A 54,546-nucleotide genomic window follows, 5' to 3' on the forward strand; every position below is an offset into this window, starting at 1 on the left:
GCATTTCGACATGGTCCACCGGACCGAAACGCGCCCGATGAGCCAGGCCGAATGCGTGGCCGCTCTGGAAGGGTATGACATCGTCCTGCCGACGCTGGGCGATCTTTTCCGGGCCGAGACCTTCGCGGCGGCGAAGGACGTGCGTTGCAAGCTGCTTGCCAACTTCGGCGTGGGGTACAACCACATCGACGTGGGGGCGGCGGCGGCGGCAGGCATGGCGGTGACGAACACGCCCGGCGCGGTGACCGACGCCACGGCGGACATCGCCATGACCCTGATCCTGATGTCGGCACGCCGCGCGGCGGAGGGGGAGAGGCTGGTGCGGTCGGGGCAGTGGGAGGGCTGGCACCCGACGCAGATGCTGGGCCTTCACGTCACCGGCAAGACGGTCGCGATCATCGGTATGGGCCGCATCGGCAAGGCCATCGCGCGGCGCTGCCATCACGGCTTCGGGATGGAGGTCGTGTTCTTCAACCGCTCCGCCATTGCCGATGCGGGCGTTCCCGCACGCCAGGTGCCGACCCTGCACGCGGCGATGGCGGCGGCCGACATCGTCGTGATCGCGGTTCCGGGCGGGGCCGGGACGCGCCACCTGATCGGGGCAGAGGCACTTGCGGCGATGCGCCCCCACGCGCATCTGGTCAACATCGCGCGGGGCGACGTGGTGGACGAGGCCGCGCTGATCGAAGCGCTTCGGTCGCGTCGCATCGGCGGCGCGGGGCTGGATGTCTACGAACGCGAACCGGAGGTGCCCGAGGCGCTGATCGCGCTCGACAATGTCACGCTGCTGCCCCATCTCGGCACCGCCGCGCTGGAGGTCAGGACCGCGATGGGGATGATGGCGCTCGACAACGCCATCGCCTTTGCCGAGGGCCGGGCGCTGCCGAACCCGGTCTGAGGCGTCAGGTCGCGGAGAGGTCCCCGATCTCTTCCCGCCAGTGGCGGCGGCAGAGCGAGACGTAGGTTTCGTTGCCGCCGATCTGCACCTGCGCGCCGTCGCGGAGCGCGCGGCCGTCCGGCCCGCGCCGCACGACCATCGTCGCCTTCTTGCCGCAGTGGCAGATGGTGCGCACCTCGCGCATCTCGTCGGCCAGCGCCAGCAGCGCGGCCGATCCTGGAAACAACTCTCCCCGGAAGTCGACACGCAGCCCGTAGCACATGACCGGCACGCCGAGGTCGTCGACCGCGCGGGCAAGCTGCCAGACCTGCGCGGGGGTCAGGAACTGCGCCTCGTCCACGAAGACGCAGGCCAGCGCATCCTGCGCCAGCCGGGCCCGGATGGTCTGGCCGAGATCGGTCGTCGCGTCGAAAGTGTCGGCGTCCTCGCCGATGCCGATGCGGCTGCCGATCCGGCCCGCCCCGGCACGGTCGTCAAGCCGGGCGGTCAGAAGATAGGTCGCCATCCCGCGCTCGCGGTAGTTGTAGGACGCCTGGAGCAGCAAGGTCGACTTGCCGGCGTTCATCGTGGAGTAGTGGAAATAGAGCTTGGCCATGTGCCCTGATAGCCTTGCCCGGATCGGGCCTGCAAGCGGCGGCGCGGGAAAAAAACTGGCCCCGGCGCCGAGGGGTCGTGCGCCGGGAGCCGGGCACTCGTTACAGCCGCTGATCTGCCCGTCCGGTCGAACCGGAGGCGGGCCGATCCCACCCGAACCGATGCCGGGGCACCGGTAACTCGCACCCGTTCCTACAATGGAACTCTTTCCAAATGACAAATGCGCCTGAGCGCATTAAGGGGAAAGGACTGGCAGAATTCCCCGTTCCGGCGGGAAAGGGAGAGACGGGAAAGGCTCGCATGGACACGTCGGCGATGGGGAACTATCTGAAAAAGCACACCGAAGCCCTGGTCAAGGACGTCGGCATCGAGGTCGCGGCCGAACTTTGCGGCAAATCGAAAGCGACGCTTGGTCGCTACTATTCGGCCGATCCCGACCACGCCGATCGCTTCATGCCGGTCGATGTCGTGGCCTCGATCGAGGCGGCGGCGTCCTTCCCGCATGTCACCGTGGCCCTTGCCGATCTGCGAGGCGTCACGCTCAGCTACGACGAGGATCGGCGCAATACCCGCAACGGCGGGGTGAATTCCGATGTCGTGGCGCTGTCCCAGCGCTTCGCGATGCTGATGGCGGAATACAACCAGTCGATCCAGGACGGGCGCATCTCGATCAACGAGGCAAAGCGCCTTCTGGTTGAAACCGTGGCGATGCAGCGCGTGCTTCTCGACATCAAGCTGCACCTCGAGGACGAGATCCGCTGAGACCCCGCCCCGCGCGGGGCAGCCCCCGCGCCGTCGGGCAGTGCCATGTTTCGCGCGCCCGACCGGGCCCCTAGCCCTGCAGCGTCCTGACGCCATAGCCTTCGCCCCGCGCCTGCATCGCCTGGACGGCGGAGATGCTGGCGGCCGCGGTGGTGAAGTAGGGGATCTTGTCATAAAGCGCGACGGCGCGGATATCGCGGCTGTCGGAGATGGCCTGGGCGCCCTCGGTGGTGTTCATCACCAGGGAGATGTCACAGTTCTTCATCCGGTCGACGATGTTGGGGCGGCCTTCGTAGACCTTGTTCACCACCTCTGCCGCGACCCCGTGTTCGGCCAGGAAGGCCGCGGTGCCGCGGGTCGCCACGATCTCGAACCCAAGCTCGATCAGGCCGCGCGCCGCCTTCGCCATCTCGGCGGTCTTGTCCATGTCCTTGATCGACAGGAACACCCGGCCGTCTTCGGGCAGGTGCGTGCCCGCGCCCATCTGCGCCTTGAGGAAGGCCAGCGGGAAGGTGCGGTCCCAGCCCATCACCTCGCCGGTGGAGCGCATCTCGGGGCCCAGCAGCGTGTCGACGCCGGGGAAGCGGGCGAAAGGCAGCACCGCCTCCTTGACCGAGAACCACGGCGTGCGCGGGTCGGCCAGCGTCATCGGGTCGGCATAGGGCAGCGGCGTGTCCGGGCCGACGCCCTGCGGATAGGGCGCGCGCTCGGGGAAGGTCGAGAGCGGCTCGCCCGCCATCAGCCGCGCGGCGATGGAGGCGATCGCCGAGTCAGTCGCCTTGGCCACGAAGGGCACGGTGCGCGAGGCGCGCGGGTTCACCTCGAGCACGTAGATGACCCCGTCCTTGATCGCGAACTGTACGTTCATCAGCCCGACGACCCCGAGTGCGAGCGCCATGGCGACGGTCTGGCGCTTCAGTTCAGCCACCGTCTCATCGCTCAGCGAATGGGGGGGCAGGCAGCAGGCGCTGTCGCCGGAATGCACGCCCGCCTCCTCGATATGTTCCATGATGCCGGCGACATGCACGTTGGTGCCGTCTGACAGCGCGTCCACGTCGACCTCGATCGCGCCCGAAAGGTAGCTGTCGAGCAGCACGGGGTTCTTGCCGGACACATCGACTGCGGTGGTGATGTAGCGTTTCAGCTGGTCCATGTCGCGGACGATCTCCATCGCCCGGCCGCCGAGGACGTAGGACGGGCGAATGACCAGCGGGAAGCCCACGCGCTCGGCGATGAGGATGGCCTGTTCGTCAGATGAGGCGATGCCGTTGACCGGTTGCTTCAACCCGAGGTCGTGGAGAAGTTTCTGGAACCGCTCCCGGTCCTCGGCCAGGTCAATGGCGTCGGGCGTGGTGCCGAGGATCGGGATGCCCTCGTCATGCAGCGCATTGGCGAGCTTCAGCGGCGTCTGGCCGCCGAACTGGACGATGACGCCGTGCAGGGTGCCGTTCTCCTGCTCCACCCGCAGAATCTCGAGCACATGTTCCAGTGTCAGCGGCTCGAAATAAAGACGGTCCGAAGTGTCGTAGTCGGTCGAGACCGTCTCGGGGTTGCAGTTGATCATGATGGTTTCGTAGCCTGCCGCGGTCAGCGCGAAGCACGCATGGCAGCAGCAATAGTCGAACTCGATCCCCTGGCCGATGCGGTTCGGGCCGCCGCCGAGGATGACGACCTTCCTTGCCTCCGTCGGCCGCGCCTCGCATTCCACGTCGCCCATCGCGGGCACTTCGTAGGTCGAATACATGTAGGGCGTCTGCGCCTCGAACTCCGCGGCGCAGGTGTCGATGCGCTTGAAGACCGCCTGCACGCCAAGGCTGCGGCGGGCGCGGCGAATATCGCGCTCCTCCCGGTTGCCGAGCTTGGCAAGGCGCGCATCGGTGAAGCCCATCATCTTTAGCTTGCGCAGCCCCGCGGCGGTCGTGGGCAGGCCGTTCTCGCGAACTTCGGCCTCGGTTTCGACGATCTCGCGGATGCGCGACAGGAACCAGGGGTCGAAGGCAGTGGCGGCTTCGATGTCCTCGTCCGAAAGCCCGTGGCGCATCGCCTGCGCGATCAGGCGCAGCCGGTCCGGCGTCTGCCGGGCGAGCGCCTTGATGATGGCGGCTTTTTCAGGCGCGCCGGGGATGGCGATCTCATCAAAGCCGGTCAGCCCGGTTTCGAGCGAGGCCAGCGCTTTTTGCAGGCTTTCGTGGATGGTGCGGCCGATCGCCATGGCCTCGCCCACCGATTTCATCGCGGTGGTCAGTTCCGGCTTCGATCCCGGAAACTTCTCGAAGGCGAAGCGCGGGATCTTGGTCACCACATAGTCGATGGTGGGCTCGAAGCTGGCAGGCGTCACCTTGGTGATGTCGTTGTCCAGCTCGTCGAGCGTGTAGCCCACGGCGAGCTTCGCCGCGATCTTGGCGATCGGGAAGCCCGTGGCCTTGGAAGCCAGCGCCGAGGATCGCGACACGCGCGGGTTCATCTCGATGACGACCATGCGGCCGTCCTTAGGGTTGATCGCCCACTGGACGTTCGATCCGCCGGTTTCCACCCCGATCTCGCGCAGGACGGCGATCGAGCCGTTGCGCATGATCTGGTATTCCTTGTCGGTCAGCGTCAGCGCCGGCGCGACGGTGATCGAATCGCCGGTGTGCACGCCCATCGGATCGACGTTCTCGATCGAGCAGACGATGATGGCGTTGTCCGCGCGGTCGCGGACCACCTCCATCTCGTATTCCTTCCAGCCGAGCAGGCTTTCGTCGATCAGCACCTGCGCGACCGGCGAGGCATCAAGGCCCGAGCGCACGATCGCCTCGTAGTCGTCGCGGTTGTAGGCCACCCCGCCGCCGGTGCCGCCAAGCGTGAAGGCGGGGCGGATGATCGCGGGCAGGCCGATGTGTTCCAGATCGTCAAGCGCCTGGCGGACGCCGGCCGTGATGTCGTACTTGCCGTTACCAAGCTTGGGCGCCGAAACGATGGTCGCCTTGGGGTTTTCAAGCCCGATCCGGTCCATCGCCTCGCGGAACAACTTGCGATCTTCCGCCATTTCGATGGCCTGGCGATTGGCGCCGATCAGTTCGACGTTGTACTTTTCCAACACGCCCATGTCTGCCAGCGCCAGCGAGGTGTTCAGGCCCGTCTGCCCGCCCATCGTCGGCAGAAGCGCGTCGGGGCGTTCCTTCTCGATGATCTTGGCGACAACCTCGGGGGTGATCGGCTCGATGTAGGTGGCGTCCGCCAGCCCCGGATCGGTCATGATCGTCGCGGGGTTGGAGTTGACCAGGATCACCCGGTAGCCTTCCTCGCGCAGGGCCTTGCAGGCCTGGGCACCGGAATAGTCGAACTCGCAGGCCTGGCCGATGATGATGGGGCCCGCGCCGATGATCATGATCGAGTTGATATCGGTTCTCTTCGGCATCGTCCCGGCCCCCTCATGCGCAAATTGTCGGGGGTTATAGTCAAGACGGGCCGGGGCGCAAGGGCCGATGGCGCATTCAGGCGGGGCGTTCTTCCGCCATGCGCCCGGCAGCGCGCCAGATCACGAAGAGGACCGCGAACCACAGGACCGAGACCGCGATGTTGATGATCGTCCAGTCCCATCCGAAGGCAAGGACCGAGCGGATGTAGAGGGTCGAGGATGTCAGCGCGCCGAAGACGATGAAGGCCAGAGCGGCGATGCGGGGCGGCGCCTGAAGCGCGAGTTGCGGCAGAAGCAGAAGGCTGATGACGTAGTAGTGCAGCCAGCCGACGGGGCTGAAAAGCGCGATCAGGATCGACAGCGCCAGCAGCCCCAGCGCCCGCCGCGCCCGTGGCGCAAGGGGGTGAAGCCGCATCGCGAACAGCGCGATCAGCAGCACAAGCGCCACCCGCGCACCCCAGGCCACAGCCGGCAGCGCCGGGAATTCCGCCGGGGTGAGGAAGGCGCCGGCCGGCGTCATCGGAAGGTTCGCGAGGCCCAGCGTGTCCAGCACCAGCATCAGCGAAACCTGCGCCGAGGCGTTCGACGGCACCACCGGCAGCGTGGTTTCTATCCGATCGGCGGCGGCCAGGAAATCGCCGTGCAGCGCCTGTCCCGCCAGCAGGTAGCTGAGCACCACGAGTGTCGCGACCGTCAGCGCGAAGGCCGCGGCGGCACGCCAGCGCCGCTCGAACAGGAACAGGAGCACGAAGACGCCGGGCAGGATCTTCAGCGCCGCCGCCACCCCCAGAAGAACGCCCGCCGCCCGGTCGCTGCCGGCCTGCAACCGCTCGAACGCCAACAGCGTCAGGAACATCACCGTGACCTGCGGCTGGTTGAAGTGCAGCGCGGTTTCGGAGAATACCGAGGTCTGGAGCAGGGCCAGCGACAATACGACCCAGAGCAGGGGCCGCACCCCTGCGGGTCGCGCAAGCCGCGCCGCCACCGCCACCGCCACCGCCATCAGCGCCACGTGCAGCACCATCACCGCCTTGGTGAAGGTCACCGGGCCCACATGCGGCGCCAGGAACGACAGCAGCTTCGCCCAGATCGGCGGGTAGATGTAGGGAAACGCATGCGGCCAGGGATTGCCCATGGCGTCGAGCGTTTCCGTCCAGGCGGGCGGGGTGCCGCCGAAGAAAAGCGGCGGTGCCGCATAGACGAGGTCGGGCCGCCCTTCGGCCAGGAAATGGCCGGCCAGATAGAGCGGGGCAAGGTCGGAGGAGGGGCTGTGCCAGTGGCCCGCAAGTGCCGCCGCGAACCACAGGGCAAGCAGCAGCACGCAGAGCGCCCGTTCACGGCGCTCTCCCGCGTCTTTGGGGCTGGTCTGCCGTTCCTTCATCTTTGCTCCCTTAACCCATCCTGTCGCGCCGGCAGATCGCCCAGAAGGCGCCGGTCAGCAGTCCCATGCTCAGCACCCCGAGGATCTGAATTGCGATACGGTGGGTGTCGATCCCGGAAGGCGGCCCGAGAACCCAGGTCTGCACGAAGGGAGAGGTGAGGGTCAGCGGGATCAAGAACAACGCCATCGCACGGAAAGGGCTGAACCGGTCGAAGATCGCCGGCAGGAAGGCCAGCGGGGCGAGGAAGTAGTAGGCCCAGGCAATCGGGCTGAGCAACGTCAGGATCATCAGCGCCAGGGGCCAGAGCATGACGACCTGCCCGCCCGTGCGTCGGAAGCCCCGCGCCAGCCATGCGATGGCGCCGGCAAGCGCGGCGGTGAAGGCCAGGTTCGACAGGAACGGCTCCGGCACGACAAACCAGCCCGGCTGCGCCCCCTCCGGCATGCCGGTCCGGACTGCCGCGACGAATTCGACGGCGCCGGGGAACATCGCCGCGGTCAGGACGGCTTCGACCGAATAGTTGAGGCGGGTCAGAAGCGAGGTCGAGGAGATCAGCCCGACCTGATGCAGGAAAGTCTCGTGCAGCGGCCAGCCTGCCACCGCCACCGACAGCGCGGCCAGCAGGGCGCCGGCGAGGGCGAAGGCCACGACGGCGCGCCGCTGGCCGGAGGCGAGCCAGAAGATCGCCAGGAAGGCGGGAAAAAGCTTGATCGCGGCGGCAAAGGCCAGGGCGGTTCCCGCCATGCGCGGCCACCCCCGCGCCCCGCAGAAGATCGCAAGCACGCTGAGGAACGCCACGACGACCTGCGGTTGCTTCTGGTAGAGCGCCATGGAGCCTACCATCGAGAACCAGAAGAACAGGATCCCCGTTCCCACGAACAGCCCTTGCGACATCCCCGGCGCGGACAGCCGGTGCGCCATGATGAGCATCGCCGCGATCATCAATGGGTTCAGGATGCTGGCGATCGCCGATACGGTTTCGAAATCGCCGATGCCATGCGCCTGCCACCCGACCCAGGCCCAGAGCGGAGGATAGACGAAGGGATAGATGACCCCCGCGGAAACCTCGTCCGCCGTCTCGCCCGCCCACGCATCCGGCGGGAGCATGGTGAAGAACGCCTCGTCCCTTCGGTAGACAATGTCCAGATCGCCGGTTCCGAAGTATTCGCCCGCGCGCCAGACGGCGTAGAGGTCGCCCGAAAACGCGTGCGAGAAGGCGAACGCGGAGAAGAGGGTGAAGATTGCCACGATCAGGGTGGCGAGTGCACCGGCCGGAGCGGAGCGGGCACCTTGACCGTCTTCATGGGATAGCCTGGCTGAACTGCGCATTCCGGGTGACAAAGGACCAAAGATGCCGGCAGGCTAGTCCGCTTCGCCCGCGTTGCCTAGCAAGGCCCGTGCCCGCCGCTGCCGGTGACGCCGATCCGCAACACGCGCGCCCCGGCCCTTGACTTCGCCCGCGCCGCAAGGTGTATCGGCGCGAACGACGATCTCGCCTCCTGGAAGGGGACGCTCATGCACGCCTATCGCAGCCACACCTGCGCCGAACTGAACACCGCGCATGCCGGTCAGGCCATCCGGCTTGCCGGCTGGGTGCACCGGGTGCGCGACCATGGCGGGGTTCTTTTCGTCGACCTGCGCGACCACCACGGGGTGACGCAGCTTCTGGCCGACAGCGACAGCCCGGCCTTTTCCGCGATCGAGCGGCTGAAGGCGGAAACCGTGATCCGCGTCGATGGCCGGGTCAAGGCGCGGGACGCAAGCCTCGTGAACCCCAAGATTCCGACCGGCGGGATCGAGGTCTATGTCACCGACATGGAGATCCTGGGCCCGGCCGAGGAATTGCCGATGCCGGTCTTCGGTGATCTCGACTATCCCGAGGAAACCCGGCTGACCTACCGCTTCCTCGACCTGCGGCGCGAAAGCCTGCACCGCAACATGATGCTCCGCTCGAACGTGGTTAGGTCGATCCGCAACCGCATGTGGGCGGCGGGCTTCAACGAATTCCAGACACCGATCATCACCGCGTCGTCGCCCGAAGGGGCGCGCGACTTCCTCGTGCCGTCGCGCCTTCATCCGGGCAAGTTCTACGCGCTGCCGCAGGCGCCGCAGCAGTTCAAGCAGCTGATCATGGTCGCGGGCTTCGACCGCTATTTCCAGATCGCCCCCTGCTTCCGCGACGAAGACCCGCGCGCCGACCGCAGCCCGACCGACTTCTACCAGCTGGACGTCGAGATGAGCTTTGTCACCCAGGAAGACGTCTTCGCCGCGGTGCAGCCCGTCATCCAGGGCGTGTTCGAGGAATTCGGCGGCGGGCGCCGTGTGGACCCGGACTGGCCGCTGATCTCCTACGCCGACAGCGCGCTCTGGTATGGCACCGACAAGCCCGACCTGCGCAACCCGATCCGGATGCAGGTCGTCAGCGACCATTTCCGCGCTTCGGGCTTCGCGATTTTCGCTAAATTGCTGGAGAACGAGGGCACCGAGATCCGCGCGATCCCCGCGCCCGGCGGCGGCAGCCGCAAGTTCTGCGACCGTATGAACGCCTTCGCGCAAGCGCAGGGCCTGCCGGGGATGGGTTACATCTTCTGGCGCAAGGCCGAAGACGGATCGGGCATGGAGGCGGCCGGACCGCTGGCCAAGAACATTGGCCCCGAGCGGACCGAGGCCATCCGGCAGCAGCTTGGCCTCGGCGAGGGGGACGCCGCCTTCTTCCTCGGCGGCAAGCCCGAGACCTTTGAGGCCATCGCCGGGCGCGCGCGCACCGAGATCGGGCGCGAACTGGGGCTGATCGACGAGAACTGCTTCAAGTTCGCCTGGATCGTCGATTTCCCGATGTACGAGAAGGACCCGGAAACCGGCCGGATCGACTTTTCCCACAACCCGTTCTCCATGCCGCAGGGCGGGATGGCCGCGCTTGAGGGCGATCCGCTCAAGGTCCTGGGGTTCCAGTACGACCTGGCCTGCAACGGTTACGAACTGGTCAGCGGTGCGATCCGCAACCACAAGCCCGAGATCATGTTCAAGGCCTTCGAGCTTGCGGGTTATGGCCGGGAAGAGGTGGAAAAGCGCTTCGGCGGCATGGTCAAGGCGTTCAAGTACGGCGCGCCCCCGCACGGCGGCTGCGCCGCGGGCATCGACCGGATCGTCATGCTTCTGGCCGACACCGCGAACATCCGCGAGGTCATCATGTTCCCGATGAACCAGCGGGCCGAGGATTTGCTGATGGGCGCGCCGAGCGAGCCGACGAACGAACAGCTGCGCGAACTGCGGCTCAGGGTTCTGCCGAAGGAATGAACGGGGGCGGCTCGCCGATCTGCCAGCGCCGGCCATAGCGGCGCACGGTGTCGGCGAGGAACGTCTCGACCACCCGGAGCCGGCGCGGCTTGCGTGACAGGCGCGGGGTCAGCAGCATGATCTCGGGGCCGGTGTAAAGCCAGTCGGCCAGCACCTGCACAAGGGCGCCACGCCGCAGATCCTCGTCGACCAGATAGGCGATCATCTGGACCAGCCCGCCGCCCGCCACGGCGGCGGCCACTGCCGCATCGCTCGACTCGAAGGCAAGTGCGCTCGGCACCGGCACGAACTGGTCCCGCCCGTCACGACGGAAGCGCCAGTCAAGCCGCCTGCCGGTCAGACCCGAAAGAATGCCGATGCAGTCGTGCCTGGCAAGGTCTGCCGGTGTCCCGGGCCGGCCCCGGCGATCCAGATAGGCGGGCGCGGCGCTGACGACCAGGGGCACGCTGCCCAGCGACCGCTTGAGAAGGTCGCGTTCCGGCAACTCGCCGATGAAGATCGCGGCATCAAGCCGCCTGCCCAGGAAATCGGGGATGCCGCTGTCGCTGACGACCTCGATCGTCAAGTCAGGGTTGCGCCGGTGAAATCCGACGAGCGCGGGGCCCGCCAGCATGCGGGCGAGGCCCGGGGGTACCTGCACCCTAAGCTGGCCGCGGACCTGACGCTCGGCCCCGCCGATGTCGTCCTCAAGCTCGGCCACGTCTGCAAGGATCAGGCGCGCCCGTGCGGCATATTGCCGGCCCTCCTCGGTCGGGCGCAGGCTGCGGGTCGTGCGCACCAGAAGCGACACCCCCAGATGCGCCTCAAGCTCCTTGACGATCTGGCTTGCCGCCCCGGCCGCCAGGCCCGCATCGAGGCTGGCGGCGGTGAAGCTGCCAAGGTCGAGGACGCGCAGGAAGGTGCGCATGGCGCGAAGATGGTCCAGCGGGGGGCTCCGATATTATCCGAAAATTCCGGAGAGATAATTTGATTATCTCTCATTCACGGATGAAGGCAAGACGGCTAATGCCCTCCCGATCCGGCTGCGAGGCCGAACAGACCCAGGAACATGAGGACCAGAAGATGAACGCCAACGCCGATATCCGCCCCCTCCGTCAGGTGGCGACCCACGACCTTTATCATGCCGTCCACAAGGGCATCAGGCTGGCCAACGCGCGGATGCTGATCGCGCTTGGCCAGGCGGATGCGCAGGACGACGCCAGCATCGCCCGGGTGCTGGAGCAGCTATCCGCACATCTTGACCTGAGCCTTGCGCATCTGACGCATGAAAACGAGAAGATCCACGCGGTTGTCGAGGCGCGCATTCCCGGTGGCGCCGATCATGCCGGCGAAGACCACGACCACCACCTTGCCGCGTTCTCCGAACTGCGGGCACTTGCGGACGCGGTTGCGATGGCAGGGACGGGGGCGGACAGGGGCGCGTCCCTGCGCCGTCTTTACCAGCGATTCGCGCTCTTCATGGCCGACGACCTGACCCACATGCACGAGGAGGAGACCCGCCTGATGCCGCTTATCGCGGCGCATTATTCCCAGGACGAGGTGCTGGCGATCGAACAGGGCATCGTGGCCTGCATCGAGCCCGAAACGATGGCGGCCTTTCTCAGGGTCATGCTGGCCGGCGCCTCGCGGTCCGAGCGGGTGGAAATGGTCACGGGCATGCAGGCGGCGATGCCGGAGGCTGCTTTCGCGGGGCTGTTCGCGGCGGTGGCCGGGCCGGACTGGCGCTTCGGCGACTGGGCCGGGCTGGAGCGCGCGCTGTGCTGAGGCTGGAAGGGCAGGATGCCTGCGCCGGTTGCGGGCGCCGTCAGTCCGGCACTTGCCCGCGCCTTCCCCCGCCGTAAAGGCCGTGACCGGCGCGGCCGCTCCCGGATCAGAGCGCAGAGGCGGCGGTTGCCAGGACCGAAAAGGCGAGCGTTGCGGCGCTGAGCGCGAAGAAGACCCAGCCGACGGCGGGTTTTTCGACGATCTCGATCACGCGGCGCTTCATCGCTGTCCTCCTCCCGCCCCCACAGGGTCGCTTGTGCCGAGGATGAACTTCCCCCAGAAATGCGGCAGGAATCTGATGGCATTGGAGCCGGAAAGGGGCGGGTGATGGAAACGGCACGCGACAGCGGGGAACGTGTCGAAGGCTGGCGTCCTCCGGTCTGGCCGGGGCCGATGACGCTTGACGGGCAATATGCCCGGCTGGAGCGGCTTGTGCCCGCGCATGCGGCGGAATTGGACGCGGCGGCGCGCGCCGACGATTCGGTCTGGGACTACATGCCCTACGGCCCCTTCGCCTCGGCCGCGGCCTATGCCGACTGGGTCGCCGCCATGGCGGCGAAGCCGGACCCCTGGTTCTACGCCATCCGCAATCTTGCGACCGGGCGCGCGGAGGGCGTGGCAAGCTGGCTTCGGATCACGCCCGAGGCCGGGTCGATCGAGGTGGGCCACATCCTCTTTGCGCCGGCGCTGCAGCGCACGCGGGCGGCGACCGAGGCGATGTTCCTGATGATGGCCTGGGTCTTCGACGCGGGCTACCGGCGCTATGAATGGAAGTGCAACGCGCAAAACCGCGCCTCGCGACGGGCGGCGGAGCGGTTCGGGTTCAGCTACGAAGGCGTGTTCCGTCAGGCGGCTGTGATCAAGGGCAGAAACCGCGACACCGCCTGGTTCGCGGCGATCGACAAGGACTGGCCGGCGCTGGAGGCGGCCTATCGGGCCTGGCTTGCGCCCGGAAACTTCGACGGGCAGGGCCGGCAGAAACAGGCGCTTGCCGCGCTCACCGCTCCGCTGCTGGTCGCGCGCGATCCGGGCTGATCGCCGGCACGGTCTCAGGCCCCCTTGCGCAGGCGCGCCGAGACGAGATGGCGCACGGCGGCCACGCGGCGCGTGGCCTCGGCCGCCGGCAGGCCGCGCAGCCCGGCCGCGGCCTCTTCCAGATCGCGGTCGAGCGTGCTGCGCCCGATCCCTGCGAGGAACTGCGCGATGTAGTCGAGCCGTGCTGCCGCCACCGCGCCGGAAAGTGCGGAGTCGGCCTGGGCCAGATCCTCGCGCAAGGCGACGGGGTCCGGGGTGATGACGGCGTCCACAGGCACCGGGGACGGGGGGTGGGCGTGGCGCGGCAGGGCAGCGATCACCGTGCGTTGGAATGCGGCGAGGCTGGCCAGCGGCTTGGACAGGAATCCCTGCGCCCCGGCTGCCCGCGCCGCCGGCTCAAGCGACGGATCGCCGCTGGTGGCCAGAAGAACCGGCAGGCGCGGCTGATGGGTGTTGAGCCGGTGGAGCAGGTCGAGACCGGACCCGTCGGGCAGGCCAAGATCCACGATCGTGACCGAGGGTCGGTAGGTGGACAGGTGCCGCCTTGCCGAGGCCAGGCAGTCGGCACGACGGATGCGCGCGCCCGAGCGCAGGCACATCAGCCGTAGGGCTTCCGAGGCATAGCGGCTGTCTTCGATGACCAGAACGGTCAACCCCTTGAGGGGCTCCTCGGCCGTCGGCCGGGTCAGGGGGCGGAAGGATTCGAAAGCGTCGGTCATGGCCTGCCTCCTCGACATGAGATCGATGTGTTCGGGCAGTCTGGGCGGCATTTGGCTAATGCGGCGTTAACGCGGCCCGGTCCTGCGGCGTGCTGCCGCTTGCGCGCCCCGGCCCCTCGCCCCATAAGACGTCGAAGCGCTATGAGGAGCCTGCCCATGATCGGACGCCTGAACCATGTCGCCATCGCCGTTCCCGACCTCGCGGCCGCGGCCGCGCAGTACCGCGACACGCTCGGCGCGATCGTGCGCGACCCGCAGGACGAGCCCGATCACGGGGTGACGGTTGTCTTCATCGAGCTTCCGAACACCAAGATCGAGCTTCTGTATCCGTTGGGCGATGCCTCGCCCATCAAGGGGTTTCTCGAAAAGAACCCGGCCGGCGGCATCCACCATATCTGCTACGAGGTCGACGACATCATCGCCGCCCGCGACCGGCTGAAGGCGGCAGGCGCACGCGTTCTTGGTTCCGGCGAGCCGAAGATCGGCGCGCATGGCAAGCCGGTGCTGTTCCTGCATCCGAAGGACTTCAACGGCTGCCTCGTGGAACTGGAGCAGGTCTGATGAACCTTACCGGCGGTATCGTCCTTTTCGCGGTTATCTGGTTCCTGGTCTTCTACATCGTCCTGCAGATCCGCCCCGGCAGCCAGGCCGAGGCGGGCGAGGTGACGCCGGGCACGCCCGCCAGCGCGCCGACGGACGCGAAGATACTGCGCAAGGCGAAGATCACGACGCTGGTCACCATCGTCCTGTGGTCGGTCATCGCGGGTATCATCCTGTCGGGATGGATCACGATCCACGATCTGGACTGGTTCGGCAGGCTCAATCCCCCGGCGCCTGCGTCAAACTGAGCCGGGCGCGATCAGGCCCGCGTCCGGTTCAGCCGGTGAAAGATGTGGGTGAAGGTCGCGGCACCGAGGACCGGGATGAACAGGTTGACGACCGGCACGGTCAGCGGTGCGGCCATCAGCATGCCCGCGGCCAGCACGGTCAGTCGGTTGTCCCGGCGCAACTGCCGCGCCGCCTGCCGGCCCAGCCTGCGCATCGCGGCCAGCTGGAAATACTCCCGCCCGATCAGATAGCCGTTCAGCGCCCAGAAGACGAAGGGGGCAAGCGGGCCGACGACGACCCAGAGCACCAGGGCCAGGGTGTTGACGGCGATCAGGACGCCGGTGAAGTTCACCGCGTCGATGGCCGCGTCCCCCAGCGGCACGCGCGGGGCGGCGGGCAGGTGGGGGTAGTGCCGCGCCTCGACCGCGTCGGCCACGGTATCGAGGAAGAGCCCCGAAAACGCCGCCGCGACCGGAACCATCAGGAAGATCGACAGGACCAGCATCGCCGCGAGCGAGCCCCAGCCAAGCAGCGTATGAAGCCCCTCCACCTCGCCCACCCAGGGCAGGGTCAGCGTGTCGGGCGTGAAGATGTCGATGACGAAGATCAGCCCGGCATAGGCCGCGACGAGAAGCGCGAGCGACAGGGCGAGGCCGAGCAGGACGACCCGCAGGAAGCGCGCATCGCTCAACTGGCCGAGTGCGGCGAAGAAGGCGGAGAAGATCACGCCGCGACCCATTGGATCAGGGCGTCGGGGTCGGGTCTCGGCCGGTCGGGGGGCGCCGATGTCTCGGTCCCGATGTGGATCACGCCCGCGACCCACTCGCCCTCCGCCAGCCCCAGCGCGCGGGTGCGGAAGTCGGGGTCGTGGACATGCCAGCCGCTCAGCCAGGCCGCGCCCCAGCCGGAGGCGAGTGCTGCGTTCAGAAGCGACAGGCAGACCGCGCCCGCCGACAGGACCTGCTCGATCTCGGGCACCTTGCCGGTGTCGCGCGGCACCTTGACCACGACGACGGCAAGATGGGCGTCGGCGAACTGCGCGGCCCCCTTCTCGATCCGCTCGGGCTCGATCCCCATCTCGGCCCCGCGGACGCGGGCGGCCTCGGCAAGCCGGAGAAGGGCCGCGCGTTCCAGCACGATGAAGCGCCAGGGTTCGAGCTTGCCGTGGTCGGGCACGCGCATCGCCGCGGTCAGCATCGGCATGAGGTCGCCGCGCGAAGGCACCGGGGTGGTCAGCGTCCTCGGCGGCCGCGAGCGGCGGGTGAGGAAGAACTCCATCGCGGCGGGATTGGGGACAGGCATCGCGGTCTCCTTGCTCGGTCGCCCTGATGTCGGCCGGTCCGGCGGCGGGGTCAAGCCCCGGAAGACAGGTTTGCGACCTGTCCACCGACTTTGGCGATGCCGCGTGCGACGGGGTGCCTTCGCGAGGGTACGAGTGCCTCAGGCGTGGAACCAGGCGACGAGGCGGCCGATGTGGTCGGAGACATGGGCCTGCCACTCCGCTCCGGGCTGGCGCGCGCGCAGGGTCTCGGCCAGCGGATCGGGCGCGCGGACGGCGCTGCCGGACAGTTCTTCCAGGACGGCATGGCCGCAGAAAGGGACGTGCAGTTCCGAATACCCCCCTTCGTGGACGAGGACGAGCCGCCCGCCGCACAGATCGTCCGCCGCCGCCATCACCTGGCGTGTCATCAGGCGGAAGGTCTCGGCGGTGGCAAGCATCCGGCCAAGCGGGTCCATCGCGGAGGCATCGTAGCCCGAGGCCACGACAATCACCTCGGGCCGGAACCGCGCGAGGGCGGGCAGCACGATCCGCTCCATCGCTTCCAGATAGCTGGCGTGGCCGGTGCCGGGCGGCAGCGGGACATTGATGTTGAAGCCGTGCCCCTTGCCCTTGCCGCGCACCTCCGCCCCGCCGGTGTCGAGCGGATAGTTGCGGTCCTGATGCAGCGAGATCGTCAGGACCGAGGGGTCGGAAAGGAAGATGGCCTCGGTCCCGTTGCCGTGGTGGACGTCCCAGTCGACGACGGCCACACGCTGCGCAAGCCCGGCCGCCTGGGCGGCGCGGACGGCGACGGCGATGTTGTTCAGCAGGCAGAAGCCGTTCGGCCAGTCGGGCAGGCAATGGTGGCCGGGCGGGCGCGACAGCGCATAGGCATTGGCCGCGCGCCCTTCAAGCACGGCAAAGAGCGCCGCGCGGGCAAGCCCCGCCGAAAGCGCCGCGATCTCGTACCCGCCCGGCCCGAAGGGCGTGCGCAGGCCCAGTTCGCCCCCGCCCGCGTCGGATGCGGCCTTGAAGGCGTCGAGATAGGAGGCCGGATGAACGCGCAGCAGATCCTCGCGCGTGGCTTCGGGCGCCGAGGTGACGCGAAGGTCGCGGACGAGGCCCGACACCTCCACCAGGTTGCGCAGCCGCCGCTTGGTCGCGGGCGTCTCGGGCAGGCTGCCGCCGGGTTCGACCAGGCCGCCGACCGGGACAGTCAGCACGTAGTTGCCGCCACCATGCCAGAAGCAGCGTTCATCGGTGAAGAAGGCCGTGGTCATCGCTTGCCCCGCTGTGTTGCGCGCAGTCTGGACGGGGTGCGCATCGCAGGCAAGGGGCAGCAGGGCCCCGGCGGGGGCGATTGGCTTTGCGGGGCATCCGTGGCAGGAAGACGCATGGACGACCTCAGCCGCCTCGCCCTTCCAGGGACGGATATCCCGGTGCGCGTGACGCCTCGTGCCTCGCGCAACGCCGTCGTGTCCGAAGGCGGCGCGATCCGCGTCTACGTGACCGTTGTCCCCGAAGACGGCAAGGCGAACGAGGCGGTGCGCAAGCTTCTTGCCGCGGCGCTCGGGGTGGCGAAATCGCGCCTGGTTCTGGTGCGCGGCCAGACCGCGCGCGACAAGGTCTTTCGTGTTGTCGAATAGGGCCGACCTGTCCTTTGGTCGCATGCGCGCACGCCACGGCAAGGCTTGACCGCGCGATCCGATCTGCCAGCATGGCGCCACCGCGAGGGGGAGCCATCACGCCGTGACACAAGTGCCAGAGTCCATTGACGCCGTCGAACGCCTGCTGGCGGGCCAGAACTATGTCTGCGGAAGGGCGCTGGCGACGGTGGTCTTCCTGTCGCTGAAGCTTGACCGGCCGCTCTTCCTGGAAGGCGAGGCGGGCGTGGGCAAGACCGAGATCGCCAAGGCGATCGCCGCCGGTCTTGGGCGCCGGTTGATCCGGCTTCAGTGCTACGAGGGGCTCGATGCGGCTTCGGCGGTCTGCGACTGGAACTTTGCCGCGCAGATGATCGCGATCCGCACCGCCGAGGCCGGGGGCGGGGCCGACCGCGACGCGCTGCGCGCCGAACTTTTCACCGAGGACTACCTGATCGAGCGTCCGCTTCTGGCGGCGATGCGCCCCCAGCCCGGCGGCGCGCCGGTCCTGCTGATCGACGAGCTTGACCGCACGGATGAGCCGTTCGAGGCCTTCCTGCTGGAGGCGCTGTCGGATTTCCAGGTCACGATCCCGGAGCTTGGAACGATCCGGGCGCCGGAGCCGCCGATCGTGATCCTGACCTCCAACCGCACGCGCGAGGTGCATGACGCGCTCAAGCGGCGCTGCCTGTACCACTGGGTCGACTATCCCGACTTCGCCCGCGAGATGGAGATTGTCCTTGCCCGCGCCCCCGAGGCGACCGAAAGGTTGAGCCGCGAGGTCGTGGCTTTCGTCCAGCGGCTCCGGACCGAGGACCTGTTCAAGAAGCCGGGCGTCGCCGAGACGATCGACTGGGCCAAGTGCCTGCTGGCGCTCGACGTCATCGCGCTTTCGCCCGAGGTCATCGCCGATACGCTCGGCGCGATCCTGAAGTATCAGGACGACATCCAGAAGATCACCGGGTCGCCCGCGAAGCAGATCCTTGACGAAGTCCGCGCCGGTCTGGCGGCGGAGTAGGGGCGGGCCATGTCGGAGGGCCGGCTGCTCGACATTCCCGACAACGGGCGGCTTGCCGACAACATCACCTATTTTGCACGCGCCCTGCGCAAGGCGGGGTTGAAGGTCGGGCCGGGTCGCGTGGTCGATGCCATCCGCGCGGTGGAGGCGGCCGGCTTCACCGAAAAGCGCGATTTCTACTGGGTGCTGCACGCGGCCTTCGTTTCGCGCCCGGAAGAACGGGCGGTCTTCGCGCAGGTGTTCCGGCTTTACTGGCGCGATCCGCGCTATCTGGAACAGATGATGAGCCTTCTGCTGCCTGCCGTGCGCGGTGTGCAGGAGGAACGCGCCGCCGCTGCCGCCGAAAGGCGCGCGGCCGAGGCGCTTCTGGACGGCGCTGACCGACCGCCGCCGGAGCAGGAGGCCGCGGGCGAGGAGGAGGTTCGCATCGACGTCGACGCGACCGGCACCCATTCGACCGAGGAGCGGCTGCGCACGCTCGATTTCGAGCAGATGTCGATGGCCGAGATCGCCGAGGCGAAGCGGATGATCGCGCGGCTGTCGCTGCCGGTGCGCCCCATCGTGTCGCGCCGCAGTGTGGCCGATCCGCGCGGACACCTTGCCGACTGGCGTGCGACGATGCGCGCGGCGCTCCGGCGCGGGGGCGAGGTTGCGGTCCTGGCGCAGCGCCGCCGCCGCACGCGCTGGCCGAATCTGGTCGTGCTCTGCGACATCTCCGGTTCGATGTCGCAGTACAGCCGGATGGTCCTGCATTTCCTTCACGCCGTCGCCAACCACAAGGGCGCGGGCTGGGCCAAGGTCCATGCCTTCACCTTCGGCACGCGGCTGACGAACATCACCCGGCACCTCGCGCAACGCGACGTCGACGCGGCGCTGGCCGCCGCCGGGGCCGAGGCGCAGGACTGGCAGGGCGGCACCCGGATCGGCGCCTGCCTGCACGCCTTCAACCGCGACTGGTCGCGGCGCGTGATGGGGCAGGGGGCGGTCGTGCTGCTGGTTTCGGACGGGCTTGACCGTGACCCCGCGGCCGACCTTTCGCGCGAGATGGAGCGGCTGCACCTGTCGGCGCGGCGGCTGGTCTGGGTTAATCCGCTCCTGCGCTGGGACGGGTTCGTGCCGAAGGCGCGCGGCATCCGCGCAATGTTGCCCCATGTCGACGCCTTCCGCGCGGGCCATTCCATCGCCACGCTCGAGGCGCTGGGGCGGGCGATCTCCGACACCGGCGACCGGGGCGAGAAGGACCGGCTGATGCGGCTGGTCGGGCCCGACGGATAGCCGCCGGCGCGGCCGGCCCCCGACCTTTTGCCACTGGCGGGCAGAGGGGGCAGCGGACATATTGGACATCGGAGGTGCGCCATGACCGATCTTTCCCACGACGACATCCCCGAGATCGCGCTGGCCTGGCATCGCGCGGGCCGCGGCGCGGCGCTGGCCACGGTGATGGAGACCTGGGGCTCCGCCCCGCGCCCGACGGGCAGCCAGCTTGCGGTGTCTGGCGGGGGGGAGATGATGGGGTCGGTCTCGGGCGGCTGCGTCGAGGGCGCCGTGGTCGAGGAGGCGCTGGCGGCGCTGGCCGACGGGCGCCCGCGTGTCCTGACCTTCGGTGTCAGCGATGACGAGGCTTTCGCCGTGGGTCTGGCCTGTGGCGGCAGGATCAGCGTTCTGGTCGAACCGGTGGGCGCCGCGATGCCCGAAGCGATGCTGGCCGAACTTGTGGCCGCCCGCGCCCGGCGGGAACCCGTGGCCTATGTCGTCGATCTGGACAGTTGGGACAGACGCCTTGTGGCACCCGAGCCGTCGCTGTCGGATCGGTTCCGCTCCGACAAGTCGGGGGTGGAGGACGGGAGCTTCATCGCCATCCACAACCCGCCCCTGCGCCTGGCCGTCGTCGGCGCAGTCCACATCGCGCAGGCGCTGGTGCCGATGGCGCGGGCCTGCGGCTACGACTGCCTGGTCATCGACCCGCGCGAGGCCTTCGGGTCGCCCGCGCGCTTTCCCGGCGAGCGGTTGAGCCACGACTGGCCTGACGAGGCGCTGGCGGCCTTCGGCCTCGACGCCCGCACCGCCGTCGTGACCCTGACCCACGACGCCAAGCTCGACGATCCCGCGATCCGCGCGGCGCTCGGCTCCGGCGCGTTCTACCTGGGCTGCCTCGGTTCCACCCGGACCCATGCCAAGCGCGTCGCGCGGCTTGAGGAGGCGGGTTTCGGGGCCGAGGCGATGGCGCGCATCCATGCGCCGGTGGGCCTCGACATCGGGGCGAAATCGCCCGCCGAGATTGCGGTGTCGATCATGGGCGAGATCACGAAAGTGCTGAGGCAGGGCTGATGCGGTTCGGTCCGGTCCCCGTCGCGGCATCGGAAGGGGCGGTGCTGGCCCATTCGCTGAAGATCGGCGGCCGCAAGCTGCCCAAGGGTACGGTCCTGGCGCCCGCGCATGTGGCGGCGATCGCGGCGGCGGGGATATCGACCGTGACCGTGGCGCGGCTCGAACCCGGCGATGTCGGCGAGGATGCTGCCGCCTCGGCCCTGGCCGCCGCGCTGGTTCCCGATCCGGCCGCGGCGGGTCTTGCCCTGACAAAGCCGCATGCGGGGCGCGTCAACCTGCATGCGACCCGCCCCGGACTTGTGGAGATGGACGCGGCCGCGATCCATGCGCTGAACCGGATCGACCCGTCGATCACCCTGGCCACGCTGGCCCCGATGACGCGGGTGACGCCCGACATGCTGGTCGGCACGGTCAAGATCATCAGCTACGCGGTGTCGGGCGCCGCGCTCGACGCGGCCTGCGCAGCCGCCGGGGCGAGCGTCCGGGTCCGCCCGGTCGTGCTGAAGTCTGCCGGGTTGATCCTGACCGAAGTGGCGGGTGAAGGCGACAAGCTTGCACGGAAGGCCGAGGCCGCCGTGGCCGCGCGGCTTGGCGCGCTGGGCATCGCGCTGGACGAGGTACGCACCGTGCCGCATGAGGAGACCGCGATCGCGCAGGCGATTCTGGGGCTGCGCGCGCCGCTGGTCCTGGTCCTCACCGGGGCGGCGACATCGGACCTGCACGACACCGCGCCCGAGGCCCTGCGGCGGGCGGGCGGAACGGTGAGGCGCTTCGGGATGCCGGTCGATCCCGGCAATCTGCTTTTCGTCGGCCGCATCGGCGAGCGCCCGGTGATCGGGCTGCCGGGGTGCGCGCGATCGCCCGCGCTGAACGGGGCGGACTGGGTGCTGGAGCGCACGGCCTGCGGGCTGGAACCGGGCGCGGACGATATCGCCGCGATGGGGGTGGGCGGGCTCCTGAAGGAGATACCGATCCGGCCCCAGCCGCGGGAGCGGTCGCAGAGCCGGTAGCGCCAGCCCCGGGCGTCGGATCCGGCGGCGTGCGCGGGCAGGCCCGCGCACAAGACCTCTGGCACTGCGTGCGGGTTTCGCCTCCGGCGGGAGTACTTGGACCAGACTGAAATGACGATGCGGCGGCCGGCTGGCCCCGGGCCGGGCTGCCTCTATCCGAGCAGGAAACCTGCGAGCGCGCCGGCGTCTACCGGCTTTCGCAGGACGGCCACATCGGCTGCGGCACAGGCCGCAGCCAGCGCGGGCGCCCGGCTGGCGGTCAGGAGGCGCGCCGCCACCGCGCCGTGGCGGTCGCGCAACTGCGTGAGGAGCGCGAGCCCGTCCATCCCCGCCCCAAGCTCGTGGTCGATGAGGAAACGGTCGGGGACGATGCCGATTTCATCGAGCAGCGCCAGCGCCTCTTCGCCGGAGGCCACGTCGATCACCTCGAGGCGCCACTTCTCCAGCAGATGGCTGAGGGCGCGGCGCATGTCCGGGTCGTTCTCGACAAGGCAGACGATGCGCCCCTCCGGGCCCAGGGTGATCTCGGCCGTGGTCGGCTGCAGTTCTGCAGGCGCTGTCCTGTCGGGCGCGAGCAGGGGCAGCGTCACGCTGAAACGGGTGCCGCGCCCGGGAACGGAGGACAGCCCGATCGGATGGCCGAGGAGGGCCGCCGCCCGCTCGACGATTGCGAGGCCGAGGCCCATCCCTTCGGAGGCGGAGGCGCGGGCGTTCAGGCGATGGAACTCGCGGAAGACATTGGCCTGCTCGGCTTCCGGAATGCCGGGGCCGGTGTCGATCACCTCGATCCGAAGCCCCGCGCCGATCCGGCGCGCACCGACGAGGACGCGGCCCCGGTCGGTATAGCGCACCGCATTCCCGATCAGGTTCTGCAGGATGCGCCTGAGATAGGTCGGGTCGGAGGCAACGGTTGCGCCAGAGGAGCGAACGTCGAGCCGCAGGCCCTTGGCCGCCGCGAGGGGGGCGAATTCGTCGGCGAGCTGGTCGAGGATGGGACCGACCGCGACCGGCACCACATCGACCGAGGCGCGGCCGGATTCGAGCTTCGAGATGTCGAGAAGCGCGTCAAGGATGCCCTCGACGCTCGACAGCGCGTTCTGCGCCTTGCCAAGCGTCGCGCGGGCTTCGGTCGAGAGCCCCGCATCGGCGAGCGAGGCGACGAAGAGCTTGGCCGCGGACAGGGGTTGCAGGAGGTCGTGGCTGGCCGCGGCGACGAAGCGCGCCCGCGCGGCGTTGGCCTGTTCGGCGCGGCCGAGCGCCTCGGCCAGTTCCGCGGTGCGGTCGGCGACGCGCCGTTCCAGCGTCTCGTTCGCCTCGGCAATGGCGAGAAGTGCCCGGCGTTCGGCGGTGATGTCGGAAAAGCTCATCACGAAGCCGCCGTCCGGCATCTCCTCGGCGAAGACGGCGAGGACGAGGTCCGACCCGCGGCTGAGTTCGAAATCGAGAGCGGGGCGCGGGCGGGGTCCGCGCACCCAGGCCGCGATCGTGTCGAGCGTCATCCCCCGGTTCAGCGCGAACTGCCGGCCGAGCGCTTCGGCCAGGGTGTCGAACGAAACGCCGAGCCGGAAGCGCCCCGCCGGGACCGTCAGCAGTGTGGCCAGACGCCGGTTCCAGCCGATGAGGCGCGCCGCCGCGTCGAAGATGCCGACGCCCTGGCTGATGTGGTCGAGGGTGGCGCGGATCATCCGGGCCTGATCGTCAAGGAGCTTGCCGCGTTCCTGCCGCTCCAGCCGGATGATGTCGGTGACGTCGGTCTGCAGGATCACCGTGCCGCCGTCCTGCGTACGGTGTTCGGAGACCTGGATCCAGCGGTCGTCCGAGAGGCGGACGTTGAAGATCACGTGCCGGTCCGCGTGCCGCCGCATCCGGGCGACCGCCCAGCCCCTCGGCGTTTCGGTTGGCGGAAGCGCCAGGTGGGACGAGGCGCTGACCATGTCGACATAGTCCGCGAAGGGCAGGCCGGGGCGGAGCCGGTCGCGGATGTCGGGCAGTTGCAGGCCGAAGCGGGCGTTGCACATCACCAGCTGGTCCTCGGCGTCGAAAAGGGCGAACCCCTCCTGCACCGTTTCGATCGCGGAGGCGAGGTTCTGGCGTGCCGCCTCGGCCTCGGCGGTGGCCTCGGCGAGCCGCGCATTGGTCTGGTTGAGAAGGCCGAGCGCGCGTTCGAGGTCGCGGGTCCGTTCGCGCACCTCGTCTTCCAGCATCGCGGCGCGCTGGAACTGCCGGTAGGCGCGCCCGTCGTCGTCGGTGGCCTGTTCCACCCGCCGCATCAGCACCTCGACGATCTGGAGCAGTTTTTCGCGCTGCCGGTCGGGCGGGTCGGCGGGGTTGATCAGCGCGTCGGTCACGGGGTGTCGTCCCCCGGCGGATAGATCGCGACGCCGGTCATGGTCTGGTTCACATGCATCGCGCCCAGCTGTTCCCCGTAGGTGGAAAAGCCGGTGACGCGATGGTCGCGCAGAAGGTCGGAGATGCGCCCGAACATCTGCCGGTCCTGCGCCTCGATCCTCCGCAAGATGCAGTCGCAGGCGATGATGGCCGCGGGCGGCCCCGGTTCGGACAGGCGGGCAAGTTCCCCGGCCAGGTGGTCGACCATGTCGAGCGGTTCGGCCAGCGTGAGAACAAGCCCCTCGTCGATGGCCGAAAAGAAGACCAGATCGCCGTTCGGCAGCATCTGCTGGATGGAGCGGACATGGTGGCGCCCGCCGATGCGGACGACGACGGGGTGGGCGGCGAAGGTGAAGGTGGTCAGTTGCGCGGGGTCCTTGCCCAGCACGCGCGCATATTCGAGCGCGGCCGGCTCCGCGTTGATGCGGCGGACGATGCGGCGGGCGGGGTCGGCCTCGGTCACCACCATGCGCCGGCCGGTGGGCTTGAGGTGGTCGAGGTTGAAGACCTTCACCGGGCAGGCCGTGCGCACGAAGGCGAGGACGGCCGCGTTCTGCAGCGCGGCGCCCTGATGGAAGACGAAGGTTTCGCGGAATCGGACGCCGTCGCCGGCCGAGCCGCCGAAGAGGGGAACCGGGCCAAGACCGGGCGCCAGGGCCGCCGTCAGTTCATCCTCGCGAATCGACAACCCGTCGACCATCAGGAACGCGAATTCGCCCTGCCAGTCGGGTCTTGCCTGGACCAGCCGCTGCCGCGCCCGCACCATCGAGCCGATCAGCCTTTCCCCTTCGAGGGCATGGAGGTCGGGGACGAGAAGCGTCTCGGCCGCGAAATGCCGCGCCGGAAGGCCGAGTGCCACGATCTCACCCTCGGCGTAACCGGCGGCGGATATCTCGCCCGCCGTGGTGCAGCCGATCACCGGGGCGCCGCCAAAGGCGTGCCCGGCGCGGGCAGGCAGCGTCCCGGGGCCGGCCTCGGGCGAGGCGAACAGGATGACGAGCGCGTAGGGCCCCGGTCCGAGCGCCCCGGCAAGCCGGCCGAGCGCGTCCGGGTCCGAGGCCCGGCAATGGGCGCTGCGCACGATCGCTGCGCCGTCCGGGCCGCTCGCAAGGGCGTTCAGCGCTTCCATCTGGTCCTCCCGCCCCGGAAAGCTAGGGGCCTGCCGCGGGCGTGGCAAGTGCGGCGCTGGCGCCCTCCACGTCTGTGTGTCACGACCCGTTCGCGCCCTCGGCCAGAAGGGCCGCAAAGTCGATCTCGCGCGCCAGAAGCACGGCCTGGGTGCGGCTGAAGACACCCAGCTTGCGCATGATCGCGGTGACATGCGCCTTGACGGTGGTCTCCGCGATGGAAAGCTCCCAGGCGATCTGCTTGTTCAGCTTGCCCTCGCAGATCAGTTGCAGGATGCGCGCCTGCTGCCGCGTCAGCAGCGACAGGCGCTTCAGCGCCTCTTCCTGCGGCGTCGCGGGGGCGGTCTCGGGCAGGGGAACGTAGGTTTCGGGCGTGTAGCGGCGCCCATCGGCGATGGCGTCGAAGGCGGCGCGAAAGACCTCCCGCTGGCTGTGCTTGGGCACGAACCCGGCCGCGCCGGCCTTCATCGCTGCGCCGATCACCCGGGCGTCGGCCATGGAGGAGACGACGACGACCGGCACCTGTCCCGCGATCTGGCGCAGGCGGACCAAGCCTTCCATCCCGTGCACGTCGGGCAGGTTGAGGTCGAGCACGACGACATCGGGCAGCGGACCTTCGCTCAGGCGTTCAATCGCCGTTTCGATCCGGTCGGCGGTGTCGATCCGGCCGATGCCGACGAAGGCCTTCAACGTCATCGCGAGGGCATCGCAGAACAGCGGGTGGTCGTCGACGATCAGGGCCGATTGCATGGTCATGGCTTGCATTCCGGGTGCAGGACGTGCGCAGGATAGCAGCAGGGGCCGGGGCTGTAATCCGCGCCTTTGGTCGAGGGGGGACTACGACCAAGGTCAGATAGCCTCTGCGTCCCGCGCCGCCTATTCTGTCGGCAAGTGAGGAGCATCGCATGGAACTCAAGGATTCGCGGATCATCGCGGCGCGCCCCGAGGACGTCTGGGCCGCCATTCTGTCACCCGAGGTGCTTCAGGCCTGCATTCCGGGCTGCGAGAGCATCACCGGAACGCCCGAAGAGGGGTTTGAAGCGGTCGTGGTGCAGAAGGTCGGGCCGGTCAAGGCGCGCTTCACCGGCGTGGTGACGCTGTCGGACATGGTTGCCGGCGAAAGCCTGACCATCTCGGGCGAGGGCAAGGGCGGGCCGGCGGGCTTTGCCAAGGGCGGCGCGAAGGTTCGGCTTGATCCGGACGGAGAGGGCACTAATCTCAGCTACGAGGTGCAGGCCTCCGTGGGCGGAAAGCTGGCCCAACTCGGGAGCCGGATCATCGACGGGTTCGCCCGCAAGCTGGCCGACGAATTCTTCGCGCGGCTGCAAAGCGCGGTCGAGACGCCGGGCGCGGCCGATGCCACGGAAGCGGCAGAGTCCGATGCCGACGCGGCCGAGGGCGGAGAAAAGAAGAAAGGATGGTTCCGGCGCATCATCGGCGCCTGAACCTGAAAGGTCACCAAGGGAGGAAGTAATGACGAAAGTCACCATGACCGTGAACGGCCGCGCCGTTTCCGGCGAGGTGGAGGGGCGCACGCTCCTGTCCACCTTTCTGCGCGAGGGGCTGGGCCTGACCGGCACCCATGTCGGTTGCGACACGTCCCAGTGCGGCGCCTGCGTCGTGCATGTCGATGGCAAGGCCGTGAAAAGCTGCACGGTCTTCGCCTCGGACGTCGCCGGTGCCGCGGTCACCACGATCGAGGGCATGGCCAATCCCGACGGCAGCCTTGGCCGGGTGCAGCAGGCGTTCCAGGATCACCACGGGCTTCAGTGCGGCTTCTGCACGCCCGGCATGGTGATGTCCGCCGCCGCCCTTCTGGCCGAGAACCCGAAGCCCAGCGAGGCCGACGTGCGCCACTATCTCGAAGGCAACATCTGCCGCTGCACGGGCTACCACAACATCGTCAAGGCAGTGCTTGCCGCGTCCGGCCAGGACGTGAGCGGCGTGGCCGCCGAATAGGGAGGGGGGAACATGCCGAAGGATCAAGGCATCGGCGCCAGCACCAAGCGGCGCGAGGACGTGCGCTTCCTGACCGGGAAGGGCCGCTACACCGACGACATCAACCTGCGCGGCCAGACGCATTGCGTCTTCGTGCGCAGCCAGGTCGCGCACGGGCGCATCAACGCGATCGACACCTCGGCCGCGGAAGCGATGCCGGGCGTCATCAAGGTCTTCACCTCGGCGGATTTCGCCGGCAAGGGCGGCGTGCCCTGCGGCTGGCAGATCCACGACAAGCAGGGCAACCCGATGCTGGAGCCCAAGCACCCGATCCTTGCGGAAGGCAAGGCGCGCTACGTCGGCGACGCCATCGCCGCCGTCATCGCGGAAACGCTGGAACAGGCCCGGGACGCCGCCGAAGCGGTGGTCATCGACATCGAGGAACTGCCCGCCGTCGTCGACATGAAGGCCGCGGTCGCGGGCGGCGCACTGGTGCACGATGAAGTGGGCTCGAACCTCTGCTACGACTGGGGCTTCATCGAGGACAACAAGGGCGCCGTCGATGCCGCGATCAAGTCCGCGCACCACGTCACGACGCTGGAACTGGTGAACAACCGCCTGATCCCGAACGCGATGGAACCGCGGGCGGCCATCGGCGACTACAACAGCGCTTCGGACGACTACACGCTTTACACCACCAGCCAGAACCCGCATGTGATCCGGTTGCTGATGGGCGCCTTCGTCCTTGGCATTCCGGAACACAAGTTGCGCGTCATCGCCCCTGATGTCGGCGGCGGCTTCGGTTCGAAGATCTTCCACTACGTCGAGGAAGCCTTCGTCACCCATGCAGCCAAGGTCGTCGGCCGGCCGGTCAAGTGGACGGCGCAGCGGTCGGAAAGCTTCATGACCGACGCGCACGGCCGCGACCATGTCACGAAGATCGAACTTGCGCTCGACAAGGACGGGCATTTCCTTGCCATCCGGACCGAGACCTACGCGAACATGGGCGCCTATCTGTCCACCTTCGCCTCGTCGGTGCCGACCTACCTGCACGGCACGCTGATGGCGGGGAACTACAAGACCCCGCATATCTACGTGAACGTGAAGGCGGTATTCACCAACACCGTGCCGGTCGATGCCTACCGCGGCGCCGGCCGCCCGGAAGCGACCTTCCAGCTTGAGCGGGTGATCGACAAGGCCGCGCGCGAAATGGGGATCGACCCGATCGAGATCCGTCGCCGGAACTTCGTTCAGCCGAACGAGTTTCCCTATCAGACCCCGGTCGCGGTGGCCTACGACACCGGCAACTATCAGGCGACGATGGACAAGCTGGTCCAGATCGCCGACATCGCCGGGTTCGAGGGGCGGCGCGCGGAAAGCGCGAAGAAGGGCCTGCTGCGCGGGCTTGGTGTCAACTGCTACATCGAGGCCTGCGGCATCGCGCCGTCGAACCTTGTCGGGCAGCTTGGCGCGCGTGCGGGGCTTTACGAAAGCGCCACCGTGCGGGTGAACGCGACCGGCGGCATCGTCGTGATGACCGGCAGCCATAGCCACGGGCAGGGGCATGAAACCACCTTCCCGCAGGTCGTGGCCGAGATGATCGGCATTCCCGAGGCTCAGGTGGAGATCGTGCACGGCGATACCGCCAACGTGCCGATGGGGATGGGCACCTACGGCTCGCGCTCGCTCGCGGTCGGCGGGTCGGCGATCGTGCGGGCGACGAACAAGATCATCGCCAAGGCCAAGAAGATCGCGGCGCACCTGATGGAGGCCTCCGAGGGCGACATCGAGCTGAAGGACGGCAAGTTCTCCGTCGCGGGCACCGACAAGTCGGTCGACTGGGGCTCGGTCTGCCTTGCCGCCTATGTTCCGCACAACTACCCGTTGGCGGAACTGGAACCGGGGCTGGAGGAAACGGCGTTCTACGACCCGTCGAACTTCACCTACCCCGCCGGCGCCTATGCCTGCGAGGTCGAGGTGGACCCCGGCACCGGCAAGGTGACCATCTGCTCCTTCGCCGCGGCGGACGACTTCGGCAACGTCATCAACCCGATGATCGTCGAAGGACAGGTCCACGGCGGGCTGGCGCAGGGCATCGGACAGGCCATGCTGGAAGCGGCGGCCTATGATGCGAACGGCCAGCTTCTGTCGGGCAGCTACATGGACTATGCCATGCCGCGGGCCGACGACGTGCCGTTCTACATGGTCGACCATTCCTGCCAGACGCCGTGCACCCACAACCCCCTCGGGGTCAAGGGCTGCGGCGAGGCCGGTGCCATCGGGTCGCCCCCCGCGGTCGTCAACGCGGTGATCGACGCGCTTCAGCGCGGCGGCCACAAGCATGTGACACATATCGACATGCCGGTCTCGCCCGTCAGGGTCTGGTCGGCGATGCAGGGTTGAGGGGGGACAGGCCATGTATGCATTCGACTTCGAGAAACCGAAGACCGTGGCCGAGGCCGTCTCGGCCCTGGCACGCGAAGACGCGATGGCGCTGGGCGGCGGGCAGACCCTGATCCCGTCGCTGAAACAGCGACTTGCCGCACCCTCGGCCCTGGTCAGCCTGACCGGCATCGCCGAGATGCGCGGGGTCTGCACCGGCGATGACGGGGCGCTCTGCATCGGGGGGGCGACGCCGCATGCGGTCGTCGCTGCGGAGGCGGCGGGCAAGTATCCCGCCCTTGCGGCACTCGCCGGCAACATTGGCGATCCGGCGGTCAGGAACCGCGGCACCATCGGCGGATCGCTGGCCAACAACGACCCTGCGGCGGACTACCCTGCGGCGGTGCTTGCCTCGGGCGCGACGATCGTGACCAACACCCGCAGGATCGCGGCGGACGACTTCTTCGAAGGGCTCTTCACCACCGCGCTCGAACCGGGGGAGATCATCGTCGAGGTGCGCTTCCCGATCCCCGCGCGCGCCGCCTATGCCAAGTTCCAGCAGCCCGCCTCGCGCTTCGCGCTGACCGGGGTGTTCGTGGCCAAGACCGCGGGCGGGGTCCGGGTGGCGGTGACGGGCGCCTCCGAAAACGGAGTCTTCCGCTGGAGCGAGGCGGAAAAGGCGCTGTCGGCCAGTTTCTCGGCCGATGCCATCGCGGGGCTGTCGGTGCCCGCCGACGGCATGGTGGGTGACCTGCACGGCACGCCCGCCTATCGCGCGAACCTGGTCAAGGTGATGACGCAGCGCGCGGTCTCTGCCGCCTGATCGGGCATGAAACGGTTGCGGCCCCTGCCTTCGGGTGGGGGCCGTCGCCTTTGCGGCGCGTCCCTAGTCCGACGCGCCGGACCCCTTCTTCGGGCTCATCCTGTAGACGCCTTCCGGCAGGTTCAGCGCGGCGGCAAGCTCGCGCACCTGGGCCATCGACATCACGATCTTCACCACCTCGTCCCGGCGCGGGTCGTATTGCTCCAGCGTGACGCATTCCTCGAACGCCTGGATCGTCACGTCTTCCTCAAGGTGGGGGCTGCCCTCGTCGACGAGGGTGATGACTGTGGCGTCGAAGTCGTGCTCGATGGTGAACATGGTATCAGGGTATCCCGTGCCCGGCGTGCCCGCAACGACGATTGCGGGGTTTTGCCGAGGCCGCGCGGATGGTCTTTTCCGTCCGGACCGCGGCGATTATGTTCCGGCCAGCCGAAGAACCCCAGGAGTCAGCCATGTACCGCCCAGCGGCCCCCCTGCTTTTTGCTATTGCTGCGGCCCTGTTGACGGGATGCGTCGCCACCACCGCCCAGGCCCCTGCCACCTTGCCGGCGGCGATGACGGTGCCTGCGGGGCCGCCCGTCGATGCGGCGACGGCGCGGGCGAACTTCGACGCGGTGCTGACCCGGATGGAGCCGGTGATCGAGCAGGAATGCCGCGCCCGCACCCGCGGCCTGAACTGCGACTACCGGATTTCCATCGATGCCCGGCCGGGGCAGCCGGCGAACGCCTACCAGACGCGCGACGGGGCCGGGCGGCCGGTGATCGCCTTCACCTCGGCCCTGATCGCCGATACGCGAAACCGGGACGAACTGGCCTTCGTCATGGGCCACGAGGCGGCGCACCACATCGCCGACCACATCCCGCGGCAGCAGCAGACGACCATGGCCGGGGCCCTGTTCGGCGGGCTCGCAGCGGCGCTGGCGGGGGCGGACCCTTCGACCGTCGACATGGCGCAGAACATCGGCGCGTCGGTAGGCGCGCGGGCCTATTCCAAGGACCATGAGCTTGAGGCCGACGCGCTTGGCACCGTGCTGACCTGCGCGGCCGGCTACAGCGCCGGACGCGGGGCAGCCTACTTCGCCCGCATCCCCGACCCCGGCGACCGCTTCCTCGGATCGCACCCGGCCAACAGCCAGCGTATGGCGACGGTCGGCCGGGTCTCTGCAGAGATCGGCTGCCGGTAGGCTTCACTGCGACGTTGATCTGGATCATGGCGGCGCTTCATGGCATGATGAAGCTGTATCGAGTGGCCCTTGAAGGAGGAATACATGGTGAAGACCGGAGAAGCGCAGGTGCCGCAAGGCTGCGGCCTTCCGGACATTCCCTACTTCCTGACGCCGGAGTTCGCCGAGCGCCATGGGGTGGATCTGGGCGGCGCGATCCACGGCGGCCTTCTGACGCTTGAGGATTTCGTGGCGGTCCTGCAGTCCTGCCGCGAATGCCAGGATGGCTCCGGCCGCCGGCATGAGCATCCCGAAGGGCTGGAAGCAGCGCCGGACTGGTGCGCCAATCGGGCTGTCCTCGAAGGCTTGCGCGGGCTCGTCTGAGGCGGGTGCCGGCCGGGCGGCGTCCTGAGATCATGCGTATCCTCGAAAACGTGGTGTCCGACCGCGGGTCGAGATATGCCGTTTCGGGCGGTCCTGTGAACAATCGCGCGGAAGCCGCCGCATTTATCTCGGATCTGAAACGGAACAAGAAGTTCGCCAAGGCCACGCACAACACCTGGGCGGTCCTCTTCGATGAGGACGGCCAGCGCGACCCCCAGAAGAACGATGACGGAGAGGCCGGCGCCGGCGCCGTCATCCTGCGGATGCTGGAACGCGCGGGGCTGACCAATCACATCGTGGTCGTCACCCGATGGTATGGCGGCGTGAAACTGGGCGGCGACCGCTTTCGTCACGTCGCCGAAGCCGTGCGCGCCTACTTGTCCGCAGTCGGCTGACCCAGGCCCTTCAGATTCTCGAAAACCGCACGATTTCGGCAGTAGTCCGGCGCCGCGGCCGCCCCGGCCATGTGCGACTCAAGCCAACGTTCGCAACTATCGGCATGCGTGCAATGGCTGCAACGGGCAACCAGATCGTCATAGGGAAAGCGCCGCAACCGCCCTTCAAGCAGCGCCTGGCCAAGATCGACGTCAAGCGCATGGGCCATCTTCTGCAAGAGCGTGCTGTGTCGCGCAAAGGTTCCCTCGTCCATGTCGTCCTCCTCCGGCGATGAACGTGAAATCGTGCCCTGGAGTCGCATTGCCCGCCTTGACCCTGATCAAGACCGCGCGGAAAGCTGGCAGCAGCGTCGAGGCGCCGGGAGGAAAAGGCATGATCGGGATCATCGCGGCCGAGTTGCGCCGTTTCGGGCGGACCGCGCTCTGGTCGTGGGACGGCTGGCGCGCGGCCTGGGCGACGGAGAAGTCGCTAAGGCAATGGACGGTGGTCAATGTGTTGTCGGCCGCACTGGCGCTGACGCTCGATCTCGGCACGGCCGAACGCGCGCTGATCCTTGCCCTTGGCCTGCTGATCCTTGCCGCCGAACTGGCCAACACCGCGCTGGAGACGCTGTGCAATCACGTTCAGCCGGACCTGCACCCGGCTGCGAAGAAGATCAAGGACTGCGGCAGCGCGATGGTGGCCCTGACCGCGATTGCGGGCGGCGTCGCCTGGATCGTCCTGCTGGCGGGTTGAGGCCGGGGGGATGCCCCGGCCCCGTTCTCAGGCGTTCTTGATCACGTTCAGCCCGAAGCACGCCACGCCGATCCAGATGGCAAGTTCCGCCACCGGCGCCAGCGGGAACATCGCGGCCTCGGTGATGCGCCCCGAGAGAAGCAGCACCAGCATCACCAGAAGCACCAGCGCACCGGCCTGGTGCAGCCAGAAATGCGCCGTGGCAAGGGTTCCGCCTGCCATCGCCGGGATGACCCGGTAGGCAAGGCCGAACAGCGTCATCAGCGTGAAGCCGAGAAGGTTGATGTGGGCGTGGGCTGCCGCAAGGCCGTGGTCGCCCGACGCCCCCATGTGGATACCGATGGCGATGCCGACCAGCAGATAGGCGACAGCCGTCACCAGAAACAGTCTGGATATGTTCATTTCACTACCCCTGTTCGCTGAGGCCGGGTGTTCCCGGTCCACGCGCGCAGGATAGACCTGTTAGACTCTCGGGTCGTCAGGAAATTGACGCAGGGGAAACTTTCAACCCTTGGTGGTTTCTGGCCGCGTGCTCAGACACCCTTGTGCGCGCCGTCGCAGAAGGGTTGCCGCGCGGTATGCTTGCAGCCGCACAGGAACGCACGCCGCGATTCCTCGGCCGTGAATTTCAACGGCTTGAACGTGGTATCCTTGTGCGAACCATCGCAGAAGGGCTGCCTCTGCGACCGGCCACAGGCGCACCAGAAATAGGTCTTGCCGGCCTCAAGCTCGACCGCGTAGGGGCCCTTTTGCGCGATGATCGGGGTGCTTGCGTCAGACATGGACTCTCCTCTGGATTGCCGGCCGATGGTGGCACTGGCGGGTAAGGGACTTCAAGCGGCGGGGCTGCGCTGTCCTGCGGGGGGCGGTGTGCGGCCATGCAGGACGGCGCGGCGCCAGACCGACCAGAGCCCAAGGAGGAGAAGCGCGAATCCCGCCGGCAGGCCGGTCACATGGGCGATGTTGGGCAGGATCAGCGGCAGGAACCACAGCGCCGCCATGGCGAGCTTTTCGCCGGGCAGCCAGCCGTGCCGCTCCGCCCGACCTACGATCAGGAGCGTTGCTGCCAGCGTCACCACCATGTCGTAGCGGAACCCGTAGGGCGGCACCAGCAGCGCCGCCATCATGAGACCGGCCAGTTGCAGGTCGGGCGCTATCGTGCGCGCGCGCCAGAGCCGCCAGACGATAAGCACCGCTATGGCCGCCGAGAGGGTCTGAAGGCCGGCCGAGACCTGGAACGGCAGGCCCATGAGGACGCCGCCCGAGTAGGCCGTCACCATGGTAACAAGCGGGGCCTGGTCGGCAAAGATCAACTGCGTGCTGTCCAGATGGTCCAGCGCGAGTTTCCAGCTTTCGATGCCGAACAGGGCCCAGGGCAGCGCCGCGAAGGCCAGTGTCATCAGCGCGGTCCGCAGGATCAGCCTCCAGTCGCCGGCGGCCACCAGGGCGACCGGGATCAGCAGCGCGACATGGGGCTTGATCGCGAGACCCGCGATCAGGGTCGCGGCAAGCCAGGTCCGGCCCGCCGACCGCGCCGCGAAGGCGCCAAGGAAAAGGGCCGCGACGATAGCGCCGTTCTGCCCCTGGACCAGCGTGACTCCGATCACCGGCGCCCCCAGCAGAAGCGCCCAGCCCAGCCGGTCGCGCCCTTTCAGGAACGGACGCGCCGCCAGCGCCAGCCCGCCGATACCGACGACGGAAAACGCGGCCCAGGCGGCGGCAAAGCCCATCCTGCCCAGCGGATAGATCGCCGACAGGAACGTCGGCGGGTAGAACCAGGGCAGTATGCCTCCGCTCAGGATGCGTTCCCGTTGCAGCGCGAAATAGACCGAGGGATCGTAGAGCGCTTCGACCCGCCCTTCGGCTGCCAGCTGCGCCGCACTCCAGAAGGCGATGAAGTCATGGCCGTAGGGAAAGCGGCCGAAATGGGCCGGGTCCGACCAGGTCTTGACCAGTTCCAGCACCAGAAGCATCGGAACGATCAGGATGCAGAAAATCCGCACACGCTCACGCGTGATCCAGCTTTCGATGGCCTTGGTGATTTTCACCTGTTCTTCCGCCGCTCAGGTCTCGAAACTTGACTGCAAAGCGGATGGCACGATCTGCCCGCCCGCTTCAAGAACGCAGCCGGTCGGGCGCTGACGGCGGCAGGGAAGGGTGGCGCAGGGGCAACGGACCGCGGCAGGCGCTCCTGCCAGCCGGCAGGATCAGACGAGCCGCCCCCAGAGGTCGTATTCGCTGGCCTCGTCCACTTCGACCGTGACGATGTCGCCGGGCGACAGCGCCGCGTGGCCCTCGTCGATGAAGAGGTTGCCGTCGATTTCCGGGGCGTCGGCCATGGTGCGGCAGGTGGCGCCTTCGCTATCCACGGCGTCCACGATCACCTGCTGCCGTGTCCCGACCTTCGCGGCCAGCTTCGCCTCGGAAATCGCCTGCGCCTTGGCCATGAAGCGGTCCCAGCGATCCTGCTTGACCTCGTCGGGGACATGATCGGGAAGCGCGTTCGACCGCGCGCCAGCGACGTTTTCGTACTGGAAGCAGCCGACGCGATCCAATTGCGCCTCGTTAAGCCAGTCGAGAAGCGTCTGGAACTCCTCCTCCGTCTCGCCGGGGAAGCCGACGATGAAGGTAGAGCGGAGCGTGATCTCCGGGCAGTCCGCGCGCCAGCGGGCGATTTCGTCCAGCGTCTTCGCCGCCGCCGCCGGCCGCGCCATGCGCCTCAGCGTTTCGGGATGGGCGTGCTGGAACGGGATGTCGAGATAGGGCAGCACCAGCCCCTCAGCCATCAGCGGGATCAGGTCGCGCACATGGGGGTAGGGGTAAACGTAGTGCAGCCGGACCCAGGCGCCGAGCGAGCCGAGATCGCGGGCAAGGTCGGTGATATGGGCGCGGTGGCCGTTCTTCTCGGCGTGCTTGATGTCGACGCCATAGGCCGAGGTGTCCTGGCTGATGACAAGAAGTTCCCGCACGCCGGCCGCGACCAGCTTTTCAGCCTCGCGCAAGACCGCATGGGCGGGGCGGCTGACAAGGCGTCCGCGCATGTCGGGGATGATGCAGAAGCGGCACTTGTGATTGCAGCCTTCGGAGATCTTCAGATAGCTGTAGTGCCTCGGCGTCAGGCTGACGCCGGTGGCGGGCAGCAGGTCGACGAAGGGATCGGGCGCGGGCGGCACCGCGACATGGACCGCATCGAGCACCTGTTCGTACTGATGCGGGCCGGTGACGGCCAGGACGGACGGGTGCGCGCCGGTGATGTATTCGGGCTCCGCGCCGAGGCAGCCGGTGACGATCACGCGGCCGTTGGCCGCCAGCGCCTCGCCGATGGCCTCAAGGCTTTCGGCCTTGGCGCTGTCGAGAAATCCGCAGGTGTTGACGATGACCGCGTCCGCCCCCTGGTAATCCGGGCTGATCGCATAGCCCTCGGCGCGCAGGCGCGTCAGGATGCGTTCGCTGTCCACCAGCGCCTTGGGGCAGCCAAGCGACACCATCCCGATCCGGGGCTGGCCAGGGCGTGCGGGAGCGTCGAACAGCGGTTTCGGCGCAAGATCGGGGCGAAGGTTCGGCGGGTTCTGGGTCATCGGGCGGATATAGCGAAGGCCGGGGCCGCTGCCTAGGGTCAGGGACGCAGGCGCCAGCCGGTGCGGAAGATCGCCCAGACGGCCAGGAAGCCCAGGCCAAGGAAGATCGCCAGCGCCAGGACCGAGGCCGCGATCGGCACGTCGGCCATGCCGAAGAAGGTCCAGCGGAAGCCGGAAACGAGGTAGAGGACGGGGTTCAGTTTCGCCACCCCTTCCCAGAACGGCGGCAGCATCGAGGCGGAATAGAACGCGCCGCCGAGGAAGACGAGCGGCGTGATCACCATCATCGGGATGAACTGCAACTGCTGCCAGTCCTTCGCCCATATGCCCATCAGGAACCCCCAGAGCGCGAAGCCGAAGGAGGTGAGGACCAGCAGCACCAGCGCCAGAGCGGGATGCGCCAGCGGCAGATCGACGAAGAAGAGCGCGGTCAGATAGATCACGATGGCGATGATCACCGATTTCAGCGCAGCGGCCCCGACGAAGCCGGCGACGACTTCGAGAAATGATATCGGCGCGGCCAGGATCTCGTGAATCGTGCCCACGAACTTGCGCATGAAGATCGCATTCGAGGCATTGGCAAGCGAGGTTTGCAGCACCGTCAGGATGATCAGCCCCGGCACGATGAAGGCACCGTAGCTGATGTCCTCGACCGATTGGATGCGCCCGCCGATCGCCGCGCCGAAGACGACGAAATAAAGCACGGTCGACACCACCGGAGCGGCGAGCGATTCCCACGGCGTGCGCCAGAAGCGCGCCATCTCGAAGTTGAAGATCGTCGCGATCGAGCGCCAGTTCATGCCAGGTCCCTTACCAGCCGCAGGAAGACGTCTTCCAGCGAGGATTGTTCCGTCGACAGATCGCGGACGGCGATCCCCTCGGCCGCGAAGGCGGCCAGAAGCCGGGCGATGCCGGACCGGTCGGCGTTGCTGTCGTAGCGATAGCTGACCGTCAGCCCGTCGGGCGCAAGCGACAGGCCAAGGCTGGCCAGCGCTTCGGGCAGATGCGCAAGCGGCGTGGCCAGTTCGACCGTCAGCACCTTCTGCCCGAACTCGTGCATCAGGTCCGCCTTGTCGCGCACGAGGAGAAGCCGCCCCTTGTCGATGATGCCGACCCGGTCGGCCATCTCCTCGGCTTCTTCCAGGTAGTGCGTGGTCAGGATGATGGTGACGCCTTCGGCTTTCAGCCTTCGGACGACCTCCCACATCTCGCGGCGCAGGTTCACGTCGACCCCGGCCGTCGGCTCGTCGAGAAACAGGATGCGCGGCCCGTGCGACAGCGCCTTGGCGATGAGGACGCGCCGCTTCATCCCGCCCGACAGTTCGCGCAACTTCGCATCGCGCTTGTCCCAGAGCGCCAGCGCACGCAGCACGCGCTCCAGATGGGCGTCGTCGGGCGCCTTGCCGTAAAGCCCGCGCGAGAAGCGGACGGTGTTCATCACCGTCTCGAAGAACTCGAGCGCGATTTCCTGCGGGACGAGGCCGATCAGCGATCGCGCTTCGCGATACTCACGCTGGATGTCGTGCCCTCCTACCCGCGCCTGCCCGCCCGAGGGCGTCACCAGACCGCAGAGGATGGAGATGAAGGTCGTCTTGCCGGCGCCGTTCGGACCCAGCAGGGCGAGAATCTCGCCTTCCCGGATGTCGAGCGTGACGCCCTTCAGGGCAGACGTGCCGCTTGCATAGGTCTTGGAGAGGTCGCGGACCTCGATGATGGATGACATGGGCTGGCTCCGACGCGCGCAGGGCGAAGGTAGCGCCACCGGGGGCGCCTGAAAAGGGCCGGCCGGCAATTGCCGGGCCGGGTCGGGATCAGCGCCGGCGGTCGCGCCGCGCGCTCATGGGCTGGAAGGCGACGCCGACATGGGCGTCGCAGTAGGGCTTGCCCGGCTGTGCGGCAAGTCCGCAGAACCAGAAGTCCGTCGTCGCCGGGTCGCCGATGGGCCATTTGCAGGTCCGTTCGGTCAGTTCCATCAGCGTCAGCTTGCGCGCCCGCTTTTCGACCTCGCGAACCGAGGCCAGCGCCTCGGGGCTGATCTCACCCGCCGACGGCTGCGGCGGCAGCGGCTGTCCCGCCGGAACGATGGGCTTGCGTGCGGTCTGAGCGGCGGGCTGCGGCGCGGGCTGCTGGACCGCGGCCTCTGCCGGGCGCGACGGCGCGGGCTTCGGCTCGGGTCGGGGCGCGGCGGCCTTCGGCGCCTCGGCTGCGGCCGGCGTCTCGCTGCGCGAAGGGGTGGGAGCCGCGGGGGCCGTCGCCTTCGGTTTCGTTTCGGGCATGGGGGCGGCGCCCACGCGGTTGGAAAGGCCAAGCCGGTGAACCTTGCCGATCACGGCGTTGCGCGTGACACCGCCCAGTTCCTTGGCGATCTGGCTGGCGGACTGGCCTTCCGACCACATCCTCTTCAGTGTCTCGACGCGTTCGTCGGTCCAGGACATTACTGACCCTCGGGCTTGGTGCCGGCGTGCCGGCTTTTTCGGTCTTCCCATTCTAGACGGGACGAACCGAGATACAACCGACCGCCCGCGGTTTCAAGCGCCGAGGCGTCAGCGCAGCGCTTGCGCCGCCTGATACTTCGACCGCCGCGACGACCGCGGCGGGGCATTCTCGCGCCGTGCGGCCGCACGGGCCGCCCGCTTCGCCGAGCTTTGCCAATCGAGCAGCGTTTCCATCAGGCGGGCCGTCACCGGATCGTCCGCGTCCAGTTCCCGCGCCCGCTTGCAGGCGACCTGCAATGCCATCTCGCGGAAACGCTCATCAATCGCAGGGTTGGACCCGTCGGTCAGGTCGCACAGAACCGGCAGCAGATCGGCCGGCGACTTCGCGGCGCGGCAGATCGCCTCGTGCCGCCGGGCCAGCGGGCGCAGCACCTGATTGCGTTGTGCCTTTTCGCGGTCCGCCTCGATCGCGGCGCGCGACACCGCGTAGTCGGTATCGGCCATCACATCATGCCAGTCCCGTTCAAGCCGCCGCGTCAGCAGGCAGTCAAGGTCGATCCGCTGCGCCCGCGCGACCGCGAGCGAATAGAGAGATCCAAGCCGGTGCCGCCCCATCGGACCCTCGGCGGCCAGCGGTGCGGCGGCGGCCAGCGCCTTGCGGATGTCCTCGATCGACTTGGCCCGGGCGATGGCGCGCTGCGTCTCGGCTTCGCTCGCGCAGACATCCGCCGCATCCGCAAACCCCGCGGGATGCGCAGGGGCGACGTCCTCTCCCACCCCGAACCCCTCGCGCAGGGCCGCGTCCAGAACCGGCTGGCCGATCCGCGTGGGCACGCGCATTTCGTGCGGATCGCGGTCGTCAAGGGCGGTCAGCGCGCAAGACCGGAAGGCACGGCGTTCCTCGATGCAGGCGCGCAGATCCACGCCGGCAGCGCGAGCCAGCGCATGAAGCGCCTCAATATCCGGCGCGGCGCAGGAGGCGTCGCCCCCCAGTTCCTTCTCGATCGCTTGCGGCTTGCCCGCGGAGCGGACCTGCCACTGCCCCATCTCGTCACGCTCGGCCTCGACCCGGCGCAGCATCCGGCTGCCGCGCCGCAGGGTGAAGCGCCAGACCTCGTCGGCATGCGCGATGAGACCCGCGCGCAGCGACAGGACGGCGACGCCGGGCCGGAAGCGTGCAATGGCAGCAGAGATCCAGGGATTGCCGGCATCCTCGATCAAGGTTGCGCCCCCGGCATCGACAGGTTCGGACAGGACGAGTGGCGCGTGGGGGAGCACCCAGGCCCCATGGTTCCTGCGGGCGCGTTCCGCCGCCTCCATCTCCTCGCCCAGAAGCGTCTCGGGGCTGCGCCAGACCCGTTCGGTCAGCGCTGTCAGGCCGTAGCGGGCCCGGAACAGACCCGCTGCGACCGGCAGGATACGGTCGAACGGCGCCAGACAGAGTGTCACGGAAAGGGTTTTCTGCACGTCGGCGGTATCGCCACATTCGAAAGCCAGTCGCGGATCCCGGTTCAACGCATTCTCCCTTCGATTGAAGGAAAGAAACTTCGCAATGGTGGCCAAATTTGGACAAACTCAACAAAATTCTGTGTCTTCTGGCGCGGTTGACGCTAGGTCCGGTATGCGCGGCCGATTGTATCGCTCGCGCAGGCGTTGTTCTGCGGCCGGCCTGCAATGTCCCATGGACAAGCGCGCGGATTGCCGCTAATGGGGCCCCATGACCCATGGGATGTGCCAGAGCCTCCGCTCCCGACGCCGCAGCGCGCGACGCGCCTGACGGCCGGTCTTTCGCGTGGCCAGACGCCCGCGCCCTCTCCGACATCGTTGACACGCCGCCCGCACTCGGGCACCCCTTGCCCTTCTGAACCGGAGCCTGCCATGATCCCTTCCGTGCTGCCGACGTACAACCGCGCGCCCCTGGCCTTCGTGAAGGGCGAGGGGTCCTGGCTGACGGCCGAGGATGGCACGCGCTACCTCGATCTCGGGTCGGGGATCGCGGTGAACGCGCTGGGCCATGCCCATCCGGCGCTGGTCGCCACCCTGACCGAACAGGCCGCGCGGCTCTGGCATGTGTCCAACGTCTACCGTGTGCCGGAGCAGGAGCGGCTGGCCGATCTCCTGGTGGCCAGGACCTTCGCCGATACCGTCTTCTTCACCAATTCGGGGACCGAGACGGCCGAACTGGCCATCAAGATGGTGCGGAAATACTGGTACGAGAAGGGCGAGCCTCCCCGGACCACGATCCTGACATTCGAGGGCGCGTTCCACGGCCGCTCGACCGGTGCCATTGCCGCCGCCGGATCGGAGAAGATGGTCAAGGGCTTCGGCCCGCTGATGCCCGGCTTCCGGCACCTGCCCTGGGGCGATATGGCGGCCTTCGAGGCGGCGATCGGTCCCGAGACAGCAGCGGTGATGATCGAACCGATCCAGGGCGAGGGCGGGATCCGGGTGCTGCCCGATGCCGACCTGCGCGCGATCCGCGCCGCCTGCGACCAGACCGGCGCGCTGCTGATCCTGGATGAAGTGCAGTGCGGCATGGGCCGGACCGGCCGGCTTTTCGCGCATGAATGGGCCGGCGTGACCCCCGACATCATGATGGTCGCCAAGGGCATCGGCGGCGGCTTTCCGCTGGGCGCCGTGCTGGCGACCGAGGCCGCGGCGTCGGGCATGACGGCGGGCACGCACGGGTCGACCTACGGCGGCAACCCGCTGGGCTGCGCGGTCGGCGCGACGGTGGTCGAGATCGTCTCCGATCCCGACTTCCTGGCCGAGGTGGGCCGCAAGGCCGGCCTGTTCCGCCAGCGGCTCGAGGCGCTGGTGGCCACCTATCCCGACGTATTCGAAGCGGTCCGCGGGCAAGGCCTGATGCTTGGCCTGAAGTGCAGGGTCGCGCCGGCCGACCTCGTCAACGCGGGCTATGGCGCGCATGTCCTGACTGTTGCCGCGGCGGACAACACGCTGCGCCTGCTGCCGCCGCTGACCATCACCGACGACGAGATCGCCGAGGCGATGCGACGACTGGACGAGGCCGCGGCGAGCGTCTCGCGCGGTCTTTCATCGACGTCCGACTAGACAGATTTCCGGCGGGCGGCGGCCGTGATGCCCCGAAACCCCCGCGAGACCCCCGGCAGAGGAGCCGACATGAGCCATTTTCTCGATATCCACAAGACGCCCGATGTCGACCTCCGGGCGATGATCGACCAGGCGCGCGCCATGAAGACGGCCCGCGCCGGTCAGCCCAAGGGTACGCTCGATGCCGATACCCCGCTGGCAGGCCGCATGGTCGCGCTGATCTTCGAAAAGCCCTCGACCCGGACGCGCGTGTCCTTCGACGTCGGCGTGCGCCAGATGGGCGGGCAGACGATGGTCCTGTCGGGCAAGGAAATGCAGCTTGGCCATGGCGAGTCGATCGCGGACACCGCAAGGGTGCTGTCGCGCTTTGTCGACCTGATCATGCTGCGCACCTTCGAGGAGGCGACGCTTCTGGAGATGGCCGAACACGCGACGGTGCCGGTGATCAACGGACTGACCGATTCCTCGCACCCCTGCCAGATCATGGCCGACATCTTCACCTACGAGGAGCACCGCGGCCCGATCGCGGGGCGCAAGTTCGTCTGGTCGGGCGACGGCAACAACGTCTGCGCAAGCTGGCTGCATGCCGCGGGCCAGTTCGGCTTCGACCTGACCTTCACCGGGCCCGAGACGCTCGACCCCGATCCGCGGGCCGTCGAGTTCGCGCGCTCGAAAGGCTCGCGCATCGAGATCGTCCGCGATCCGATGGAGGCGGCCGAGGGGGCAGATGCGATCGTCACCGATACCTGGGTGTCCATGCACGACCCCGAAAGCGCGCGCGAACGGCGCCACAACCAGTTGCGCCCCTATCAGGTCAACGCGCGCATGATGGGCGCCGCCAAGCCTGACGCGCTGTTCATGCACTGCCTGCCCGCCCACCGCAACGAGGAGGCGACGAGCGAGGTCATGGACGGCCCGCAGTCGGTCATCTTCGACGAAAGCGAAAACCGGCTGCATGCGCAGAAGGCGATCCTGCGCTGGTGCCTGGGCGTCTGAGCCGGCTCAGGTTCCGCGCGGCTTGGCCCTGAGGGTGGGCTCGGCCTGCGTGGGATCTTCGGGCCAGGGGTGCTTGGGGTACTGGCCGCGCATGTCCTTGCGGACGTCGGCATAGCTCGACGCCCAGAAGCCGGGCAGGTCCATCGTGACCTGCACCGGCCGCCCTGCGGGCGAGAGGAGCGTGATCCGCAAGGGGTGGCGCCGCGGCCCCACGGTCGGATGCCCCGTCACCCCGAAAAGTTCCTGCAACCGGACGGCAATGGCCGGGTGCTCCCCCTCGTAGTCGATGGGCACGGATCGCCCGAGCGGCGAGTCGTACTTGCCCGGCGCGAGGCGGTCCACCAGCTGGGCCTCCTCCCATGTCAGCGCGCCACGCAGCGCCTCGGTCAGGTCGAGCGCGCGCAACTCCGACTCGGTGCGCCTTCCGCGAAGGTGTGCCAGAAGCCAGTCCTCGGCCCGCGCCAGAAGCCCCGCATCGGTGAAATCGGGGAGGTCGGCGCCTTCCCGCCGCAGGAACTCCACCCGCGCCCGGAAGCGGCGGGCGGGTTCTGTCATCGGCAGGCCGATCTGGCGCAGCCCTTCCAGCGCCGCGCTGGCCACCGCATCGGGTGGTGCGTCGGGCCAGGGACGCTCTGCCAGGACCAGCGCACCAAGGCGTTCCTGCCGCCTGGCGATCACCCGGCCCTCGCGCCGCGACCATTCGCAATGGTCGTGCCATCCGATCCTGTCGGCGAAAAGCTCCCGAACCTCGGCCTCGGAAATCGCGATGCCCTGACGGATGCGCGCCTCGCGCGGGTCGCCGTCCAGATCGGTGGCGACCAGCAGCCGCGCGCGTCCCAGCGCGTCACCCTCGGCGATCACCGCGCCCTTGCCGCCCGAGAGGACATATCGCGGCTCATCCCCCTTGCGGCGCAGGCCGATGCGGTCGGGATAGGCAAGGGCCGCGCATTGCGCATCGCTCATCCCTGCCGATGTCGCCGGCACGAGCCGCGCCAGCCGGCGCGCCTCGGTGGCGACCCGGTCCACCGCGCCGCGGTCTGCCGGCCAGGAATGGTCGGCGCCGTAGCGACGCGGGTCGCGCACCGCCTGCAGGCGCAACGACAGGTCACAGGGCGCCCCCCGAAGCGGATCGCGTTCGGCCAGAAGGGCGGCCAGCGTGGCGGCGCCGGAGCCCGCCAGCATCAGCATGTGGCCAAGCCGGGGATGCAGCGGCAGCGCCGCAAGCGCGCGCCCGTGGCCGGTGATGCGGCCCTGTGCGTCGAGCGCCCCGAGCGAGGCCAGCAGCGCCCGCGCCTCGGCCAGCGCCGGGCCGGGCGGCGGCGTCAGGAAGGCAAGGTCCGCCCCGTCCGACCCCCAAAGCGCCAGTTCCAGCGCGAGGCCCGTCAGGTCGCCCGCCTCGATCTCGGCCGGGGGGAAGGAGGCAAGCGCGCCCTCCTCTCCCCTCGCCCAGAGCCGATAGCAAGTGCCCTCGGCCACCCGCCCCGCGCGGCCCCGCCGCTGTTCCGCCTCGGCCCGCGTGACCCGTTCGGTCACCAGCCGCGCCATGCCCGAGGCCGGATCGAACCGCGCCCGCCGCGCGCGGCCGCAGTCCACCACAACGCGGACATCCTCGATGGTGAGCGAGGTTTCCGCGATCGAGGTCGCCAGCACCACCTTGCGGCCACGCTCCGCCGGGGCGATGGCGGCGCGCTGGGAGGCAAAGTCCATCGCGCCGAACAGTGGCCGGATCGTGCAGTCGCCGGGCAGGCGGTCGCGCAGGGCCGCCTCCACCCGCCGGATTTCCCCTTCTCCCGGCAAAAACACGAGCACGCCGCCCTGCGTTTCGGCGACCGCGCGCTCCACCAGCGTGGCCGCGGCCGTCTCGAAGCGCTGCGCCCGGTCGAGCGGCCGGTCAAGCCAGCGCGTCTCGACCGGGAAGGCGCGGCCCTGCGAGGTGATGACGGGCGCCCCGTCCAGCATCGCCGCGACCGGCTCGGCGTCGAGCGTGGCGGACATGACCAGCACCACGAGGTCCGGCCTGAGCGCCCCGCGCACCTCCCACGCCAGCGCCAGACCCAGATCGGCGTTCAGCGAGCGTTCGTGGAACTCGTCGAAGATGACCGCGCCGATCCCCGAAAGCTCCGGGTCGGACTGGATCATGCGCGTCAGGATGCCTTCGGTCACGACCTCGATCCGGGTGGCGGGCGTGGTCCTGCTCTCTCCCCGGATGCGGTAGCCGACGGTGCCGCCAACGGCTTCGCCCAGGCTTGCGGCCATCCGTTCGGCGGCGGCGCGCGCGGCCAGGCGGCGGGGTTCCAGCAGGACGATGCGGCCCGGCACCAGCCCCGCCTCCAGCATCGCCAGCGGCACGCGCGTGGTCTTGCCCGCGCCCGGCGGGGCCTGCAGCACTGCCCGGCCCGCGTGGCGCAGCGCGCGCATCAGGTCGGGCAGCGCGGTGTCTATGGGAAGCCTGTCCTTCATCCGGCGGTTATCGCCGTTTCAGGCGGCCTTTGCCATAGAGCGTGTCGATGGCGATCTCGTTGGCGCGCGGACAGCCATCGTCCCGTTTCTCGTACATCATGCGGAAGGCAAAGCTGACTTTCTCCGCCATTTCCTTGCCCGAGAAGCCGGCCAGGCGCCGGTATTCCCCGCCACTTCCGCCCCGTCCGGCGCGCCCGAGGCTGCGATGGCAACCGCCACGACCGGGGCGGTGGCGTTCGAAAAGTCGTTCACGGTCCTGCTCGTTCTTGTCTGTCCGGGCTGGACATCCTTGCAGGGAAGAAGGCAAGAAACGGGCCTGAGGTCAATTCCGGGTCCGCCCGGATCACTGGAACGCTGCCGGAGCCGTAACATGCAGACACAGGATCTTGCGCGTGCCGTGATCGGGGGCGACCGCCGGGCGCTGGCGCGTGCGATCACCCTGGTGGAAAGCGGCCGGGAGGATCACCGACGCGCCGCGGGCGACCTGCTCGAGGCTTGCGCGCAATCCGGCCGGCAGGCGCTCAGGATCGGGCTTTCGGGCACGCCTGGCGTCGGCAAGTCGAGTTTCATCGAGGCGTTCGGGACGCTGCTGACGGGGCAGGGGCTGCGCGTCGCGGTCCTGGCGGTCGATCCGTCCTCGGCGCGTTCGGGCGGGTCGATTCTTGGCGACAAGACGCGGATGGAGCGGCTGTCGCGCGACCCCCGCGCCTTCATCCGCCCGTCGCCCAGCCAGGCCGAATTGGGCGGCGTGGCGCGCCGCACGCGCGAGGCGGTGGCGCTGTGCGAGGCGGCGGGCTTCGACGTGGTGCTGATCGAGACGGTGGGGGTGGGCCAGTCGGAAACGCTGGTAGCGGGGATGAGCGACATCTTCGTGCTTCTGATCGCGCCCGCGGGCGGCGACGAGTTGCAGGGCGTCAAGCGCGGCATCATGGAGATGGCCGACCTGATCCTCGTGAACAAGGCCGACGGCGACCTGAAGGACACCGCGATACGCACCTGCGCCGACTATGCGGGCGCGCTCCGGCTGTTGCGGAAGCGGCCGCAGGACCCGGAGGGTTTTCCCAAGGCGCTGACAGTGTCAGCGACCGAGGGGCAGGGCCTCGACCGGGTCTGGGACGAGATCACCGCGCTGTCGGACTGGCGTCGCGCACAGGGCCATTTTGCCGCGCACCGCGCCGAACAGGCGCGCGACTGGTTCGAGGCCGAGGTGCGGCACGGCCTGCTCGCCCGGCTGACCGCAGACCCGGCGATCCGGGCAGAGATGGACAGGCTGGGTGCGGCAGTGGCCGAAGGCCGCGCCACCCCGGCCCGCGCGGCGTCGGATATCCTGGCAGCACTTCGCCGTTAGGCCCTGATCGGGTGGCGGGGTGTGGCGGGAACCGCGGCAACCGTGCAGGCGTGTTTTTCCCGAGAGCCTGGTGTTACCAGGTGGGCGCCAGATGCGTGGACCACGATCCGCGCAGAGCCAGCTCCCTCGGAAATGCTTATCGGCCACTGGAAAAGTGCCAGACACGAGAGGGGCAGTACCCGCCACCCGGAAAGGTAGGCCGGCAGCCGCCGGTGCGCAAGACCCGACGGCCGCGCACAGGGGCCGCGCGTGCACTCTGCTGGACAGGCGTTCATGGTTCGTTCATAGTTGAGCCATGATCACGGCCTCTCCCCCTCCCGCGCTTCAACCCGGCCAGCTTCTGGCGCGCGGCGTCTGCCGGCACCTGCTGCACCACGGTTTCGCGACGGTCGAGGAACTGGTGCCCGCGCCGGGGCTGCGGGTCGATGTCATGGGGCTGGGCCCAAGGGGCGAGATCTGGATCGTCGAGTGCAAGTCGAGCCGCACCGATTTCACCTCCGACCGGAAGTGGCGCAACTACCTGGAATGGGCAGATCGTTTCTTCTGGGCGGTCGATGCCGATTTCCCGGTCGATCTGCTGCCCGAGGAAACCGGCCTGATCCTCGCCGACGCCTACGATGCCGAGATCCTGCGGATGCCATCGCCTGCGCCGCTGGCCGGGGCGCGCCGCAAGGTAATGGTGCAGAAGTTCGCCCGCCACGCCGCGCTCCGGCTTCAGGGCTACCGCGATCCGGGGGTTACCGTTTCCGGGGTTTCCCCTTAGGCCCGCCTGCCGTCATGCCGCGCGCCGCCTCGGCCGCCGCGAGCAGTTCCTCCGCGATTTCCTCGGCCTCCTCCGGGTCGAAGTCGAGCGGCAGGTCGACGCCCTCGGCCTCGATGTAGATCCGCACCATCCCGAGAGAGGTCGGGCCGATCTGGAGATTGGCGGCGATGTCGCTTTCCTTGTCGATGCCCATGGCGAAGCCTCCGCTGCATGGCCAAGCGTTTAGGGGAGAGCGGGGGAGCGAGGCAAGCGATGAAATGCTTGCGAGAATCAAGCAATTGCGCAAGCCTTCGGCACGGGAGGGATCATGGACGACATCGACCTCGTGCGCGCCTTCAATCGGGACTGGACCCGCGCGATGGGTCTTCTGGGGCGCAACTACCTCGGCACCGGGCTGGGCGTCGCCGAGGTGCGGGCGGTCTTCGAACTGGCGCAGGGAAGGGTCGCGACGGCGCGCGAACTGGCGGCGACCCTGTGCCTAGACGAAGGCCATGTCAGCCGCATCCTCGGCCTGTTCGAGCGGCGCGGCTGGCTTTGCCGCAGGACGGACGGTCGCGACAGGCGCCGGCGTGAAATCGACCTGACCGACGCCGGCCGCGCCGCGATCGCGGCGCTCGAGGTGTCGTCCCGTGCCGACGTGGCCCATCGGCTTGCCGGATTGCCCGAGGTTCGCCGCCGGGCGATTCTGGACGCGGCGCGCGCATCCCGTCCGATCCTGGCAGCAGAGGTCACGCTGCACGACCTCGGGCCGGGGGATGGCGGATGGATCATATCGCGTCACGCAGAGCTTTACGCGCAGGACGAAGGCTACGACCAGAGTTTCGAGGCTTTGGTGGCCGGGATCGTGGCAGAGTTCCTGCGCACCCGCGACCCGATCTGCGACCGCGCCTGGATCGCCCGGCGGGGGGATGAACGGCTCGGCTCGGTCTTCTGTGTGCGCGAAGACGAGGACACCGCGCGCCTGCGGCTTTTCCTTCTGGACCCCCGGGCGCGCGGGATCGGCCTTGGCCGCCGGATGCTGTCCGCCTGCCTGTCGCATGCCCGTGAAAGGGGATTCCGCCGCATGGTGCTGTGGACCCACCAGAGCCACGGCGCCGCCTGCGCCCTTTACGCCAGCGCGGGATTCCGGATGACGGCCGAGGCACCGGCCCGCGCCTTCGGCTGCGACGTCGTCGACCAGACATGGGAACTGGACCTTGGGCCAGAGTGAACCTATCTTTGAAGGCGCCGGTTCAGGCAGGTGGCGGGGCCGATTTTCCGGTTGACCCCGACGGCCGAAAGCCCTAATCGGACGCGCACCGCACGCCGGTCGTGCCGCCTTAGCTCAGTTGGTTAGAGCACCAGATTGTGGATCTGGGGGTCCCCCGTTCGAGCCGGGGAGGCGGTACCATCCCGACCGGCCGTTGCTTTCCAGTCCCCGCAGGTCCGGTCGTCCGGTTGCTTACAGGCGCAAAAGCGCGCGTTCGAGCGCGCCGAGCGCAATCTCGACCTCCGCCACACCGAACACCAGAGGCGGGCGCATCTTGACGATGTTGCCGTGCACGCCCTCGCTGCCGACCAGCAGGCCTTCGTCGCGCAGGAGGTTCACCAGGCGGTCCGTCTCCTGCGGGGCGGGGTTGAGCGTTGCAGGGTCGCGCACCAGTTCGACCCCGAAGGCGAGGCCGGTGCCGCGCACGTCGCCGATGATCGGGAACCGGCGCGCAAGGTCCTTCAGCCCGGCCTTGAACAGCGCCCCGGTCTCGCGCGCGTTCCGCATCAGATCGCCGTCGCGGATCGCGTCCAGGACGGCCAGACCCGCCGCGCAGGACACGTTGTTGCCGCCGAAGGTGGAGAAGAACGCGGTCTGCTCCAGGAAGTGGTCGAAGATCTCCGGCCGGGTCAGGACAACGCCGACCGGATGGCCGTTTCCGGCGGGCTTGCCGATGGTGACGAAATCCGGCGTTGCCCCGTGGTGCTGGTAGCCCCAGAAATGCGCGCCCATCCTGCCGAAGCCGGACTGGACCTCATCGGCGATGCAGAGGCCGCCGGCGGCGCGGACCTTCGCGAAAAGCTCGTTCACATAGCCGGGGCAGGGTTCCAGGATGCCGTTCGTCATGAAGGCGCTGTCGACGATCACCGCCGCGGGCTTCATCCCCGCCTCGGCCAGCGACCGGATCGCCCGGTCGGCATCGTCGGCATAAAGGCGGCCCATGTCGGGGGTGCCGTGCCGGTGGATGCCACGATATCCGTCCGGCGCCAGCAGGGTGCGGACATGGTCCGCCATCGGGGCCTTGCGGGCGGCCGAGGGCGACACCGCGTCGATCGCCTCGGTGATGCCGTGATAGGCGAATTCCTGGCAAAGGAAGCCCCGGTTGCCGGTCCAGGCGCGCGCCATCCGCCAGGCGATATCGTTGGCCTCGGATCCGGAGTTGACGAAGGCGCAGGCTGTCAGTTCGCCCCCGGTGAGCGCACCCAGACGTTCGGCGTATTCAAGCACCTGTTCGCCCACGTAGCGGGTGTTGGTATTCAGGATGCGGACCTGCGCGGCGATGGCGTCGGCCACGCGCGGGTGGCAATGCCCGAGGATCGGCACGTTGTTGTAGCAGTCGAGAAAGCGGCGCCCCTCGGCGTCGTGCAGCCAGACCCCGTCGCCGCGCACCATGTGGAGCGGCGGGTCGTAGAAGACATAGGGCCGCGATCCCATCACCTTGCGCCGCCGTTCCATCAGCGCGGCGACGGGTTGGCGCGGGGCGGGGGCGGACTGGCCGGCGGCCGCGGCGAGAAGGGCGGTGGTCCTTCCCCGTCCCATGGTCATCATCGCCTCCAGCGCCGCGGGCGCGCCGAAGCCGTGTTCCCCGATATAGTCGGGTTCGTCCGGCGATTCGGCCGCGCGCGCGGCGGTGATGACAAGCGTCACAAGCTGGCGCATCACCATCAGGTCGAAGACGAGGTCGATCTCGGCGGGTTCGATCGGCTGCACGGCGTTGTAGCCATGCGTCATCGCCTCCCACATGCCGGCGGGGTCGCGGGCGTCCGGCATGAAATCGGAGAGCGCGTCCGAAAGGTCGAGGATCGCCGGCCCGTGGAACATGTCGCCGAAGTCGATGATGCCGGTCACGCCGCCGTCCGCGCCCAGGATCAGATTGTGGCCATGGACGTCGCCGTGGATGGTCTGGACGCGCAGGTGCGGCAGCCGGGGCAACACCTCGGCGGCAAAGCGGTCGATTAATTCGCCCGCGGCCGGCGCCAGCGCGCCGAGGTGGTGCACCCTGTCGCGCAGCTTCGGCGCTTCGCGCACGTCCCAGAGCAGCCCGCGATTGCCGGCGGCGGGGTGAAAGAACCCGCGAAGCGCGCGCTGAAGCCCGGCGATGGTCGCCCCGATCCGCGCGAAGTCTTCCGCCCCGAGGGACCGGTCCGACGCGATCGCCCCCGGCAGGAAGGACAGGACATAGACGCGATGCGCCGCCCCGTCCGGGTCTGTGATGCGGGCGATCCCGTCGCCCCCGCGTGTCCGCCTGAGCCGCGGCGTGGGGATCTGTGGCGCCACCGATGCGAGGTGGTCGAGCGCGCCGATCTGGCAGTCGATGACCGCGTCCGGTTCGGCGGCGTTGGCGATCTTGAGGACCCACTCCGCCCCGTTCGCCTCGGTCACGCGAAAGTTCTGGTCACGCTCGCTGTAAAGCGGCGAGAGGCGCCCGGTCAGGCCGAATTCGGCCTCGGCGACGGACGCCGCGAAATCGGCGGAAAGCGTGGGGGCCTGCGCCCTGAGGAACTTCATCGGTTCACCTGTCGGACTGGTGACCCTTCCTAGCGCGGCAGGAATTTGACAGTCCAGTCAGAACTGGCGGGTCGGTGCCGATTGCCCCGGCCCCTGCTCCGGGATCAGGGCCGCTCCCGGCCCAGCGGCGACGAAGCCGTTGCAGAAGGTGGCGTGCGGCATCAGCCGGGCGAGCGTGGCGGGGAGCGCCGCCTCCGACCCCCGGAGTGCGGTGTCATAGGCGCGAGCGACGTCGTTGAAGGCGCCCGCGTGCGGCGACAGCCGCAGAGAGGCGACGCCGGCATCGCGCAGCGCGCCGATCTGCGCCGCAACGGTCGTGACCGCCCGGCCAAGCGTCTGCACGCCGTTCACCGTCAGGAACGCCTGCCCGTCGAGCGTGTCCACGTCGCGCCCGTCCGGGTCTTCGCCGCAGACGAACTGGCAACTGTCCTTGGCACGGTCATGCAGTCGCGCGTGATAGCAGCGCCCCGATATGGCAAGCGGGGCGCGGCCATGCCCCCAGACCTCGACCGCCACGTCCGCCGCCCGGCCAGCGCGCGCCAGCGTCTCGATCGACGCCAGCGGCAGTTCCGGCGGCAGGCAGATGCGGGTCGCCCCCCGCCGCGCCAGCCATTCGAGCGTGCCTTCGTTGTAGACGTTCACCATCGGCCCCACCCAGAAGGGCGCGCCCACCGGCACATGCGCCAGCGCGGACAAGTCGTTGACCTCGACCGGCAGGCCTGCGGCCATCAGGTCGGCCGTCATCCGCCGTTCGCGCTTGAGCGTGATGAGCGCGAGGGTGGACAGCGCCACCTCCTTGCCGCCGTCGCGCAGCACATCGACGGCGCCGGCGATCTCGTCCTGCCAGAAGGGCAGACGCTTGGAGCAGACCCATTCGCCGATAACCACGCGCGCGACCGGGGCCGCGGCGAGATCGCGGTAGAACGCCCGCACCGCCTCGGCGGACCAGAAGAAGGGATTGGGGCCGACGGTCAGGTCCATGTTCACCTCCAGGTCTTGGCATAGGCGCCGGTGGTGGCGGCCTGCCCCTCGGTCAGCCGGGTCAGGAGCCCTTCGGGCATGGGGTCGCCGCGCTCGGCGGCTTCCACGGCGGCGCGGAAGGCGCGGACAACCTGTGTGACATAGGCACGGCTGCGTTGGCGCCCCTCGATCTTCAGCGCGCTGACGCCAGCCTTGCGAAGCGCGGGGATCAGGCGCGTGGCATCGAGGCTGACCGGGTCCTCGAAGATGTGGCCGGTCTGGTCGCCCGAGGTGAAGCAGCCCTTGCAAAGCGTGGGATAGGGGACGGGCGCGCCCCTGGCCGTCCGGTGGATCAGGAAGCCGCCCAGCCGCGCCTCCTGCCCCTTCGCGGTTTCCGCATAGGCCACATGCGAGGCAGGCGAACAGACGCCGTTCATGTTGGGCGAAAGCCCCGTGGCATAGGAGGAGAGCGAACAGCGCCCCTCGGCCATCACGCAAAGCCCGCCGAAGACGAAGACCTCGGTCTCCACTTCGGTTTCCCGGTTGATGGCGGCGATCTCTTCGACGGTCAGGACGCGCGGCAGCACGACGCGCCTGACGCCGAAGGCCTGGGCATAAAGGTTGATCGCGTCGGGATTGGCGGCGGCGGCCTGAACCGACAGGTGGAGGCGCAGCCCCGGATGGCGCTCGGCGGCGTGGGCGAGAAGCCCGATATCGGCCAGGATCACCGCATCGGCGCCTGCCGCCGCCGCATCGGCCACCGCCCGGTGCCAAAGGTCTTGAGCCCCCGCGCGCGGGAAGGTGTTGATCGCGACCAGGACTTTCGCCCCCCTGTCATGGGCAAAATCGATGCCGGCTGCCATCTCCTCGCGGCTGAAGTTGAGGCCCGGAAAGTTGCGCGCGTTCGTTTCGTCGGCAAAGCCGCAATAGACCGTATGCGCGCCCGCCTCGACCGCGGCGCGCAGCGCGGCGGGCGTGCCCGCCGGGCAGACGAGTTCCATCATTCCCTGACCTCCGTTTCCGTGACGCGATGCAGCGACAGGCCGGTGCGCCGTTCGAGCAACCCGGACAGGCGCCGGGCCATGGGTCCGGCGGCGGGGGCAAGTCCCGCAATCTCCTCGGTCAGGTCGATTTCCGCATCGTCAAGCGCATTGCGCAGCGCGAGGACCGCCGCGGTATCTCCGCCGATCGTCAACTCGCCCGAGAAGAAGAGCGCGTCACCGTCCTCGGCCCCGTGCAGCATCGACAGGAACGCCGACAGGCGCCCGCGGATCGCCGCGTCGTGTGCGGGGCGGGCGGACCGGGGCAGGACGCGGGCGCGGCGCAGCGCCGGTTCGATCAGCAGCAGCACCGGCACATTGGTCACGTCGATCAGGAACCGTGCGCCCGCCGCCGCCCCCATCCGGCCGAGGATCGCCGGGTGCCGGCGCAGCGTCGAACGCATCAGCATCGACAGCACCGCGGCAAGCGGTGAAAGCGGCAGGGGCAGGGGCAGGGCGGGCATGGGCGGCTGCGTCATGCGCCCCGGCATAGGCAATCCCGCACTCCGGCATCTTGATAATTGTCAATCCCGCGCCGCTTTCCGGCTGCTAAGCGGGGCGGGCTGCAACCGGACCACCTTCATGCAACGCCTGTCGCCCTGTCCCGACCTGCGCGCCTTCCTCGACCGGGCCGAAGCCCTGGGCGATCTGGCCCGTATCGGCGCCCCGGTCGCCCTGCGTCATGAGATGACCGCGGTGCAGCTTGCCGCGCTTCGGCGCGGCGGGCCGGTCCTGCGCTTCGACAATGCGAGCGACGACCACGGGGCGAGGGCCGGCCTTCCCGTCATTTCCAACCTCTTTGGCACGCGGGCCCGGGTCGCGTCGGGACTTGGCATCGCGCCCGACGACGTGGGCGAGTTCG

General features: G+C 68.7%; 55 protein-coding genes, 1 tRNA gene and 1 other RNA gene (2 of these 57 running past the window's edge). 27 read left to right on the forward strand and 30 right to left on the reverse strand.

All coding sequences use genetic code 11. The features are described from left to right. Nucleotides 1-898, forward strand: the 3' portion of a protein-coding gene (locus N5I32_RS13110; protein WP_261496326.1) for a 2-hydroxyacid dehydrogenase. 56 nt of this gene lie to the left of the window's left edge; only the last 898 of its 954 coding nucleotides appear in the window; the start codon falls outside the window, past its left edge; the stop codon is at nucleotides 896-898. A gap of 4 nt (nucleotides 899-902) precedes the next feature. On the opposite strand, the gene N5I32_RS13115 is transcribed toward N5I32_RS13110, so the two are convergent. After that, nucleotides 903-1,493 (reverse strand): thymidine kinase, encoded by a 591-nt coding sequence (locus tag N5I32_RS13115; RefSeq protein WP_261496327.1) that lies wholly within the window; start codon nucleotides 1,491-1,493, stop codon nucleotides 903-905. A gap of 299 nt (nucleotides 1,494-1,792) precedes the next feature. Between N5I32_RS13115 and N5I32_RS13120 the strand changes: the two genes are divergently transcribed. Next, nucleotides 1,793-2,254, forward strand: a complete 462-nt coding sequence (locus tag N5I32_RS13120; protein ID WP_261496328.1) for a hypothetical protein — start codon at nucleotides 1,793-1,795, stop codon at nucleotides 2,252-2,254. A 70-nt stretch (nucleotides 2,255-2,324) separates the two neighbouring features. Here the strand turns inward: N5I32_RS13120 and carB are convergent, their stop codons facing one another. The 3 genes from carB to N5I32_RS13135 form a co-directional block, all read right to left on the reverse strand. Then, nucleotides 2,325-5,654 carry a carbamoyl-phosphate synthase large subunit gene (gene carB, locus N5I32_RS13125; protein ID WP_261496329.1) on the reverse strand — a complete coding sequence of 1,110 codons (3,330 nt, stop codon included), beginning with the start codon at nucleotides 5,652-5,654 and terminating at the stop codon, nucleotides 2,325-2,327. Between the two features lie 76 nt (nucleotides 5,655-5,730). After that, entirely contained in the window at nucleotides 5,731-7,035 is a 1,305-nt protein-coding gene (locus N5I32_RS13130) for a glycosyltransferase family 87 protein (RefSeq protein WP_261496330.1), read from the reverse strand. Between the two features lie 10 nt (nucleotides 7,036-7,045). Next, the gene (locus N5I32_RS13135) at nucleotides 7,046-8,284 is read right to left on the reverse strand and encodes a glycosyltransferase 87 family protein (protein WP_261496331.1); all 1,239 of its coding nucleotides are present in this window, start codon (nucleotides 8,282-8,284) and stop codon (nucleotides 7,046-7,048) included. 267 nt (nucleotides 8,285-8,551) lie between these two features. On the opposite strand from N5I32_RS13135, the gene aspS reads away from it, so the two are divergent. After that, the gene (gene aspS / locus N5I32_RS13140; RefSeq protein WP_261496332.1) at nucleotides 8,552-10,333 is read left to right on the forward strand and encodes an aspartate--tRNA ligase; all 1,782 of its coding nucleotides are present in this window, start codon (nucleotides 8,552-8,554) and stop codon (nucleotides 10,331-10,333) included. On the opposite strand, the gene N5I32_RS13145 is transcribed toward aspS, so the two are convergent. Beyond that, nucleotides 10,311-11,240: a LysR family transcriptional regulator gene (locus N5I32_RS13145; protein ID WP_261496333.1), complete on the reverse strand. Its 930-nt coding sequence runs from the start codon at nucleotides 11,238-11,240 to the stop codon at nucleotides 10,311-10,313. The genes aspS and N5I32_RS13145 overlap by 23 nt on opposite strands. A gap of 98 nt (nucleotides 11,241-11,338) precedes the next feature. Here N5I32_RS13145 and N5I32_RS13150 point away from each other — a divergent pair, with 98 nt between their 5' ends. Next, nucleotides 11,339-12,097, forward strand: coding sequence for a hemerythrin domain-containing protein (locus N5I32_RS13150; RefSeq protein ID WP_261496334.1), 759 nt, complete (start codon nucleotides 11,339-11,341; stop codon nucleotides 12,095-12,097). 327 nt (nucleotides 12,098-12,424) lie between these two features. Further along, nucleotides 12,425-13,132 (forward strand): GNAT family N-acetyltransferase, encoded by a 708-nt coding sequence (locus N5I32_RS13155; protein WP_439648197.1) that lies wholly within the window; start codon nucleotides 12,425-12,427, stop codon nucleotides 13,130-13,132. A 14-nt stretch (nucleotides 13,133-13,146) separates the two neighbouring features. Here N5I32_RS13155 and N5I32_RS13160 read toward each other — a convergent pair whose 3' ends face one another. Next, the gene (locus N5I32_RS13160) at nucleotides 13,147-13,851 is read right to left on the reverse strand and encodes a response regulator (protein WP_261496335.1); all 705 of its coding nucleotides are present in this window, start codon (nucleotides 13,849-13,851) and stop codon (nucleotides 13,147-13,149) included. 156 nt (nucleotides 13,852-14,007) lie between these two features. Between N5I32_RS13160 and mce the strand changes: the two genes are divergently transcribed. Continuing rightward, on the forward strand, nucleotides 14,008-14,412 hold the full coding sequence (gene mce, locus N5I32_RS13165; protein WP_261496336.1) for a methylmalonyl-CoA epimerase: 405 nt from the start codon (nucleotides 14,008-14,010) through the stop codon (nucleotides 14,410-14,412). Further along, nucleotides 14,412-14,699, forward strand: a complete 288-nt coding sequence (locus tag N5I32_RS13170; protein WP_261496337.1) for a DUF1467 family protein — start codon at nucleotides 14,412-14,414, stop codon at nucleotides 14,697-14,699. Before mce ends, N5I32_RS13170 begins: the two co-directional genes overlap by 1 nt. 11 nt (nucleotides 14,700-14,710) lie before the next feature. Here N5I32_RS13170 and N5I32_RS13175 read toward each other — a convergent pair whose 3' ends face one another. The 3 genes from N5I32_RS13175 to N5I32_RS13185 form a co-directional block, all read right to left on the reverse strand. Next, entirely contained in the window at nucleotides 14,711-15,403 is a 693-nt protein-coding gene (locus N5I32_RS13175) for an EI24 domain-containing protein (RefSeq protein WP_439648202.1), read from the reverse strand. Then, entirely contained in the window at nucleotides 15,403-15,981 is a 579-nt protein-coding gene (locus N5I32_RS13180; RefSeq protein ID WP_261496339.1) for a nitroreductase family protein, read from the reverse strand. The genes N5I32_RS13175 and N5I32_RS13180 overlap by 1 nt, the downstream gene beginning before the upstream one ends. Before the next feature lie 138 nt (nucleotides 15,982-16,119). Beyond that, nucleotides 16,120-17,220, reverse strand: coding sequence for a class II histone deacetylase (locus N5I32_RS13185; RefSeq protein ID WP_261496340.1), 1,101 nt, complete (start codon nucleotides 17,218-17,220; stop codon nucleotides 16,120-16,122). A gap of 114 nt (nucleotides 17,221-17,334) precedes the next feature. Here N5I32_RS13185 and N5I32_RS13190 point away from each other — a divergent pair, with 114 nt between their 5' ends. The 5 genes from N5I32_RS13190 (at nucleotide 17,335) to N5I32_RS13210 (ending at nucleotide 21,939) form a co-directional block, all read left to right on the forward strand. Further along, nucleotides 17,335-17,586 carry a DUF167 domain-containing protein gene (locus N5I32_RS13190; protein ID WP_261496341.1) on the forward strand — a complete coding sequence of 84 codons (252 nt, stop codon included), beginning with the start codon at nucleotides 17,335-17,337 and terminating at the stop codon, nucleotides 17,584-17,586. 103 nt (nucleotides 17,587-17,689) lie between these two features. After that, nucleotides 17,690-18,601 carry an AAA family ATPase gene (locus tag N5I32_RS13195; RefSeq protein ID WP_261496342.1) on the forward strand — a complete coding sequence of 304 codons (912 nt, stop codon included), beginning with the start codon at nucleotides 17,690-17,692 and terminating at the stop codon, nucleotides 18,599-18,601. A 9-nt stretch (nucleotides 18,602-18,610) separates the two neighbouring features. Next, a complete protein-coding gene (locus N5I32_RS13200) occupies nucleotides 18,611-19,876 on the forward strand; it encodes a vWA domain-containing protein (protein WP_261496343.1) in 1,266 nt (421 codons plus the stop codon). A gap of 81 nt (nucleotides 19,877-19,957) precedes the next feature. After that, on the forward strand, nucleotides 19,958-20,929 hold the full coding sequence (locus tag N5I32_RS13205; RefSeq protein WP_261496344.1) for an XdhC family protein: 972 nt from the start codon (nucleotides 19,958-19,960) through the stop codon (nucleotides 20,927-20,929). Next, nucleotides 20,929-21,939, forward strand: coding sequence for a molybdopterin-binding protein (locus N5I32_RS13210; RefSeq protein ID WP_261496345.1), 1,011 nt, complete (start codon nucleotides 20,929-20,931; stop codon nucleotides 21,937-21,939). Before N5I32_RS13205 ends, N5I32_RS13210 begins: the two co-directional genes overlap by 1 nt. Nucleotides 21,940-22,091: 152 nt before the next feature. Here N5I32_RS13210 and N5I32_RS13215 read toward each other — a convergent pair whose 3' ends face one another. From N5I32_RS13215 to N5I32_RS13225, 3 genes are all read right to left on the reverse strand, one after another. Further along, the gene (locus tag N5I32_RS13215) at nucleotides 22,092-24,287 is read right to left on the reverse strand and encodes a hybrid sensor histidine kinase/response regulator (RefSeq protein WP_261496346.1); all 2,196 of its coding nucleotides are present in this window, start codon (nucleotides 24,285-24,287) and stop codon (nucleotides 22,092-22,094) included. Continuing rightward, nucleotides 24,284-25,456, reverse strand: a complete 1,173-nt coding sequence (locus tag N5I32_RS13220) for an FIST N-terminal domain-containing protein (RefSeq protein ID WP_261496347.1) — start codon at nucleotides 25,454-25,456, stop codon at nucleotides 24,284-24,286. The genes N5I32_RS13215 and N5I32_RS13220 overlap by 4 nt, the downstream gene beginning before the upstream one ends. Before the next feature lie 79 nt (nucleotides 25,457-25,535). Beyond that, nucleotides 25,536-26,210, reverse strand: coding sequence for a response regulator transcription factor (locus N5I32_RS13225; RefSeq protein WP_261496348.1), 675 nt, complete (start codon nucleotides 26,208-26,210; stop codon nucleotides 25,536-25,538). Between the two features lie 149 nt (nucleotides 26,211-26,359). Here N5I32_RS13225 and N5I32_RS13230 point away from each other — a divergent pair, with 149 nt between their 5' ends. Genes N5I32_RS13230 through N5I32_RS13245 form a run of 4 tightly spaced genes read left to right on the forward strand, consistent with a single transcriptional unit; the run spans nucleotide 26,360 to nucleotide 30,597 of the window. Continuing rightward, nucleotides 26,360-26,899 (forward strand): SRPBCC family protein, encoded by a 540-nt coding sequence (locus tag N5I32_RS13230; RefSeq protein ID WP_261496349.1) that lies wholly within the window; start codon nucleotides 26,360-26,362, stop codon nucleotides 26,897-26,899. A gap of 28 nt (nucleotides 26,900-26,927) precedes the next feature. After that, nucleotides 26,928-27,413 carry a (2Fe-2S)-binding protein gene (locus tag N5I32_RS13235; protein ID WP_261496350.1) on the forward strand — a complete coding sequence of 162 codons (486 nt, stop codon included), beginning with the start codon at nucleotides 26,928-26,930 and terminating at the stop codon, nucleotides 27,411-27,413. 12 nt (nucleotides 27,414-27,425) lie between these two features. Next, nucleotides 27,426-29,795: a xanthine dehydrogenase family protein molybdopterin-binding subunit gene (locus N5I32_RS13240; RefSeq protein ID WP_261496351.1), complete on the forward strand. Its 2,370-nt coding sequence runs from the start codon at nucleotides 27,426-27,428 to the stop codon at nucleotides 29,793-29,795. A gap of 13 nt (nucleotides 29,796-29,808) precedes the next feature. Then, nucleotides 29,809-30,597, forward strand: a complete 789-nt coding sequence (locus tag N5I32_RS13245) for an FAD binding domain-containing protein (protein WP_261496352.1) — start codon at nucleotides 29,809-29,811, stop codon at nucleotides 30,595-30,597. Nucleotides 30,598-30,660: 63 nt separating this feature from the next. Here N5I32_RS13245 and N5I32_RS13250 read toward each other — a convergent pair whose 3' ends face one another. Then, nucleotides 30,661-30,915 carry a DUF8831 family protein gene (locus N5I32_RS13250; protein ID WP_261496353.1) on the reverse strand — a complete coding sequence of 85 codons (255 nt, stop codon included), beginning with the start codon at nucleotides 30,913-30,915 and terminating at the stop codon, nucleotides 30,661-30,663. A gap of 134 nt (nucleotides 30,916-31,049) precedes the next feature. On the opposite strand from N5I32_RS13250, the gene N5I32_RS13255 reads away from it, so the two are divergent. From N5I32_RS13255 to N5I32_RS13265, 3 genes are all read left to right on the forward strand, one after another. Beyond that, on the forward strand, nucleotides 31,050-31,781 hold the full coding sequence (locus N5I32_RS13255; RefSeq protein WP_261496354.1) for a M48 family metallopeptidase: 732 nt from the start codon (nucleotides 31,050-31,052) through the stop codon (nucleotides 31,779-31,781). Nucleotides 31,782-31,865: 84 nt separating this feature from the next. Continuing rightward, a complete protein-coding gene (locus N5I32_RS13260; RefSeq protein ID WP_261496355.1) occupies nucleotides 31,866-32,144 on the forward strand; it encodes a DUF6455 family protein in 279 nt (92 codons plus the stop codon). Between the two features lie 32 nt (nucleotides 32,145-32,176). Next, a complete protein-coding gene (locus N5I32_RS13265; protein ID WP_261496356.1) occupies nucleotides 32,177-32,539 on the forward strand; it encodes a YigZ family protein in 363 nt (120 codons plus the stop codon). Here the strand turns inward: N5I32_RS13265 and N5I32_RS13270 are convergent. Then, on the reverse strand, nucleotides 32,518-32,793 hold the full coding sequence (locus N5I32_RS13270) for a DUF6455 family protein (RefSeq protein ID WP_261496357.1): 276 nt from the start codon (nucleotides 32,791-32,793) through the stop codon (nucleotides 32,518-32,520). The two genes, N5I32_RS13265 and N5I32_RS13270, sit on opposite strands and share 22 nt — an antisense overlap. Nucleotides 32,794-32,912: 119 nt before the next feature. On the opposite strand from N5I32_RS13270, the gene N5I32_RS13275 reads away from it, so the two are divergent. Then, nucleotides 32,913-33,275, forward strand: a complete 363-nt coding sequence (locus tag N5I32_RS13275) for a diacylglycerol kinase (RefSeq protein ID WP_261496358.1) — start codon at nucleotides 32,913-32,915, stop codon at nucleotides 33,273-33,275. Between the two features lie 27 nt (nucleotides 33,276-33,302). Here N5I32_RS13275 and N5I32_RS13280 read toward each other — a convergent pair whose 3' ends face one another. From N5I32_RS13280 to N5I32_RS13315, 8 genes are all read right to left on the reverse strand, one after another. After that, nucleotides 33,303-33,677, reverse strand: coding sequence for a hypothetical protein (locus tag N5I32_RS13280; protein ID WP_261496359.1), 375 nt, complete (start codon nucleotides 33,675-33,677; stop codon nucleotides 33,303-33,305). 131 nt (nucleotides 33,678-33,808) lie between these two features. Then, the gene (locus N5I32_RS13285; protein WP_261496360.1) at nucleotides 33,809-34,057 is read right to left on the reverse strand and encodes a CDGSH iron-sulfur domain-containing protein; all 249 of its coding nucleotides are present in this window, start codon (nucleotides 34,055-34,057) and stop codon (nucleotides 33,809-33,811) included. Nucleotides 34,058-34,108: 51 nt separating this feature from the next. After that, nucleotides 34,109-35,323, reverse strand: coding sequence for a glycosyltransferase family 87 protein (locus N5I32_RS13290; RefSeq protein ID WP_261496361.1), 1,215 nt, complete (start codon nucleotides 35,321-35,323; stop codon nucleotides 34,109-34,111). A gap of 159 nt (nucleotides 35,324-35,482) precedes the next feature. After that, nucleotides 35,483-36,853: a 30S ribosomal protein S12 methylthiotransferase RimO gene (rimO, locus tag N5I32_RS13295; protein WP_261496362.1), complete on the reverse strand. Its 1,371-nt coding sequence runs from the start codon at nucleotides 36,851-36,853 to the stop codon at nucleotides 35,483-35,485. A 38-nt stretch (nucleotides 36,854-36,891) separates the two neighbouring features. Continuing rightward, nucleotides 36,892-37,653: an ABC transporter permease gene (locus N5I32_RS13300; protein ID WP_261496363.1), complete on the reverse strand. Its 762-nt coding sequence runs from the start codon at nucleotides 37,651-37,653 to the stop codon at nucleotides 36,892-36,894. Continuing rightward, the gene (locus tag N5I32_RS13305; RefSeq protein WP_261496364.1) at nucleotides 37,650-38,576 is read right to left on the reverse strand and encodes an ABC transporter ATP-binding protein; all 927 of its coding nucleotides are present in this window, start codon (nucleotides 38,574-38,576) and stop codon (nucleotides 37,650-37,652) included. The genes N5I32_RS13300 and N5I32_RS13305 overlap by 4 nt, the downstream gene beginning before the upstream one ends. Before the next feature lie 88 nt (nucleotides 38,577-38,664). Then, nucleotides 38,665-39,288: a GcrA family cell cycle regulator gene (locus N5I32_RS13310; protein ID WP_261496365.1), complete on the reverse strand. Its 624-nt coding sequence runs from the start codon at nucleotides 39,286-39,288 to the stop codon at nucleotides 38,665-38,667. A 108-nt stretch (nucleotides 39,289-39,396) separates the two neighbouring features. Further along, entirely contained in the window at nucleotides 39,397-40,803 is a 1,407-nt protein-coding gene (locus N5I32_RS13315; protein ID WP_261496366.1) for a hypothetical protein, read from the reverse strand. Between the two features lie 363 nt (nucleotides 40,804-41,166). On the opposite strand from N5I32_RS13315, the gene N5I32_RS13320 reads away from it, so the two are divergent. After that, a complete protein-coding gene (locus tag N5I32_RS13320) occupies nucleotides 41,167-42,360 on the forward strand; it encodes an aspartate aminotransferase family protein (protein ID WP_261496367.1) in 1,194 nt (397 codons plus the stop codon). Nucleotides 42,361-42,429: 69 nt separating this feature from the next. After that, a complete protein-coding gene (gene argF / locus N5I32_RS13325) occupies nucleotides 42,430-43,356 on the forward strand; it encodes an ornithine carbamoyltransferase (RefSeq protein ID WP_261496368.1) in 927 nt (308 codons plus the stop codon). Nucleotides 43,357-43,362: 6 nt separating this feature from the next. Here argF and hrpB read toward each other — a convergent pair whose 3' ends face one another. Continuing rightward, the gene (gene hrpB / locus N5I32_RS13330) at nucleotides 43,363-45,816 is read right to left on the reverse strand and encodes an ATP-dependent helicase HrpB (protein ID WP_261496369.1); all 2,454 of its coding nucleotides are present in this window, start codon (nucleotides 45,814-45,816) and stop codon (nucleotides 43,363-43,365) included. Nucleotides 45,817-45,823: 7 nt separating this feature from the next. After that, entirely contained in the window at nucleotides 45,824-45,946 is a 123-nt protein-coding gene (locus tag N5I32_RS13335) for a hypothetical protein (protein ID WP_261496370.1), read from the reverse strand. Between the two features lie 240 nt (nucleotides 45,947-46,186). Here N5I32_RS13335 and meaB point away from each other — a divergent pair, with 240 nt between their 5' ends. Further along, nucleotides 46,187-47,164 carry a methylmalonyl Co-A mutase-associated GTPase MeaB gene (gene meaB, locus N5I32_RS13340; protein ID WP_261496371.1) on the forward strand — a complete coding sequence of 326 codons (978 nt, stop codon included), beginning with the start codon at nucleotides 46,187-46,189 and terminating at the stop codon, nucleotides 47,162-47,164. Nucleotides 47,165-47,188: 24 nt separating this feature from the next. Here meaB and ssrS read toward each other — a convergent pair. Beyond that, nucleotides 47,189-47,346: non-coding RNA, 6S RNA (gene ssrS / locus N5I32_RS13345), on the reverse strand. 113 nt (nucleotides 47,347-47,459) lie between these two features. On the opposite strand from ssrS, the gene N5I32_RS13350 reads away from it, so the two are divergent. Beyond that, on the forward strand, nucleotides 47,460-47,927 hold the full coding sequence (locus tag N5I32_RS13350) for an MmcB family DNA repair protein (RefSeq protein WP_261496372.1): 468 nt from the start codon (nucleotides 47,460-47,462) through the stop codon (nucleotides 47,925-47,927). Here the strand turns inward: N5I32_RS13350 and N5I32_RS13355 are convergent. After that, entirely contained in the window at nucleotides 47,902-48,120 is a 219-nt protein-coding gene (locus tag N5I32_RS13355) for a DUF6324 family protein (RefSeq protein ID WP_261496373.1), read from the reverse strand. The genes N5I32_RS13350 and N5I32_RS13355 overlap by 26 nt on opposite strands. 114 nt (nucleotides 48,121-48,234) lie before the next feature. Between N5I32_RS13355 and N5I32_RS21345 the strand changes: the two genes are divergently transcribed. Further along, nucleotides 48,235-49,137, forward strand: a complete 903-nt coding sequence (locus tag N5I32_RS21345) for a bifunctional helix-turn-helix transcriptional regulator/GNAT family N-acetyltransferase (protein ID WP_369414312.1) — start codon at nucleotides 48,235-48,237, stop codon at nucleotides 49,135-49,137. Nucleotides 49,138-49,240: 103 nt separating this feature from the next. Continuing rightward, nucleotides 49,241-49,317: transfer RNA gene (locus tag N5I32_RS13370), tRNA-His, on the forward strand. A 51-nt stretch (nucleotides 49,318-49,368) separates the two neighbouring features. On the opposite strand, the gene N5I32_RS13375 is transcribed toward N5I32_RS13370, so the two are convergent. The 4 genes from N5I32_RS13375 to ubiT are packed head-to-tail and all read right to left on the reverse strand — an operon-like array spanning nucleotide 49,369 to nucleotide 54,148. After that, the gene (locus tag N5I32_RS13375) at nucleotides 49,369-51,684 is read right to left on the reverse strand and encodes an aminotransferase class III-fold pyridoxal phosphate-dependent enzyme (protein ID WP_261496374.1); all 2,316 of its coding nucleotides are present in this window, start codon (nucleotides 51,682-51,684) and stop codon (nucleotides 49,369-49,371) included. Nucleotides 51,685-51,741: 57 nt separating this feature from the next. Beyond that, the gene (gene ubiV, locus N5I32_RS13380; RefSeq protein WP_261496375.1) at nucleotides 51,742-52,665 is read right to left on the reverse strand and encodes a ubiquinone anaerobic biosynthesis protein UbiV; all 924 of its coding nucleotides are present in this window, start codon (nucleotides 52,663-52,665) and stop codon (nucleotides 51,742-51,744) included. Between the two features lie 2 nt (nucleotides 52,666-52,667). After that, nucleotides 52,668-53,645 (reverse strand): ubiquinone anaerobic biosynthesis protein UbiU, encoded by a 978-nt coding sequence (gene ubiU / locus N5I32_RS13385; protein ID WP_261496689.1) that lies wholly within the window; start codon nucleotides 53,643-53,645, stop codon nucleotides 52,668-52,670. After that, on the reverse strand, nucleotides 53,645-54,148 hold the full coding sequence (gene ubiT / locus N5I32_RS13390) for a ubiquinone anaerobic biosynthesis accessory factor UbiT (protein ID WP_261496376.1): 504 nt from the start codon (nucleotides 54,146-54,148) through the stop codon (nucleotides 53,645-53,647). Before ubiT ends, ubiU begins: the two co-directional genes overlap by 1 nt. 118 nt (nucleotides 54,149-54,266) lie before the next feature. On the opposite strand from ubiT, the gene N5I32_RS13395 reads away from it, so the two are divergent. Further along, on the forward strand, nucleotides 54,267-54,546 hold the beginning of the coding sequence (locus N5I32_RS13395) for a UbiD family decarboxylase (RefSeq protein WP_261496377.1). The gene runs 1,205 nt beyond the window's last position; only the first 280 of its 1,485 coding nucleotides appear in the window; the start codon lies at nucleotides 54,267-54,269; the stop codon falls past the right edge of the window.

This window comes from Albidovulum sediminis (assembly GCF_025380365.1).
Classification (GTDB): Bacteria; Pseudomonadota; Alphaproteobacteria; order Rhodobacterales; family Rhodobacteraceae; genus Albidovulum; species Albidovulum sediminis.

Bases quoted from the DNA above. Each gene is read 5' to 3' on its own strand.
- N5I32_RS13115 (WP_261496327.1), bottom strand. From the start codon at position 1,493: ATGGCCAAGCTCTATTTCCACTACTCCACGATGAACGCCGGCAAGTCG.
- N5I32_RS13120 (WP_261496328.1), top strand. From the start codon at position 1,793: ATGGACACGTCGGCGATGGGGAACTATCTGAAAAAGCACACCGAAGCC.
- carB (WP_261496329.1), bottom strand. From the start codon at position 5,654: ATGCCGAAGAGAACCGATATCAACTCGATCATGATCATCGGCGCGGGC.
- N5I32_RS13130 (WP_261496330.1), bottom strand. From the start codon at position 7,035: ATGAAGGAACGGCAGACCAGCCCCAAAGACGCGGGAGAGCGCCGTGAA.
- aspS (WP_261496332.1), top strand. From the start codon at position 8,552: ATGCACGCCTATCGCAGCCACACCTGCGCCGAACTGAACACCGCGCAT.
- N5I32_RS13145 (WP_261496333.1), bottom strand. From the start codon at position 11,240: ATGCGCACCTTCCTGCGCGTCCTCGACCTTGGCAGCTTCACCGCCGCC.
- N5I32_RS13150 (WP_261496334.1), top strand. From the start codon at position 11,339: ATGCCCTCCCGATCCGGCTGCGAGGCCGAACAGACCCAGGAACATGAG.
- N5I32_RS13155 (WP_439648197.1), top strand. From the start codon at position 12,425: ATGGAAACGGCACGCGACAGCGGGGAACGTGTCGAAGGCTGGCGTCCT.
- N5I32_RS13160 (WP_261496335.1), bottom strand. From the start codon at position 13,851: ATGACCGACGCTTTCGAATCCTTCCGCCCCCTGACCCGGCCGACGGCC.
- mce (WP_261496336.1), top strand. From the start codon at position 14,008: ATGATCGGACGCCTGAACCATGTCGCCATCGCCGTTCCCGACCTCGCG.
- N5I32_RS13170 (WP_261496337.1), top strand. From the start codon at position 14,412: ATGAACCTTACCGGCGGTATCGTCCTTTTCGCGGTTATCTGGTTCCTG.
- N5I32_RS13180 (WP_261496339.1), bottom strand. From the start codon at position 15,981: ATGCCTGTCCCCAATCCCGCCGCGATGGAGTTCTTCCTCACCCGCCGC.
- N5I32_RS13185 (WP_261496340.1), bottom strand. From the start codon at position 17,220: ATGACCACGGCCTTCTTCACCGATGAACGCTGCTTCTGGCATGGTGGC.
- N5I32_RS13190 (WP_261496341.1), top strand. From the start codon at position 17,335: ATGGACGACCTCAGCCGCCTCGCCCTTCCAGGGACGGATATCCCGGTG.
- N5I32_RS13200 (WP_261496343.1), top strand. From the start codon at position 18,611: ATGTCGGAGGGCCGGCTGCTCGACATTCCCGACAACGGGCGGCTTGCC.
- N5I32_RS13205 (WP_261496344.1), top strand. From the start codon at position 19,958: ATGACCGATCTTTCCCACGACGACATCCCCGAGATCGCGCTGGCCTGG.
- N5I32_RS13210 (WP_261496345.1), top strand. From the start codon at position 20,929: ATGCGGTTCGGTCCGGTCCCCGTCGCGGCATCGGAAGGGGCGGTGCTG.
- N5I32_RS13220 (WP_261496347.1), bottom strand. From the start codon at position 25,456: ATGGAAGCGCTGAACGCCCTTGCGAGCGGCCCGGACGGCGCAGCGATC.
- N5I32_RS13225 (WP_261496348.1), bottom strand. From the start codon at position 26,210: ATGACCATGCAATCGGCCCTGATCGTCGACGACCACCCGCTGTTCTGC.
- N5I32_RS13230 (WP_261496349.1), top strand. From the start codon at position 26,360: ATGGAACTCAAGGATTCGCGGATCATCGCGGCGCGCCCCGAGGACGTC.
- N5I32_RS13235 (WP_261496350.1), top strand. From the start codon at position 26,928: ATGACGAAAGTCACCATGACCGTGAACGGCCGCGCCGTTTCCGGCGAG.
- N5I32_RS13240 (WP_261496351.1), top strand. From the start codon at position 27,426: ATGCCGAAGGATCAAGGCATCGGCGCCAGCACCAAGCGGCGCGAGGAC.
- N5I32_RS13245 (WP_261496352.1), top strand. From the start codon at position 29,809: ATGTATGCATTCGACTTCGAGAAACCGAAGACCGTGGCCGAGGCCGTC.
- N5I32_RS13250 (WP_261496353.1), bottom strand. From the start codon at position 30,915: ATGTTCACCATCGAGCACGACTTCGACGCCACAGTCATCACCCTCGTC.
- N5I32_RS13255 (WP_261496354.1), top strand. From the start codon at position 31,050: ATGTACCGCCCAGCGGCCCCCCTGCTTTTTGCTATTGCTGCGGCCCTG.
- N5I32_RS13260 (WP_261496355.1), top strand. From the start codon at position 31,866: ATGGTGAAGACCGGAGAAGCGCAGGTGCCGCAAGGCTGCGGCCTTCCG.
- N5I32_RS13265 (WP_261496356.1), top strand. From the start codon at position 32,177: ATGCGTATCCTCGAAAACGTGGTGTCCGACCGCGGGTCGAGATATGCC.
- N5I32_RS13270 (WP_261496357.1), bottom strand. From the start codon at position 32,793: ATGGACGAGGGAACCTTTGCGCGACACAGCACGCTCTTGCAGAAGATG.
- N5I32_RS13275 (WP_261496358.1), top strand. From the start codon at position 32,913: ATGATCGGGATCATCGCGGCCGAGTTGCGCCGTTTCGGGCGGACCGCG.
- N5I32_RS13280 (WP_261496359.1), bottom strand. From the start codon at position 33,677: ATGAACATATCCAGACTGTTTCTGGTGACGGCTGTCGCCTATCTGCTG.
- N5I32_RS13285 (WP_261496360.1), bottom strand. From the start codon at position 34,057: ATGTCTGACGCAAGCACCCCGATCATCGCGCAAAAGGGCCCCTACGCG.
- rimO (WP_261496362.1), bottom strand. From the start codon at position 36,853: ATGACCCAGAACCCGCCGAACCTTCGCCCCGATCTTGCGCCGAAACCG.
- N5I32_RS13300 (WP_261496363.1), bottom strand. From the start codon at position 37,653: ATGAACTGGCGCTCGATCGCGACGATCTTCAACTTCGAGATGGCGCGC.
- N5I32_RS13305 (WP_261496364.1), bottom strand. From the start codon at position 38,576: ATGTCATCCATCATCGAGGTCCGCGACCTCTCCAAGACCTATGCAAGC.
- N5I32_RS13310 (WP_261496365.1), bottom strand. From the start codon at position 39,288: ATGTCCTGGACCGACGAACGCGTCGAGACACTGAAGAGGATGTGGTCG.
- N5I32_RS13320 (WP_261496367.1), top strand. From the start codon at position 41,167: ATGATCCCTTCCGTGCTGCCGACGTACAACCGCGCGCCCCTGGCCTTC.
- argF (WP_261496368.1), top strand. From the start codon at position 42,430: ATGAGCCATTTTCTCGATATCCACAAGACGCCCGATGTCGACCTCCGG.
- hrpB (WP_261496369.1), bottom strand. From the start codon at position 45,816: ATGAAGGACAGGCTTCCCATAGACACCGCGCTGCCCGACCTGATGCGC.
- N5I32_RS13335 (WP_261496370.1), bottom strand. From the start codon at position 45,946: ATGGCGGAGAAAGTCAGCTTTGCCTTCCGCATGATGTACGAGAAACGG.
- meaB (WP_261496371.1), top strand. From the start codon at position 46,187: ATGCAGACACAGGATCTTGCGCGTGCCGTGATCGGGGGCGACCGCCGG.
- N5I32_RS13350 (WP_261496372.1), top strand. From the start codon at position 47,460: ATGATCACGGCCTCTCCCCCTCCCGCGCTTCAACCCGGCCAGCTTCTG.
- N5I32_RS13355 (WP_261496373.1), bottom strand. From the start codon at position 48,120: ATGGGCATCGACAAGGAAAGCGACATCGCCGCCAATCTCCAGATCGGC.
- N5I32_RS21345 (WP_369414312.1), top strand. From the start codon at position 48,235: ATGGACGACATCGACCTCGTGCGCGCCTTCAATCGGGACTGGACCCGC.
- N5I32_RS13375 (WP_261496374.1), bottom strand. From the start codon at position 51,684: ATGAAGTTCCTCAGGGCGCAGGCCCCCACGCTTTCCGCCGATTTCGCG.
- ubiV (WP_261496375.1), bottom strand. From the start codon at position 52,665: ATGGACCTGACCGTCGGCCCCAATCCCTTCTTCTGGTCCGCCGAGGCG.
- ubiU (WP_261496689.1), bottom strand. From the start codon at position 53,645: ATGGAACTCGTCTGCCCGGCGGGCACGCCCGCCGCGCTGCGCGCCGCG.
- ubiT (WP_261496376.1), bottom strand. From the start codon at position 54,148: ATGCCCGCCCTGCCCCTGCCCCTGCCGCTTTCACCGCTTGCCGCGGTG.